This window comes from Rubrivirga sp. S365 (genome assembly GCF_032248475.1).
Taxonomy (GTDB): domain Bacteria; phylum Bacteroidota; class Rhodothermia; order Rhodothermales; family Rubricoccaceae; genus Rubrivirga; species Rubrivirga litoralis.
This window is the reverse complement of record NZ_JAVTTN010000001.1, coordinates 2,558,583-2,614,886: the sequence shown is the minus strand read 5'-3', so window position 1 is coordinate 2,614,886 and position 56,304 is coordinate 2,558,583. Positions and strand designations below refer to the sequence as shown.

Annotated in this window: 48 protein-coding genes and 3 pseudogenes (2 of these 51 running past the window's edge); 23 read left to right on the top strand and 28 right to left on the bottom strand. The window is 73.2% G+C overall.

What is annotated here, in order from left to right; translation table 11 throughout:
- Positions 1–1,379, bottom strand: partial view of a Fe-S cluster assembly protein SufB gene (gene sufB / locus RQM47_RS11450; protein WP_311662952.1) — the 5' portion only. 85 nt of this gene lie to the left of the window's left edge; the window shows 1,379 of its 1,464 coding nt (coding positions 1–1,379); its start codon is at positions 1,377–1,379; its stop codon lies beyond the left edge, outside the window.
- 275 nt (positions 1,380–1,654) lie between these two features.
- Here sufB and RQM47_RS11445 point away from each other — a divergent pair, with 275 nt between their 5' ends.
- Entirely contained in the window at positions 1,655–2,023 is a 369-nt protein-coding gene (locus tag RQM47_RS11445; protein ID WP_314009021.1) for an iron-sulfur cluster assembly accessory protein, read from the top strand.
- A gap of 57 nt (positions 2,024–2,080) precedes the next feature.
- On the opposite strand, the gene RQM47_RS11440 is transcribed toward RQM47_RS11445, so the two are convergent.
- The 3 genes from RQM47_RS11440 to hemW form a co-directional block, all read right to left on the bottom strand.
- Positions 2,081–2,617: a hypothetical protein gene (locus RQM47_RS11440; RefSeq protein WP_314009019.1), complete on the bottom strand. Its 537-nt coding sequence runs from the start codon at positions 2,615–2,617 to the stop codon at positions 2,081–2,083.
- Between the two features lie 189 nt (positions 2,618–2,806).
- On the bottom strand, positions 2,807–3,313 hold the full coding sequence (locus tag RQM47_RS11435; RefSeq protein WP_314009018.1) for a DUF192 domain-containing protein: 507 nt from the start codon (positions 3,311–3,313) through the stop codon (positions 2,807–2,809).
- Positions 3,314–3,340: 27 nt separating this feature from the next.
- The gene (gene hemW / locus RQM47_RS11430; RefSeq protein WP_314009016.1) at positions 3,341–4,498 is read right to left on the bottom strand and encodes a radical SAM family heme chaperone HemW; all 1,158 of its coding nucleotides are present in this window, start codon (positions 4,496–4,498) and stop codon (positions 3,341–3,343) included.
- Positions 4,499–4,874: 376 nt separating this feature from the next.
- Here hemW and RQM47_RS11425 point away from each other — a divergent pair, with 376 nt between their 5' ends.
- From RQM47_RS11425 to RQM47_RS11415, 3 genes are all read left to right on the top strand, one after another.
- Positions 4,875–6,338, top strand: coding sequence for a hypothetical protein (locus tag RQM47_RS11425; protein ID WP_314009014.1), 1,464 nt, complete (start codon positions 4,875–4,877; stop codon positions 6,336–6,338).
- Between the two features lie 71 nt (positions 6,339–6,409).
- Positions 6,410–7,654 (top strand): pitrilysin family protein, encoded by a 1,245-nt coding sequence (locus RQM47_RS11420; RefSeq protein WP_314009012.1) that lies wholly within the window; start codon positions 6,410–6,412, stop codon positions 7,652–7,654.
- A 111-nt stretch (positions 7,655–7,765) separates the two neighbouring features.
- On the top strand, positions 7,766–8,728 hold the full coding sequence (locus tag RQM47_RS11415; protein ID WP_314009011.1) for an NAD-dependent epimerase/dehydratase family protein: 963 nt from the start codon (positions 7,766–7,768) through the stop codon (positions 8,726–8,728).
- Positions 8,729–9,176: 448 nt separating this feature from the next.
- Here the strand turns inward: RQM47_RS11415 and asd are convergent, their stop codons facing one another.
- Positions 9,177–10,001 carry an archaetidylserine decarboxylase gene (gene asd / locus RQM47_RS11410; RefSeq protein ID WP_311662944.1) on the bottom strand — a complete coding sequence of 275 codons (825 nt, stop codon included), beginning with the start codon at positions 9,999–10,001 and terminating at the stop codon, positions 9,177–9,179.
- A gap of 84 nt (positions 10,002–10,085) precedes the next feature.
- Positions 10,086–11,534: a serine--tRNA ligase gene (locus RQM47_RS11405; RefSeq protein WP_314009009.1), complete on the bottom strand. Its 1,449-nt coding sequence runs from the start codon at positions 11,532–11,534 to the stop codon at positions 10,086–10,088.
- A 168-nt stretch (positions 11,535–11,702) separates the two neighbouring features.
- Here RQM47_RS11405 and RQM47_RS11400 point away from each other — a divergent pair, with 168 nt between their 5' ends.
- Positions 11,703–12,149 (top strand): META domain-containing protein, encoded by a 447-nt coding sequence (locus RQM47_RS11400; protein WP_311662942.1) that lies wholly within the window; start codon positions 11,703–11,705, stop codon positions 12,147–12,149.
- Here RQM47_RS11400 and RQM47_RS11395 read toward each other — a convergent pair.
- The 6 genes from RQM47_RS11395 to RQM47_RS11370 all read right to left on the bottom strand — a co-directional run bounded on the left by RQM47_RS11395 (position 12,133) and on the right by RQM47_RS11370 (position 18,021).
- Entirely contained in the window at positions 12,133–13,068 is a 936-nt protein-coding gene (locus RQM47_RS11395) for an SDR family oxidoreductase (protein ID WP_311662941.1), read from the bottom strand. The two genes, RQM47_RS11400 and RQM47_RS11395, sit on opposite strands and share 17 nt — an antisense overlap.
- Positions 13,069–13,157: 89 nt before the next feature.
- Positions 13,158–13,592: a cobalamin B12-binding domain-containing protein gene (locus tag RQM47_RS11390; protein ID WP_311662940.1), complete on the bottom strand. Its 435-nt coding sequence runs from the start codon at positions 13,590–13,592 to the stop codon at positions 13,158–13,160.
- Positions 13,589–14,014: a hypothetical protein gene (locus RQM47_RS11385; protein WP_311662939.1), complete on the bottom strand. Its 426-nt coding sequence runs from the start codon at positions 14,012–14,014 to the stop codon at positions 13,589–13,591. The genes RQM47_RS11390 and RQM47_RS11385 overlap by 4 nt, the downstream gene beginning before the upstream one ends.
- Before the next feature lie 8 nt (positions 14,015–14,022).
- Positions 14,023–14,571 carry an acyl-CoA thioesterase gene (locus tag RQM47_RS11380; protein WP_349256304.1) on the bottom strand — a complete coding sequence of 183 codons (549 nt, stop codon included), beginning with the start codon at positions 14,569–14,571 and terminating at the stop codon, positions 14,023–14,025.
- A 149-nt stretch (positions 14,572–14,720) separates the two neighbouring features.
- Positions 14,721–15,977 (bottom strand): asparagine synthetase B, encoded by a 1,257-nt coding sequence (locus RQM47_RS11375; RefSeq protein WP_314009007.1) that lies wholly within the window; start codon positions 15,975–15,977, stop codon positions 14,721–14,723.
- 163 nt (positions 15,978–16,140) lie between these two features.
- On the bottom strand, positions 16,141–18,021 hold the full coding sequence (locus tag RQM47_RS11370) for a tetratricopeptide repeat protein (protein ID WP_311662936.1): 1,881 nt from the start codon (positions 18,019–18,021) through the stop codon (positions 16,141–16,143).
- Positions 18,022–18,131: 110 nt separating this feature from the next.
- Here RQM47_RS11370 and dxr point away from each other — a divergent pair, with 110 nt between their 5' ends.
- From dxr to RQM47_RS11355, 3 genes are all read left to right on the top strand, one after another.
- The gene (gene dxr / locus RQM47_RS11365) at positions 18,132–19,337 is read left to right on the top strand and encodes a 1-deoxy-D-xylulose-5-phosphate reductoisomerase (RefSeq protein ID WP_311662935.1); all 1,206 of its coding nucleotides are present in this window, start codon (positions 18,132–18,134) and stop codon (positions 19,335–19,337) included.
- A gap of 112 nt (positions 19,338–19,449) precedes the next feature.
- Positions 19,450–20,895: an RIP metalloprotease RseP gene (gene rseP / locus RQM47_RS11360; RefSeq protein WP_311662934.1), complete on the top strand. Its 1,446-nt coding sequence runs from the start codon at positions 19,450–19,452 to the stop codon at positions 20,893–20,895.
- A 377-nt stretch (positions 20,896–21,272) separates the two neighbouring features.
- A complete protein-coding gene (locus RQM47_RS11355) occupies positions 21,273–22,067 on the top strand; it encodes an isoprenyl transferase (protein ID WP_311662933.1) in 795 nt (264 codons plus the stop codon).
- 58 nt (positions 22,068–22,125) lie between these two features.
- Here the strand turns inward: RQM47_RS11355 and RQM47_RS11350 are convergent, their stop codons facing one another.
- The gene (locus tag RQM47_RS11350; RefSeq protein WP_311662932.1) at positions 22,126–22,593 is read right to left on the bottom strand and encodes a DinB family protein; all 468 of its coding nucleotides are present in this window, start codon (positions 22,591–22,593) and stop codon (positions 22,126–22,128) included.
- A gap of 538 nt (positions 22,594–23,131) precedes the next feature.
- Between RQM47_RS11350 and bamA the strand changes: the two genes are divergently transcribed.
- The 10 genes and pseudogenes from bamA to RQM47_RS17455 all read left to right on the top strand — a co-directional run bounded on the left by bamA (position 23,132) and on the right by RQM47_RS17455 (position 33,491).
- Positions 23,132–25,612, top strand: a complete 2,481-nt coding sequence (gene bamA, locus RQM47_RS11345) for an outer membrane protein assembly factor BamA (RefSeq protein ID WP_311662931.1) — start codon at positions 23,132–23,134, stop codon at positions 25,610–25,612.
- 20 nt (positions 25,613–25,632) lie between these two features.
- On the top strand, positions 25,633–26,166 hold the full coding sequence (locus RQM47_RS11340; protein ID WP_311662930.1) for an OmpH family outer membrane protein: 534 nt from the start codon (positions 25,633–25,635) through the stop codon (positions 26,164–26,166).
- A gap of 42 nt (positions 26,167–26,208) precedes the next feature.
- Entirely contained in the window at positions 26,209–26,856 is a 648-nt protein-coding gene (locus RQM47_RS11335) for an OmpH family outer membrane protein (protein WP_311662929.1), read from the top strand.
- A 173-nt stretch (positions 26,857–27,029) separates the two neighbouring features.
- Positions 27,030–27,866, top strand: coding sequence for a 3-methyl-2-oxobutanoate hydroxymethyltransferase (panB, locus tag RQM47_RS11330; protein WP_311662928.1), 837 nt, complete (start codon positions 27,030–27,032; stop codon positions 27,864–27,866).
- Positions 27,867–28,306: 440 nt separating this feature from the next.
- Positions 28,307–28,459, top strand: coding sequence for a hypothetical protein (locus RQM47_RS11325; protein WP_311662927.1), 153 nt, complete (start codon positions 28,307–28,309; stop codon positions 28,457–28,459).
- Complete coding sequence (gene surE / locus RQM47_RS11320; RefSeq protein WP_311662926.1) at positions 28,456–29,268, top strand: 5'/3'-nucleotidase SurE; 813 nt, start codon at positions 28,456–28,458, stop codon at positions 29,266–29,268. The genes RQM47_RS11325 and surE overlap by 4 nt, the downstream gene beginning before the upstream one ends.
- A 92-nt stretch (positions 29,269–29,360) precedes the next feature.
- Positions 29,361–29,852 carry a thioredoxin-dependent thiol peroxidase gene (gene bcp, locus RQM47_RS11315; protein ID WP_311662925.1) on the top strand — a complete coding sequence of 164 codons (492 nt, stop codon included), beginning with the start codon at positions 29,361–29,363 and terminating at the stop codon, positions 29,850–29,852.
- 211 nt (positions 29,853–30,063) lie between these two features.
- Positions 30,064–30,828, top strand: coding sequence for a triose-phosphate isomerase (gene tpiA, locus RQM47_RS11310; RefSeq protein WP_311662924.1), 765 nt, complete (start codon positions 30,064–30,066; stop codon positions 30,826–30,828).
- Entirely contained in the window at positions 30,825–32,165 is a 1,341-nt protein-coding gene (locus tag RQM47_RS11305) for a GWxTD domain-containing protein (RefSeq protein ID WP_311662923.1), read from the top strand. The genes tpiA and RQM47_RS11305 overlap by 4 nt, the downstream gene beginning before the upstream one ends.
- A gap of 223 nt (positions 32,166–32,388) precedes the next feature.
- Positions 32,389–33,491, top strand: a pseudogene (locus RQM47_RS17455) (ISAs1 family transposase).
- 49 nt (positions 33,492–33,540) lie between these two features.
- On the opposite strand, the gene RQM47_RS11290 reads toward RQM47_RS17455, so the two are convergent.
- Both RQM47_RS11290 and RQM47_RS11285 read right to left on the bottom strand, forming a co-directional pair.
- Positions 33,541–33,849 (bottom strand): zinc ribbon domain-containing protein, encoded by a 309-nt coding sequence (locus tag RQM47_RS11290; RefSeq protein WP_311662921.1) that lies wholly within the window; start codon positions 33,847–33,849, stop codon positions 33,541–33,543.
- 62 nt (positions 33,850–33,911) lie between these two features.
- The gene (locus tag RQM47_RS11285; RefSeq protein ID WP_311662920.1) at positions 33,912–36,677 is read right to left on the bottom strand and encodes a serine hydrolase; all 2,766 of its coding nucleotides are present in this window, start codon (positions 36,675–36,677) and stop codon (positions 33,912–33,914) included.
- A 165-nt stretch (positions 36,678–36,842) separates the two neighbouring features.
- Here RQM47_RS11285 and RQM47_RS11280 point away from each other — a divergent pair, with 165 nt between their 5' ends.
- On the top strand, positions 36,843–39,119 hold the full coding sequence (locus RQM47_RS11280; RefSeq protein WP_311662919.1) for an ATP-binding protein: 2,277 nt from the start codon (positions 36,843–36,845) through the stop codon (positions 39,117–39,119).
- A gap of 93 nt (positions 39,120–39,212) precedes the next feature.
- On the opposite strand, the gene RQM47_RS11275 is transcribed toward RQM47_RS11280, so the two are convergent.
- The 4 genes from RQM47_RS11275 to pruA all read right to left on the bottom strand — a co-directional run bounded on the left by RQM47_RS11275 (position 39,213) and on the right by pruA (position 44,842).
- Complete coding sequence (locus tag RQM47_RS11275; RefSeq protein WP_314009001.1) at positions 39,213–40,268, bottom strand: tartrate-resistant acid phosphatase type 5 family protein; 1,056 nt, start codon at positions 40,266–40,268, stop codon at positions 39,213–39,215.
- A 494-nt stretch (positions 40,269–40,762) separates the two neighbouring features.
- On the bottom strand, positions 40,763–42,424 hold the full coding sequence (locus RQM47_RS11270) for an ATP-binding protein (protein ID WP_314009000.1): 1,662 nt from the start codon (positions 42,422–42,424) through the stop codon (positions 40,763–40,765).
- Positions 42,425–42,554: 130 nt separating this feature from the next.
- Positions 42,555–43,082, bottom strand: coding sequence for a hypothetical protein (locus tag RQM47_RS11265; RefSeq protein WP_311662916.1), 528 nt, complete (start codon positions 43,080–43,082; stop codon positions 42,555–42,557).
- 77 nt (positions 43,083–43,159) lie between these two features.
- A complete protein-coding gene (pruA, locus tag RQM47_RS11260; RefSeq protein WP_311662915.1) occupies positions 43,160–44,842 on the bottom strand; it encodes an L-glutamate gamma-semialdehyde dehydrogenase in 1,683 nt (560 codons plus the stop codon).
- A 289-nt stretch (positions 44,843–45,131) separates the two neighbouring features.
- On the opposite strand from pruA, the gene RQM47_RS11255 reads away from it, so the two are divergent.
- Positions 45,132–46,391, top strand: a complete 1,260-nt coding sequence (locus tag RQM47_RS11255) for an ABC transporter permease (protein WP_311662914.1) — start codon at positions 45,132–45,134, stop codon at positions 46,389–46,391.
- A 185-nt stretch (positions 46,392–46,576) separates the two neighbouring features.
- On the opposite strand, the pseudogene RQM47_RS11250 reads toward RQM47_RS11255, so the two are convergent.
- The 5 genes and pseudogenes from RQM47_RS11250 to RQM47_RS11230 form a co-directional block, all read right to left on the bottom strand.
- A pseudogene (locus tag RQM47_RS11250) lies at positions 46,577–47,712 on the bottom strand (IS630 family transposase).
- A gap of 34 nt (positions 47,713–47,746) precedes the next feature.
- Complete coding sequence (locus tag RQM47_RS11245; RefSeq protein WP_314008998.1) at positions 47,747–47,986, bottom strand: hypothetical protein; 240 nt, start codon at positions 47,984–47,986, stop codon at positions 47,747–47,749.
- Entirely contained in the window at positions 47,967–48,917 is a 951-nt protein-coding gene (locus tag RQM47_RS11240) for a hypothetical protein (protein WP_314008996.1), read from the bottom strand. Before RQM47_RS11240 ends, RQM47_RS11245 begins: the two co-directional genes overlap by 20 nt.
- 122 nt (positions 48,918–49,039) lie before the next feature.
- On the bottom strand, positions 49,040–49,990 hold the full coding sequence (locus RQM47_RS11235; protein WP_409945814.1) for an MBL fold metallo-hydrolase: 951 nt from the start codon (positions 49,988–49,990) through the stop codon (positions 49,040–49,042).
- A gap of 3 nt (positions 49,991–49,993) precedes the next feature.
- Positions 49,994–50,473, bottom strand: a complete 480-nt coding sequence (locus tag RQM47_RS11230) for an SgcJ/EcaC family oxidoreductase (protein WP_314008992.1) — start codon at positions 50,471–50,473, stop codon at positions 49,994–49,996.
- 435 nt (positions 50,474–50,908) lie between these two features.
- On the opposite strand from RQM47_RS11230, the gene RQM47_RS11225 reads away from it, so the two are divergent.
- Positions 50,909–52,537 (top strand): ISL3 family transposase, encoded by a 1,629-nt coding sequence (locus RQM47_RS11225; protein ID WP_311665192.1) that lies wholly within the window; start codon positions 50,909–50,911, stop codon positions 52,535–52,537.
- A 46-nt stretch (positions 52,538–52,583) separates the two neighbouring features.
- On the opposite strand, the gene RQM47_RS11220 is transcribed toward RQM47_RS11225, so the two are convergent.
- The 4 genes from RQM47_RS11220 to RQM47_RS11205 are packed head-to-tail and all read right to left on the bottom strand — an operon-like array spanning position 52,584 to position 55,212.
- Positions 52,584–52,904 (bottom strand): IS3 family transposase, encoded by a 321-nt coding sequence (locus tag RQM47_RS11220; protein ID WP_314008990.1) that lies wholly within the window; start codon positions 52,902–52,904, stop codon positions 52,584–52,586.
- Positions 52,888–54,294 (bottom strand): IS30 family transposase, encoded by a 1,407-nt coding sequence (locus RQM47_RS11215; protein ID WP_311666072.1) that lies wholly within the window; start codon positions 54,292–54,294, stop codon positions 52,888–52,890. Before RQM47_RS11215 ends, RQM47_RS11220 begins: the two co-directional genes overlap by 17 nt.
- 13 nt (positions 54,295–54,307) lie before the next feature.
- Complete coding sequence (locus RQM47_RS11210) at positions 54,308–54,931, bottom strand: IS3 family transposase (protein WP_314008988.1); 624 nt, start codon at positions 54,929–54,931, stop codon at positions 54,308–54,310.
- Positions 54,928–55,212, bottom strand: a complete 285-nt coding sequence (locus tag RQM47_RS11205) for a transposase (RefSeq protein WP_314008986.1) — start codon at positions 55,210–55,212, stop codon at positions 54,928–54,930. Before RQM47_RS11205 ends, RQM47_RS11210 begins: the two co-directional genes overlap by 4 nt.
- Before the next feature lie 131 nt (positions 55,213–55,343).
- Between RQM47_RS11205 and RQM47_RS11200 the strand changes: the two genes are divergently transcribed.
- Entirely contained in the window at positions 55,344–55,745 is a 402-nt protein-coding gene (locus RQM47_RS11200) for a hypothetical protein (protein ID WP_314008984.1), read from the top strand.
- 361 nt (positions 55,746–56,106) lie between these two features.
- Positions 56,107–56,304, top strand: a pseudogene (tnpA, locus tag RQM47_RS11195) (IS200/IS605 family transposase); it runs 227 nt beyond the window's last position.

The following is a 56,304-nucleotide window of genomic DNA, read 5'->3' as shown; positions in this document are numbered from 1 at the left end:
TTGGCGTAGCCGTTGACGATGAGGTTGAGCGCGTCCTGCTCCGAGATGCCGCGGGCCTGGCAGTAGAACAGCTGGTCTTCGCCGACCTTCGAGGTCGTCGCCTCGTGCTCGACCTGGGCCGTCTCGTTCTTGATCTCGATGTACGGGAACGTGTGCGCCCCGCACTGGTCGCCGATGAGGAGCGAGTCGCACTGCGAAAAGTTGCGGGCGCCCTCGGCCTTCGGGTTCACGCGGACGAGCCCGCGGTACGAGTTGTTGGACTGGCCCGCTGAGATGCCCTTCGAGATGATCGTCGACCGGGTGTTCTTGCCCAGGTGGATCATCTTGGTCCCCGTGTCGGCCTGCTGGTAGTCCTTCGTAAAGGCGACCGAGTAGAACTCGCCGACGGAGCCGTCGCCCTTGAGGATGCACGACGGGTACTTCCAGGTGATGGCGCTGCCCGTTTCGAGCTGCGTCCACGTCACCTTCGAGTTGCGGCCGGCGCAGAGCGCGCGCTTGGTTACGAAGTTGTACACCCCGCCCTTGCCGTCGGCCGAGCCCGGGTACCAGTTCTGGATCGTCGAGTACTTGACCTCGGCGTTGTCATGAGCTACGATCTCCACGATCGCCGCGTGGAGCTGGTACTCCTCACGCATCGGCGCCGTGCAGCCTTCCATGTAGGAGACGTATCCGTCGTCCTCGCAGATAATCAGCGTCCGCTCGAACTGGCCCGTGTTGGCCTCGTTGATGCGGAAGTACGTGCTCAGCTCCATCGGGCAGCGGACGCCCTTCGGGATGTAGCAGAAGGAGCCGTCCGAGAACACGGCCGAGTTGAGCGCCGCGTACAGGTTGTCCGTGTAGGGGACCACCGACCCCATGTTCTCGCGGACGAGGTCGGGGTGGTTCTGGACGGCCTCGCTAAACGAGCAAAAGATGATGCCCTCCTTGGCCAGCTCCTCCTTGAACGTCGTCGCGACCGAGACCGAGTCCATGACCGCGTCGACGGCCACGCCGGCCAGCCGCGCCTGCTCGCCGAGCGGGATGCCCAGCTTCTCGAAGTCGGCGAGCACCTCGGGCGGCACGTCGTCGAGTGAGTCGTAGCGGGCCTTCTTGCCCGGCGCCGCGTAGTAATACGCGTTCTGGTAGTCGATCTCTGGGACGTTGAGGTGCGCCCAGACTGGCGTCTTCTGCTCGGCGAGCAGCTTGAAAAAGTGCCGGAGCGCCTTGAGGCGGTACTCCAGGAGCCACTCGGGCTCCTCCTTCTTGGCCGAGATGTAGCGGACCGTGTCTTCGCTCAGGCCCTTCGGCGCCTTCTCCGTCTCGACGTCCGTCACGAACCCGTATTTGTAGCCCTGCTCGGCGACGTCCTCGAAGAAATCGTGCTCGGTGTAGGTGCTCATCGGAGGGTCTCTTAAGGGTGTGTAGGGCGAACCGGGCGGGGTGGGGGCAGTTCCCCGAAGAGCGGGCGAACCGAGGGGCCGGTGGCGGCAGCAAAACGGGCCGCCCCGCCCCGCCCGCCAAGGCTGTCCCTCGGGCTCGTCTCCCGGGGCTGCCAGAGACAAACCCAGGACGGGTAATACATGGTATGGCCGGGCCGTCTAGACGGCCCCTCAGGGGGTGAACTTCCCCCCAAGCGCACGTGTCACACCCGCCCCGCCCGCCGGACTGGACCGCAATGACTGAGACCTCTTCCCGCCCCGCCCACGAGCCCCCCCCCTTTGGGATCACTGAGCGCGCCCGTCACCGGCTCGCCGCCGTCGCCGCCCGCGAGGGCGTGGACCTGGGGGCCGCGTGGCTCCGCGTGGCCGTCGTCGCCGGCGGGTGCTCGGGGCTGACCTACGACCTGGGCTGGGACACCGCGCTCAACCCGGACGACGAGGTCGTCGACCTGGAGGGGTTCCGCGTCGCGCTCGACCTCAAGAGCCGGCTCTACGTCGAGGGCACGACGCTAGACTTCACGGACGGGCTGGAAGGCAAGGGCTTCCACTTCGACAACCCGCAGGCCACGCGGACGTGCGCCTGCGGCGAGTCGTTCAGCCTGTAGCACGGGCGGGGTGGAGGGGCGGGGCGGCCACCCCGCCCCGAGTGCCTGCGGGTGGGGCTACTCAGCCTCGCTGACGTCCGCGACCGTCCCCTCCAGGACGAGCCACAGCGCGGCCCCGTCGAGGCTCCCGCCCTCAAACGTCCCCTGCCCAACGAGGCACACGGCCGTGTCGCCCGCGTCGAACGGGTCGCCGGTGCCGGAGAGGCCGGGCTCGTCGACGTCGCCCCGGCTCCCGAGCGTGATGACGGCGTTGGAGTCCCGAGCCAGGAGGCTCTTGACGTCGAGGTGGAGCGAGACGTCGATCTCGATGTGGCCGGTGTCGTCGTCGTAGCGGCCCTCGGGCTGGCCCTCGACGGTCACGACGGCGCGGACCGACCCGATGGCCGTCTCGACCTCGTCCTCGATCTCTGGGAAGGCATCGAGCCGGAGCGTTCCGGCCTCGCGGTCGACCGTCACGCGGACGGTGAGGGCGCCGCTGTCGGGGGCGTCGAGGAGGTGGTGCCCCCCGTCGAGGAGGTCGTGGACGATGCGGGCGCGGACGCGGGCGTCCAGGGTCGCCGTGGAGCGGGCGGGGAGCGGGTCGGGGAGCGGCACGGGCGGGGCGGTGGTAAACGGGGAGCCCGCAGGCCTTACGGGGCCTGCGGGCTCAGACGGTCCACGTGGGACGGCACGTTCGCGTCGTGGCCCCCCAACGGCGCGGGCGCGGACGCGTTGCCGGCGGCAGGCGGTTTGCGAGCGTCTTCACGACGACGCAGGAGGCTCCCGCCGCGCCGGGGCGATCGCCTACTCCGCCCCGCCCGCCGACCACGTGATGCGGTCGCCCTCGACGAGCCCGAGCCGGCGGCTGTACCCGGCGGGGACCTCGACGACAAACTGGGCGGCCCCGTCGGAGAGCACGTTGTCGGTCGAGTACGGCGTCGTGCCGTGGGCGATGTTGAGGAGCGTCGAGTCCGGCCCGTAAAACTGGATGTCGAGCGAGCGCGGCGTGTTGGCCATGTAGAACGCCTGCTGCTGCGCTCCGGGAAACACGAACAGCATCCCGGTCTCGGGCGGGATCTCGGTCCGCTCCATGAGCCCGCGCTGGCGCGTCGAGTCGGTGTCGGCGATCTCGACGTCGATCGTGCGCAGCGTGTCGGCGCCGCGCACGAAGCTGAGCCGGCCTTCGACCTCGAACGGGATCGACGGGCGCGCGACGGGCGGGGCGGTGGGTTCGTCTTCCTGGGCGCACCCGGCGAGCGGGGCGGCCACCGCGAGCGCGGCGAGGGCCGTCAGGGTAGCGGATCGGCGCATATGTCTCGGATGTGGGGGGCGGGCAAACTAGCCCACGAGCTTGAGGGCCACGGCGTCGGCGAGCACGGCGCCCTCGGGCGTGAGGCGGACTCGCCGGGGCGAGACCTCGACGAGCCCGGCCCCTTCGAGCGCCGCGAGCGCGGCCGCTTTGTCGGTGAGCAGGTCGACGCCGTAGTCGCGGGCCAACGCGTCGAGGTCGAGGCCGTCGACGAGGCGGCGGAGCCCGAGGAGCACGGCCTCGTCGGCCAACTCGTCCGGGCCGACGTGCTCGCGCCACTCGACCGGCTGCTCGCCGGCGGCCAGCAGCCCCTGCCACCGGCCGAGGTTGGCGACGTCGGCCCAGCGCCAGGCGCGGCTCCGCGTCTCGCGCCAGAACGAGTGCGCGCTTGGCCCGATCGCCAGCGTCGTCCGGTGCGTCCAGTAGCCCTCGTTGTGGCGGCTCCGGTGGCCGGGCCGCGCGAACGACGAGACCTCGTAGTGCTCGAACCCGCGCTCTTCGAGGTAGCGGCGCGTGAACAGGTACCGCTCGCGGAGCGCCTCGTCGCCCTCGGGGACGACCCCGCCCCGCTCGACCATCTTGAACAGCGGCGTCTTCTCCTCGACCGTCAGGCTGTACGTTGAGAGGTGCGTGGCGCCCAGGCGCAGCGCCTTCTCCAGGTTGGCGCCCCAGTGCTCGAACGGCTGGTCGGGGATCCCGAAGATGAGGTCGACCGACACGTCGCCGATCTCGCGGACGGCGGCCTCGACACCGGCCTCGGCCTGCTGGGCGTCGTGGGCGCGGTTCATGAACGCGAGGTCGTCATCGTAGAACGACTGCACGCCCAGCGACAGCCGCGTCACGCCGAGGTCGCGGGCCGCCCGGAGCCACGCCGCCCCGCCCGCCCCTCCCAGGTCCTCGGGGTTGGCCTCGACTGTGACCTCCACGAGGGCGGACGTGTCGAAGTGGTCGTGGGCCGACTGGAGCACGCGCGCGAGCGCCTCGGGCGACAAGAGCGACGGCGTGCCGCCGCCGAGGTAGAGCGTATCGAGCGGCCCCAGGTCGCGGAACTCGCGGCCCAGGATGCCGGCTTCGGTCTCGACCGCCCGCGCGAACGCGTCCTCGTCCCGCTGCGTGGTCACAAAGTAGAAGTCGCAGTAGACGCACCGCTGCGAGCAGAACGGGACGTGGACGTAGAGACCGGCCAAGGGGCGGGGGGAAAAGGTTCGGGGGCGGGGCGGGTGCCCCGGGGCGTGAACGCGGGGGCGGGGTGGGAGTGCTGTCGGGCGTCGTTCTTCCCCCGCCCTTCGCCGCCCCGCCCGTCGCCGCCCCGCCCGGCGCCGCCCCGCCCGGCGCCGCCCGCCACTGCGCGGGCGGGGTGGGGCCTTTGTGGGGACGTGGGCGGGCGGCTAACGCCGGCGTTGCATGCAACGCCGCTACGGCTTGCGAGGCGGGTAGATGAGGCTCTGCCACACGGGCACGAGGGGCGGGGCGGGCCGTATGCTCTCCGCCACCCCGCCCTTTGGGTCCGCCCTTTGGGTCCGCCCGAGACGAGGGCGGGGTGGTCCTCAACCCGCCCCGCCCATGCCCCGCCTCCTCGCCGCCGTCGCCCTGCTGTGGGCGCTCCCCGCCGCCGCCCAGCTGGGCGAGACGACGTTCCCCAACTCGGGCGCGCCCGAGGCGCAGGAGCCGTTTTTGCGCGGCGTCCTGCTCCTCCACAGCTTCGAGTACGACGACGCCCGCGAGGCCTTCCAGGAGGCCCGCCGCCTCGACCCAGCGTTCGCGATGGCGGCCTGGGGCGAGGCCATGACGCACAACCACCCGGTCTGGCAGCGCCAGGACCGCGACGCGGCCCTCGCCGCGCTGGGGAAGGACCTTGTGCGGGACGTCGGGCTCGGCCTCGACCTCTCGGGCGTGACCCCGCGCGAGGAAGCGTACCTGATGACGCTGCGGTCGCTGTTCGTTCAGGAGGGCGCTAAGGAGGACCGCGACGACGCCTACGCCGAGGCCATGCGCGACCTCGCCGCGCGCTTCCCCGACGACCTCGACGCCCAGGCGTTCTACGCGCTCGCCCTTCTCGGCACGGCCCACGAAGGCCGCGACGTCGCGACCTACATGGAGGCCGCCGCCGTCGCCGAGGAGGTGTTCGCGGCTCGTCCTCGGCACCCGGGCGCGGCCCACTACCTCATTCACGCCTACGACGACCCCGTCCACGCCCCGCTCGGGCTCCGCCCCGCCCGCGTCTACGCCAACGTGGCGCCGGCGGCGAGCCACGCGCTCCACATGCCGAGCCACATAACCCTCGCGCTGGGGATGTGGGAGGAGACGGCCGAGATGAACCGCCGGAGCTTCGAGGCGGCCAAGGCGAACACCGACCGCAAGGGGCAGGCGCTCAACGGCCACGGCTGGCACGCCCTCTGGTGGTGGCACTACGCCGCGACCCAGCTCGGCGACGCCGCCCTCGCCCGCGGCCTCTACGACCAGGCCGTGGCGCTCGGCGGCGACGACCCCGACGAGACGGCCCTCGCCCACCTGGCTCGGATGCGTGCGCTGGAAGCGCTGGAGGGCGGCGACCCGAACCTCATCGTCGGCGACAAGTCGTTCGAGTTCGACAACGTCTACGACGCCTTCGTCGCGGGCCTCCTGGCGACGCGGTACGCCGAGCCGAGCACCGCGCGGAAGGCGCACGAAGCGATCGCCGTGTTCGCCGACGAGCCGGGCGCCCGCTGGACCGACCGCGTGGCCGCGCTCCAGATCGAGGCGTCGCTCCGCCGCGCCGAGGGCGACGACGAGGCCGCGCTCGGCCTGCTCCGCGAGGCTTCAGAGATCGAGGCCGCCGCCCCGCTCACGTTCGGCCCGCCGTCGCCCGTCGTGATGGGGCACGAGGCGCTCGGGCTCATGCTCCTCGACCTCGGCCGCTACGACGAGGCCGTCGCCGCCTTCGAGGGCGCCCTCGATCGCGCGCCGAACCGCCGGCAGGCCGTCGACGGCCTGGAGCGCGCGCGCGCCGCCCTCGCCGACGGGCGGGGCGGGGCGGGCACGCGGTAGACCGCGCGAAAGCCGGGGCGGGGTGGAACCGGCCGCCCCGCCCGCGCATCGGGCGGGAAAAACCAGACTGCATGCCCGAGATCACGCCAGGATTCCAGCGGACCGTCCTCGACAACGGCGTCCGCGTCCTCACCGAGAGCGTCCCGTCCGTCCACTCCGTCGCCGTCGGGGCGTGGGTCGACGCCGGGAGCCGCGACGAGCGGCCCGCACAGGGCGGCATCACGCACTTTATCGAACACATGGTGTTCAAGGGCACGCGGCGGCGCCGCGGGTACCTGATCAACCAGCGGATGGAGTCGGTCGGCGGCTACCTCAACGCCTTCACCACGAAGGAGCACACGTGCTTCTACGCCCGCGGCCTGGACGAGCACCTGGGGCGCGCGCTCGAAACGGTCGTCGACCTGGTGACGGAGCCCACGCTGCCGCCGCGCGAGATCGAGAAGGAGAAGGACGTCGTGGTCGAGGAGATCAAGATGTACGAGGACGCCCCCGAGGACCACGTCTTCGACCACTACGAGGCCGTTCTCTACCCCGACCACCCGCTCGGCCGGCCGGTCATCGGGACGCCCGAGACCGTCCGCTCGTTTTCGCAGGCCGACCTCGAGGGCTACATCGGCCAGCACTACGTGCCCAACCGGCTCGTGGTGTCCGTGGCGGGGCGGGCGCGGCACCGCGACGTGGTCCGTCACGTCGAGCGGCTGCTCGACGGCTTCGAGCGGGCGCCCCGCCCCGCGGAGCGCGAGCCGGCGGACGGCTACGCGCCGGCCGAGGTGACGATCGAGCGGCCGGTCCAGCAGGCCCACCTCGTGCTGGGCACGCGCTCGCTCGGCGCCCAGGACCCGCGGCGGACCGTGCTGTCGGTCCTCAACACGATCCTCGGCGGCGGCATGTCGAGCCGGCTCAACCAGAACATCCGCGAAAAGTACGGGTGGTGCTATTCGGTGTATTCGTTCGTCAACGTGCAGACGGACTCCGGCGACGTCGGCGTCTACATCGGGACCGACGCCAGCCGCGTCGACCGCTCCCGTGTGCTCATCGAGCGCGAGCTGAACAAGCTCGCCGAGAGCCCGGTCAGCGACCGGATGCTGACGCGGGCCAAGCACCAGCTGAAGGGCTCGATCGTGCTCGGCCTGGAGAGCCTCTCCAACCGGATGCAGCGGGCGGGGCGGGTCGAGCTCGTCCACGGCCGCGAGGTCCCGGTCGAGGAGGTCGTCGCCGAGATCGAGGCGGTGACGGCCGAGGAGGTCCGCGCGCTCGCCGAGGACCTCTTCGCGCCAGGCCGCCTCAGCACGGTTGCCCTCCTCCCGTCGGCCTAGGGGCCGGTAGATTGGGGCGGGGCGGACCCGTGCGCGGCCACGCGCCTCGGCACCGCCCCGCCCTCTGTGTTTGCCCTCTAGGTCCGCCCTCACGCACCACCCCGCCCCCGCATGGCCTTCTCGTTCGCAGGTAAGAAAGTCCTCGTCACCGGCGGCGCCGGCTTTATCGGCTCCCACGTCGCCGACCGGCTCGTGGAGGAGGGCTGTGAGGTCCACGTCCTCGACGACCTCTCGGGCGGGGTGGTGGACAACGTGCCCGAGGCGGCGGTCTTCCACGAACTCGACGTCCGCTCGGACGAGGTGCCGGCGCTGTTCGAGCGCGAGCGGTTCAACGCCCTCTGCCACCTCGCGGCCCAGATGGACGTCCGCCGGTCCGTGGCCGATCCCGTCTTCGACGCCGACGTCAACGTGCTCGGGTTCCTGAACCTCCTGGAGGCCGGGCGCCAGAACGGCCTGCAGAAAGTGGCGTTCGCGTCCACGGGCGGGGCCATCTACGGCGAGCCGGACCCCGACGTCAACGGCGGCGGCCCGCAGCCGGAGAGTCACCCGACGCGGCCGATGTCGCCGTACGGGATCACGAAGCTCGTGAGCGAGCACTACCTCCGGTTCTACGAGCAGACGTACGGGCTCCCCTACGCGGCGCTCCGCTTCGGCAACGTCTACGGCCCGCGCCAGAACCCGCACGGCGAGGCCGGCGTGGTCGCCATCTTCAGCCAGCGGCTCCTCCGCGGCGAGAGCGTGACCATCAACGGGCCGGGCACGCAGACGCGCGACTACGTGTTCGTGGGCGACGTGGTCCGCGCGTTCGTCGCCGGCCTCGCCCTCGACGGTTCGGGCGTGTTCAACGTGGGGACGGGGGTCGAGACGGACGTGAACGAGCTGTTCGGCCACATCAACCGCCACACGGGCGCGGGCGCGGCCGAGCAGCACGGGCCGGCCAAGCCGGGCGAGCAGCAGCGGAGCGTCCTCGACGTGTCGCACTCGCGCGACGTGCTCGGCTGGGAGCCGACGGTGAGCGTGGGCGACGGGCTGGAGCAGACGGTCGCCTGGTTCCGCGAGCGCGAGGCGTCCTGAGCCACCCCGCCCGACGAGGGCGGGGCGGTATCTGCGCTCATAGGGACACGGCTTGCCGTGTCCACAATCGACGCGCCACCCCGCCCCAGCGACTACGAGGGCGGGGCGGGACCAGGCCGATCACACCGCCCGGCGAGGGCCAGGACGCGTGCGCCACCGCGCGGGCGGGGTGGAGTGAATCAACCCGGGGCTAAGGAGCGTAACCATTCCGCGCCTCAAGGTGACGGTGTTCTATTTCCCAATGGCGCAGGAGGCCGATCGCGTGCACGTCGCCCGCGTTCTCCGCCAGGAGCGTGACGTCAGCGATGATGACTTCGGGGCGGCGTAAAAGCGGCCTGAGCCACCCCGCCCCAGCGACTCCCTGGGCGGGGTGGGACTACGCAGATCACCCCGCCCGGTGAGGGTGGGACCAGACCACCCCGCCCTCGCCGCACGCGGGCGGGGCGGGCTAGGCGCCCTCGCCGATCCGCGCGCCCATGCGCACCTCGGCGCCGGCCACGAGCGACGGGTCGAGCGTCACCCCGCCCCGCTCGAACGCGAGCACGACCGAGCTGCCGAGCAAAAACCGGCCGATCTCGTCGCCCGTCTCGAACGCCCGGTCGTGCTCGACGACCTGCTTCGTCTTGTAGGGCGAGCGCGGGCCGTCCCACACGGTCTCGATGCTAGCCACGATGAGCGCGCCCACGAGAACGACCAGCATCTTGCCGAACGCCGTCTCGAACTCGCACACAAGCCGCTCGTTGATCGCGAACAGCCCCTCGACCTCGCCCTCGGTCGAGGCGTTGACCGAGAACAGCTTTCCCGGAATCGCGACCGTCCGCACGAGCCGCCCCGCCACGGGCAGGTGGACCCGGTGGTAGTCCTTCGGCGAGAGGTAGACGGTGGCGAACGCCCCGCCCTCGTACTCCGGCCCCGCGCACACGTCCGCCAGGCCGCCGAGCGAGTAGCGGACGCCTTTCGCCTGGATCAGCTCGCCCCGCTCGACGACACCGGACTGGCTCACGACCCCGTCGGCCGGCGAGACGACCGCGCTCGGGTCCGGGTCGACCGGCCGGGCGCCCGGCGCGAGCGAGCGCGTAAAAAAGTCGTTGAACGAGCGGTAGTCGCGGAGCCCCGGCCGCTCGGACTCGGCCATGTTGACGGCGTACGCCTTCGCGAACAGGTGAACGAGCGGGGCGCTCAGCCACGGCACCTCGGACGCCGCGAGCCGGCCGATGGCGCGGGACAGAAAATGCTGGGGGATCGCGTGCTGGAGGCGGACGAACGGGCTCACGGGCGGGGCGGGCGGGGAGGGGAGAGGCGCCTACCGACTGCCGCCCCGCCCGGTTCTACCGCCCCGCCCGAACGAGCGGGGCGGCTACCCGATTCGGTCGAACCCGGCGTACTCCGCTAGGCGGGCGGGGAGGACGACCGACCCGTCGGCCTGCTGGCCGTTCTCCAGGAGGGCCGCCACGATGCGCGGCAGCGCGAGCGCGCTCCCGTTCAGCGTGTGGACGAACTCGGGCTTGGCCCCGGGCTCCGGCCGGTAGCGGACGTTCGCGCGCCGCGCCTGGAACGACTCGAAGTTCGAGACCGACGACACTTCGAGCCAGCGGTCCTGGCCAGCGCTCCACACTTCGAGGTCGTACGTCTTGGCCTGCGTCACGCCCAGGTCGCCGGATGCGAGCACGAGCCGACGGTACGGGAGCCCGAGCGCACGGACCGCCCGCTCGGCGTCCTCGCGGAGCATTTCGAGGTGCCGGTAGCTCTCATCCGGCCGCACGAACCGGACGAGCTCGACCTTGTCGAACTGGTGGAGCCGGTTCAGCCCGCGCACGTCCTTCCCGTAGGAACCGGCCTCGCGGCGGAAGCACGGCGTGTAGCCGGTGTAGAGGAGCGGGAGCTGAGCGTCGTCCAACACCTCGTCCCGGTGGAAGTTGGTCAGCGGCACCTCCGCCGTCGGGACGAGGTAGAGCGACTGTGAACGTGCTAACTGAAACTCAACGCGTTCAAGAGCTCCTTCAGCCCAGTCACGTCGCTGTTGCAGCTCGTCATCGCTCAGTTGCTGCTGAACTATTGGAGATTCATGTTGCCCTAGGAAAGTTAGAAAGTATTTGGAGGATTCGGCCAGCCGCTCAACAACTTCCGTATCGAGTCCTCTTACCTCGTACATCTGCCCCTCCTTGTCCGGCAGCTGCCCCGTCCCCACCCCGCTCGCCTCGTTGACCAGGACCGGCGCCTCGACTTCCGTGTAGCCCTCGTCGACCGCGAGGTCCAGGAACAGGGCGATGAGCGCGCGCTGGAGACGGGCGCCCTGGCCGACGTAGAACGGGAAGCCCGCCCCGCTCACCTTGGCCCCGCGCTCGAAGTCGATGAGCCCGTGCTTCTCCGCAAGCTCCCAGTGGGGGAGCGGCTCGAAGTCGAACTGGGGCCGCTCGCCCCACTCCGCCGCCACCTCGTTCGCGTCCTCCCCGCCCACCGGGACGCTCTCGTGGATCACGTTGGGGATCTCCAGGAGCAGCGACCTCAAGCGTTGGTCGAGGTCGCGGACCGCTTCCTCCTGCGCCTTCACGTCTTGCTTGATCTCGTTCGAGCGTTCGATGAGCGGGGCGGCCTCGTCGCGCTTCCCGCTCTTCATCAGCGGCCCGATCTGGCGGCCCATCGCCCCCTGCTCCTCGCGGAGCGCCTGGAGCGCCGTCACCGCCTCGCGCCGCTCGCGGTCCGTGTCGAGCGCCCGGTCGACGGCTCCGGGGTCGCCGATCCGCTTGGCCTCCATCGAGGCGCGGACGCGGTCGGGGTCGTCGCGGATCAGGTCGAGGTCGAGCATGGGCGGAGTCCGGGGGCGGGGCGGGCGAAAAGAGCACGGGGGCGGGGCGGCCAAGCTAGCGAGCCCCGCCGGTCCGCCCCGCCCGGCGCTCAGGCTTCGCCCCCTCTCCAACGACCGCCCCGCCCGCGGGGCCGGCCGTAGCTTCGGCCACCCCGCCCGCTGGAACCCGTGCGCCCCACGCTCGCCCTCTGCCTCGCCCTGCCCCTCGTCGCGCTCGGGTGCGGCAGCACGCCGACCGGCCTCGAAGCGGACGTCCCCGGTTCGACGTGGACCGTCGAGCGCGTCGTGACCGGCAACGGCGAGGTGCTCCGCGGCGAGGGCCAGGTCACGTTCGGGTCCTCGGGCAGCCTCAGCGTCTCGTCGTGCAACGTGTGCAACGGGACGTATGCCGTGAGCGGCGACCAGCTGGAAGTCGCCGAGCCGCTCGCGTGCACGCGGCGACGGTGCGGCCCGGGCGAGCTGGAACTGGAGGACTTTTTCGCCGGCCTCCTGACGCTCCGCCGCGACGGCCTCTACCTCGTCGTCGAGCCCGACCCGCTCGCGGGCGGCCCGCAGGTCCTGCTCCTCCCCGCCCCCGGCGCGAGCCCGGGCGGGGCGGCTAGCGGCGCGCGCTAGGGCGGGGCACGCCGAGCCGGCCGCGGAGGTCGGCGAGCGCGGCGTCGAGCGGGCGCGGGCGGTAGCCCAGCTCGGTCTCGGCGCGCAGGATGAGGAGCCCGGCCTTCAGCGGGCGCGGCGCGCCCGGGTGCAGCGCGGTCGTCGTCGTGGGCGAGACGAGCCCGGCGTCGAGGCCGAACGCCTCGGCCACGCGCAGCGCGAGCGCGTACGTCGTGAGCACCTCGCGGCCGGCGACGTGGAAGGTCCCGCTCTTCCCGAACCGCACGATGCGGAGCACGCCGTCCGCGAAGTCCTCGTCGTAGGTCGGCGTCCGCACCTGGTCGCTGGGGACGCGGACGGGCCGCCCCGCCCCCAGCTCGCGCACGAGCCAGCGCACGAAATCGAGGCGCGGGGCGGGGCCGGTGGGCGCCCCGAACACGAGCGTCGTCCGCGCGACGGCCCACCGGGTCAGGCGCGAGGCCTTCAGCGCGTTCTCGGCCGCCAGCTTGGTCCGCCCGTAGTGCGTGAGCGGGGCGGGGCGGGCGTCCTCGGCGTAGGGGCCGCGCTCGCCGTCGAACACGAAGTCGGTCGACGGCAGCACGAGCCGGGCGCCGTGGCGGTGGCACGCGGCGGCGAGCGCGGTCGTGGCCTCGACGTTGAGCGCCCAGCACGCCTCGCGGTCGGCCTCGCACGCCTCGACCTGGGCCAGGCCCGCCGCGTGGAGCACGACGTCCGGCGCGAAGTCCTGGAGCGCCCGCTCGACGGCGTCGGCGTCGGTCACGTCGAGCGCGGCCGTCCCGCCGGCGAAGCCGCCCAGCGCGAGGGCGGGGCGGCGGCCGGTGGCCAGCACGTCGGCCCCGCGCCACCGCCCGGCGGCGCGCGCGAGCGCCTGCCCCACGAGCCCGTTCGCGCCGGTGACGAGGATGCGGGGCGGGAGCACGGGGGGAGGGGTGGAGGGAAGGGGGATTGAGGGATGGGCGGGCGGGGTGGCGGGGAGACGCGCTCATCCCTCCGTGCCCGATCCCTCCGTCATCCCTCGTCTCCGCGGCGGGCGACGACGGCGTCGGAGAGCGACCGGGCGATGTCGGCCAGCGACGCGCCCGGCGTGAACACCTGGTCGACCACGCCGCGCGCGACGAGGTCGCGGGCGTCGTCCTCGGGGATCGTGCCGCCGGCCACGAGCAGCACGTCCTGCATCTCGGCCGCGTCGAGGAGCCCGCGGAGGCGCGGGAGGACCGTCCCGTGCGCGCCCGACAGGATCGACACGCCGACCACGTCGACGTCCTCCTCCTCGGCCGCGCGCACGACGACTTCGGGCGTCTTGCGCAGTCCGGTGTAGACGACCTCCATGCCGGCGTCGCGCAGGGCGGCCGCGACCACCTTGGCGCCGCGGTCGTGGCCGTCGAGCCCGACCTTCGCCATCAGGACGCGGACGGGGCGGTGGGGCGGGGAGGAGGCGGTCATAGGGTCAGGCGAAGGCCGAGCCCGCCGCCGAGGTCGACGTCGGTGTCGCCGATCAGCTGGAGGCGGGGCGAGAGGAGCCCGTACAGTTCGAGCTCCCGGGTCAGAAACGTGCTCAGCCCCGCGGCCAGGCTGACCCCGGCGTCCGTGTCGTCGTTCCCCGCCTGGACGAACACGCCCGGCCCGTAGAACAGGCCCACGCGCCCCGACGACCCCACGCGCTGGCGGTCGCGGAGCAGGTAATTCCCCTCGACCTCGACGGCGTCGCCCAGGTCCCACCCGGCGGCGAGGAGCACGGCGCCCCGCCCCGCCCCCAGCTTCAGCGAGAGCCCGGTCGGCGTCCCCACCTGCCCGCCGACGGCGAGCTGGGCCGCCGCGGGCGGGGCGGCGAGGCAGAGGACGAGGGCGGGGAGGAGGAGGCGCATGGCGAGCCCTAAGCTACCGCCCCGCCCTCGGAGCCCGCCCCGCCCCCGCTTTCCGCCCCGCCCGCCTCGGGCGGGGCGGCGACCTCGGCGAGGTGCTCGCGGAGCGACTCGGCGTCCTCCATCGGGAGCCGCCCCGCCAGCACCAGCCGGAGCTCGCGGCGCCGCCCGGCCGCCGCGTAGCGCGCGCGGTCGGCCTCGGTCTCGGGCTCGACCGGGCGGACCGGGATCGGCCGCCCGCTCTGGTCGACGGCCACGAACGTGTAGTACGCCCGGTTCGACCGCCGCCGCTGGCCCGTCGTCGTGTCCTCGGCCCACACGCTCACGCCGACCTCCATGGACGTCGTGAACGCCCGGTTCACCGCCGCCTTGAGCACCACGACCTCGCCCAGCCCGATCGCGTTCTGGAAGTCGACCGAGTCTACGCTCGCCGTGACGACCGTCCGGTTCGAGTGGCGCTTGGCGGCGATCGCCGCGCACACGTCCATGAGGTGGAGGAGCCGGCCGCCCATGAGGTTCCCCAGCGTGTTCGTGTCGTTGGGGAGCACGAGCTCCGTCATCTCGCAGGTGCCCTTCAAAGTGGAGAGTAGAGAGTTCAGAATGGAAAAAGGGCGCCCACCCCGCCCGCGAAGGTCGCTCGCCGCGCAGCCGCGGACCACCCCGCCCCGCCTTTACTTCTCAATTCCGCATTCTCCATTCTCACCTCTGCTCACGTCTTCTGCTTCTGCTTTTTGGCCGCCGGGAACAGCACGTTGTTGAGGATGAGCCGGTAGCCCGGCGACGTCTTGTGGAGCGCGAGGTCGGTCGGCGGGTCGCCCACGAAGTGCTGGTAGTCCTCGGGGTCGTGGCCGGCGTAGAAGGCGAAAAAGCCCTGGCCCGCCGGCCCGTATAGGTAGCGGACGGCGCCGGTCGCCGGGCTCTCGGCAAGGACCACGACGCCCGGCTTGAGCGCGTCGGCGCGGAACGCCGTCGTCTGGCCCATGAACCCGCGGACGGACGCCACGTGGTTCTGCGTGAGCATGGTCGGCACGGGGTCCCAGACGGCCGAGAAGTCGAAGAGCGTGAAGTAGTCGGCGAGCGGGTTGCGGAGCGCCGGCGGGGGCGGGGCGTCGAGGTCCGAGTGCTCGTACTCCATCGGGTTCAGGATCGGGCGGAAGTCCTGGAAGGCCAGCGTCCGCGAAAAGTCGAGGGCGTCGGCGGCCCCGGGCGTGACGCCGTCGCCGTCGATCTCGGGCGGGACGATGTCGAGCCCGGCCGCGGCCAGGGCCAGGTCGAACGTGTCGGTCCCCGAGCACATGGCGAACAGGAACCCGCCCCCCTCCACGTAGCTCTTGATGGCCTCGGCGACGGCCAGCTTCAGCTCGGGCACCTTGGCGAAGCCGTGCGCGCGCGCGGCGGCCTCGGCTTCGAGCTGCTGCTGTTGATACCACGCCTGCCCCCGGTACGAGGCGTAGAACTTCCCGTACTGGCCCGTAAAGTCCTCGTGGTGGAGGTGGACCCAGTCGAACTCGCTCAGCCGCCCCGCCAGGATGTCGTCGTCGTAGACCTGCTCGTAGGGGACCTCGGCGTAGGTGAGCGCGAGGAGCACGGCGTCGTCCCAGGGCAGCGTCTGCTTGGGCGCGTAGACGGCGATCTTCGGCGCCTTCTCCAGCCGCACGACCGACGTGTTGGCCGCCGGCGACTCGGCCTGCGCCAGGACCGCAGCGCCGTTGGCGCCCTCGAACGACACGCCGCGTACGCGGAGCTCGGTCTCGAACTCGGGCGCGGCTTCAGCGAGGAACGCCCCGCCCCGCACGTTGAGGAGCCAGTCGACCTGGAGGCCGTGGTCGAGCGCCCAGTAGACAGCGCCGTAGGCGCGGAGGTGGTCGCCCTGCGCCTCGTCCATCGGGATGAGCACGTCCTGCGCCCGGGCGGGGAGGAGGCCGGTGAGCAGCGTGCAGAAGGCGGTGAGCAGAAGACGCGACATGGGCGGGGTGGGGTGGACCCGGGGGCGGGGCGGGGGCACAACGGCCGCCGAGCCGACATCTTTCCCACGCGACCGAGACCGCCCCGCCCGCGAGGGGCCGCCCCGCCCTGCCGGCTAAGCGCGAGGGCGGGGCGGGCACCTTCCGCTCGCCCCGCCCGCGCGCTCACGTTTCCGCGCGGAGGCGCCGCAGTTCGAGGCGCGCCTCGGGCGCGTAGAGCGAGCCGGGGAACAGCTCGAGCAGGCGCTCCCAGCGGGCCGCCGCCCCGCCCCGGTCGCCCAGGTCGGTCTCCAGCGCCTGCGCCTGGACGCGGAGCGCGCGGTCGCGGAAAAAGGAGAGCGGGTAGGCCTCGGCCAGCCGGTCCAGCGCGTCGACCGCGTCGGCGGCCCGCCCCGCCCGGCGGAGGACGGACGCGCGGAGGTAGAGCGACTCGTCGCCCAGGACGTCGGCGCCGGGCGACGAGGGCGGGGCGGAGGCGTCGAGCGAGTCGAGTGTGGCGAGCGCCTCGTCGGCGAGGCCGCGGCGGAAGGCGAGCGCGGCGCGGGCGTAGGTGCGGAGCCGGGCGAGGTCGGCCTCGGGCGGCTCGTCCTGGTTGAGCGTCTCGCCCAGCGTCACGCGCAGCGCGATGGCGTCGTTGGAGGCGTCGGCCGCCGTGTTCTCGTCGAGCGCCTCGACGCGCGCGAGCGCTGAGAACACCAAGCCCTCGTAGAAGTCGATGAGCGCCAGCTCGTACCGCGCCTGCTCGGCCACCGGCCCGACGCGGACGCCCTCGTCGACGTCCGAGAACCGGGCGCGCGCGGCGTCGAGGTCGCCGCGGCGGACGGCCACCTCGCCCAACGCGAGCCGGGCGGCGGACGCCACGGCCTCGTCGCGCGATCGGGCGGCGACGGCAAGCCGGGCCTCGGCGCCCTCGTAGTCGCGGAAGCGGTCGCGCAGCAGGTTGGCCAGGGCGAGCGCCGCGGCCGGCGCGTCGGGCCGGGCGGGGTGGCGGTCGAGGAACTGGGCGTAGGCGGCGCGCGCCGAGTCGGCGGCGGGCGTCGGGGCGGCGCCGTCGGAGCGGGGCACATCGCGGGCGTCGGCGTCCCAGCGGCGGGCGCGCGCGAGGAGCGCGTCGGCGGCGACCGGGCCGTTCGGGTAGCGGCGGAGCGCCTCGTCGAGCGCGGCGCCGGCCGCGGGTCCCGCGCCGGCGGCCTCGGCCTGCTCGGCGAAAGCAACGAGCGTCCGGCCCTCCTCGCCCTCCAGCCGGTCGAGGGCGCGGACGGCGTCGAGCGCCGCGTCGTAGTCGCCCCGCTCCAGCGCGAGCCACGAGGCCAGCTCGCGGTAGGCCCGGTTGAGCGGGTCGCGCGCGATGGCCGCGTCGACGGCCGCGGCGAACACGGCCGGCGCCCCGTCGCCGTCGAGCAGCCGCGTGAGCCGCGAGCGGACGGCCGGCGCGTACTCGGGCTCGTCGGCCAGGAGGTCCAGGTAGAGGTCGGCGGCGGCCGCGTAGTCCAGCCCGAGCCCGTAGAGGTGGGCGCGCTCCAGGCGGAACAGGTCGTCGTCGCCCAGCGCCTCGCGGCCGGCGTCGAGGACCTCGGCGGCGCGCACGAACAGCCGCAGGTCAGCGAGCGCCGAGGCGACGGTCCGGTACGTCTGCGCCTCGTCCGGGGCCGCGGCGAGCGCGCTCTGCCACGCGGCCTCGGCCTCGCCGCCCCGCCCCGCCCGGTAGAGCGACGCTCCGCGCGCGGCGAGGAGGTCCGGCGCCGGCCCGACGCGCGCGATCCGGCCGTCGACGAGGGCGAGCACGTCGTCGAAGCGGCGGGCCGTGGCGTAGGCCTCCTTCAGCTTGAGCCACGCCGGGAGCGCGTCGGGCTCGGCGGCGACGAGGTCTTCGAGGAGCGGGATGGCCTCGCCGGTCCGCCCGTTGGCCAGGAGCTGGAGGGCCAGCACGTACGCCTGCTGATCGCCGACGGCGCCGCGGTCGCCGTCGCGGAGGATCACCGTCCCGCCCTGCTGCGCCGCCGCGAGGGCGGGGAGGAGGAGGGCGGCGAGGAGGACGAGGCGCATGGGCGGGGCGGGGCGGCGGGAACATAGGCCGCGGGCGGCCCCGCCTGCTGCCGCCCGCTATCTTCCCCGCCCCGCTCCCAACGCCCGCCCGAGCGGGATCGTGCCGGCCCATGCTCCCCGACCTCCGCCCGCCCCCGCCCCGCCCCTCTAGCGCGCCGCGCGAGGTCGCCGTGCTCGGGTCGACGGGGTCGATCGGGCGGCAGACGCTGGAGGTGGCCGCCCTTTTCCCCGAGCGCGTCCGCGTGCGGTCGCTGGCCGCCGGGGCGGGGTGGGAGGCGCTCGCCGAGCAGGCCCGGCGCGTCCGCCCCGCCCGCGCCGTGATCGCCGACGAGGGCGCGTACGTCCCGCTCCGCGACGCGCTCGCCGGGACCGGCGTCGAGGTGGCCGCCGGCGACGACGCCGTGGCCGCGCTGGCCGCCGACGCCGAGGTCGTGGTTGCCGCCGTCGTCGGCGTGGCCGGGCTGGCGTCGACGCTGGCCGCGGCCCGCGCCGGCGCCCGCGTCGCGCTGGCCAACAAGGAGTCGCTCGTCGTCGGCGGCGCGCTCGTGGCCGCCGCCTGCGCCGAGAGCGGGGCGGTCGTGGTCCCGGTCGATTCCGAGCACTCGGCCCTCTTCCAGTGCCTCGTGGGCGAGGACCCGGCCTCGGTCGAGCGCCTGCTGCTCACGGCGTCGGGCGGCCCGTTCCGCGACCGCCCCGCCCGCACGTTCGACGCCATCACGCCGGCCGAGGCGCTCCGACACCCGAACTGGTCGATGGGCGCCAAGGTCACGGTCGACTCGGCGACGATGATGAACAAGGGCCTCGAGGTGATCGAGGCGCACTGGCTGTTCGGCGTCGAGCCCGAGCGGATCGGCGTGGTCGTCCACCCGCAGTCGGTCGTCCACTCGGTCGTCGAGTTCGTCGACGGCTCGTCGAAGGCGCAGCTGGGCGTGCCCGACATGAAGGTGCCCATCCAGGTCGCGCTGTCCTACCCCGAGCGGTGGCCGGCGCCGCACGAGCGGCTGGACTGGCCGGCCGCCGGCCCGCTCGACTTCGTGGCGCCGGACCCCGAGCGCTTCCCGTGCCTCACGCTCGCCTACGACGCGCTGCGCGCGGGCGGGGCGGCGCCGGCCGCGCTCAACGCGGCCAACGAGGTGGCCGTCGCCCGCTTCCTCGACGGCGCCGTCCGCTTTACCGACGTCCCGCGGCTCGTCGAGGCCGGCATGCGGGCGGCCGACGCCGCCGGCGGGGCGGGCACGCTCGGCGCCCTCCGCGCCGTTGACGCCGAGGCCCGGCGGCTCGCCGCCGAGGCCGCCCGGTCCCTCCAGCCGGCCTAGCCGCCCCGCACCACCCCGCCCGCGCGGGCGGGGTGGACCGCCCCCCGACTGACCGCCCCACCCCGCTCCTGGGCGCCCGGGGCCAGCGCTCCCCCCGAGCCGACCTTTCTTTATGGACGCGATCCTCAACTCGCTCTCGTACTTCCTCTGGGTCGCCGTCGCGCTCGGCATCCTGGTCACGATCCACGAACTCGGCCACTTCCTGGCCGCCCGCCTCTTTAAGATGCGGGTCGACGCGTTCTCGATCGGCTTCCCGCCTAACATCGTCGACAAGCAGGTCGGCGCCACGCGGTACCGGCTGGGGGCGGTCCCGCTCGGGGGCTACGTGAAGATCGCCGGGATGGTCGACGAGAGCCTCGACGCCGAGGGGCTGGAGAGCGAGCCGGCGCCGGACGAGTTCCGCGCCAAGCCCGTGTGGCAGCGGATGGTCGTGATCTCGGCCGGCGTGGTCTTCAACCTCATCCTGGCCTCGCTCCTCTACGCGGCGCTCGCCTTCGCCTACGGCGTCTCCTACACGCCGCTCGAGAACATCCGCCTCGAGGTCACCGACGGCTCGATCGCGTCGGACCTCGGTCTGGAGACGGGCGACCGGATCGTGGCCGTCAACGGCGAACGCGTTGAGCGTTTCGAGGAGGTGTTCACGCCGGGCGCGCTCTCGGCCGACCCGTTCCGCCTGACGGTCGAGCGGGGCGGGGAGGAGGTGGAGCTGGACGGGCCAGACGACCTCCTCACGCGGTTTTCGCGCCGGCAGCGGGAGGTCGAGGAGGCCGGCGAGCCCGTCTCGCTGGGCGGCATCTTCGGCGCCGACATCCAGCTCCCGACCGTCCTCGCGGGGACGGCCCCGGGCTCGGCCGCCGCCCAGGCCGGGCTCCAGGCCGGCGACCGCATCCTGGCCGTCGACGGCGAGCCCGTCGACTCGTGGGGCCGGCTCACCGACCGCATCCTGGCGTCGGACGGCCGCCCGCTCGCGGTCCGCTGGGCGCGGCCGGACTCGCTGGAGGAGGGCGGGGCGGAGGCCGCCGGGGGCGCCCGCGTGGTCCAGCACCGCGGAGCGGCCACGGTCTACGAGGCAACCGTCGCGCCGCGGCGCTCGGGCGACCGCTACGTGCTGGGGATCCAGCAGGACATCACCGCGCTCGGCCAGCGCGTCGACCGGGTCGGCGCGGGCACGGCGCTCGCCTCGGGCGTCGAGCGGACGGCGTCGATCACGGGCGCCACATTTGCGTTCATCGGCAAGCTGGTGACGGGCCGCGAGAGCGTGCGCGAGAACGTGGGCGGCCCGCTCATCATCGCCAAGCAGTCGAAGGAGGCCGCCGACCGCGGGCTCCGGTCGTTCTGGGAGTTCGTGGCCTACCTCTCGATCGCGCTCGCCGTGTTCAACGTGCTCCCGATCCCGGCGCTCGACGGCGGCCACCTCGTGTTCCTGGCTTACGAGGCCGTCGCGCGGCGCGAGCCGTCGCTCAAGGTGCGCATGGTGGTCCAGCAGGTGGGCGTGGCGCTGATCCTGGCGCTCATGGTGTTCGTCATCTTCAACGACGCCGTCCGCTGGTTCGGGTAGGGCTCGCGGGGCTCGCCGGGCTCGCCGGGAACTGGGGAATAGGAACTGGGAACGGGCAGAGGGGCGGGGTGGCGCCGTCGGAGCCGCCCCGCCCTCGGGTGCGGGAGGCGGGGGGAAAAAGGCGGGGAGGAGGAGAAGAGGCGTCGCGCTGGGCACGGTGGCTCCGCGACCTCTACCGCCCCGCCCGGGAATCTTCAGAAGAGGGGAGAGGCGCGGCCCGCGCTGGGCGGGGCGGCGTGAGACCGGCCACCCCGCCCAGCGCTTTGCTAGGGCCGGGGCGGCGTCCGCTGGGCGGGGCGGTTGAACAGGACGACCTCTTGCCCCATCCCTCATTGCCCATCCCTCCGCCCCGCCCGGGCGGGGCGGTACCTTGCCGCATGGACACCGCCCCGCCCGCCGTCGCCCTCACCGGCGTCACGCAGACCGAGTCCGACCGCGCCGCGCAGGCCGCGCTCCAGGCGCGCGGCCCGATCCCCGCGCACGTCGCGTGCATCATGGACGGGAACGGGCGGTGGGCCAAGGCCCAGGGCAAGCGCCGCGTGACGGGCCACCGCGAGGGCGTGGTCTCGGTCCGCGACGTGACCGAGGCGGCGGCCCAGATCGGCGTGGGCTACCTCACGCTCTACACCTTCTCGACCGAGAACTGGGGCCGCCCGGCCGCCGAGGTCTCGGCCCTCATGGAGCTCCTCGTGCGGACGGTCCGCAAGGAGGCCGAAAAGCTCCACGAGAACGGCATCCGCCTCCACGCCATCGGCGACCTCGGGCGGCTCCCCGATCGGGGCCAGCGCGAGCTCCGCGAGGCGTGCGAGCTCACGGCCGCCAACGAGCGCATGACGCTCACGCTCGCCCTCAGCTACGGGGCGCGGTGGGAGATCGCCCGGGCCGCCCGCCAGATCGCCGAGGAGGCCGCGGCGGGGCGGCTCGACCCGGCCGCGGTGACCGAGGAGACCGTCGAGGCCCACCTCGCCACGCGCGGCCTGCCCGACCCCGACCTCCTCGTGCGCACGGCCGGCGAGTTCCGGGTGTCGAACTTCCTCCTCTGGCAGATCGCCTACGCCGAGCTCTACGTGACCGAGCGGCCGTGGCCGGCCTTCCGCCGCGACGCGCTCTACGACGCCGTGCGGAGCTACCAGGACCGCGACCGCCGGTTCGGCGGCGTGCGCGAGGGCTAGCCCGCCCCGCCCGGCCACCCCGCCCACGAGACGCGGGGCGGGGTGGGGGAGGGGCCGGTCAGGCCCGGTCCGGGAACGCGGGGGGCTCCACGCCGAGGGCACGGAGGAAGACGTACGCCTGGCCGCGGTGGTGGACCTCGTTGTCGACGACGTAGAACAGGAGCTCCCACACCGGCATCGTCCACTGCCCGAACGCCGTGTCGACCTCCTGGAACCGGCCGTCGGGGATCTGCGGCCACAGCTCCTCGATCCGCTCCGTGTCGGCGTCCCACCGCGCCAGCGCGCGCTCGCGGGTCGCGGGCGGGGTGGCCTGCTCCATCGGCCACTCCCCCGAGACGACGCCCGTGAGGGTGGGGACCGACATCGAGAGGAGCTCGCCCACGAGGCCGGCAAACGGCCGCATCTCGCCGACCGAGAACGAGGTGAACGCGTCGTCGCTCGGGAACGCCTCGATCGTGCGCCGTGTGAGGCGGCGGTGGCCGAGCCAGTGGTCGAGGAGTTGGTCTGGCGTTAAGAGGGTGTCCATGAGGAGAGGGGCGTAGGTGGAGGGACAGCCTACGCTGCCGCGTCGCCGCCCTCGTGTCATCATGTCCGTCCTATGTCCGCCCCGCCCTCGCCGCACGGGCGGATCGCGGGCGCCGCCCCGCCCTCGGCAACTAGAGCACCCTTCGGGTGGGTACGGGGTACCGGGTACGGCCCGATCTGAGCCTCAGCGCGCGTACCTCGTACCGAGTACCCTGTACCTCTGTGCTTTGCTCTGGCTGAGCGGCCGCCCCGCCCGCGAGCTGCGAGGGCGGGGTGGGGCATCTTCCGCTCGCCGCTCGCCGCTCGCCGCTCGCCGCTCGCCGCTCGCCGCTCGCCGCTCGCCGCTCGCCGCTCGCCGCTTTCGGGGGCGGGGTGGGGCATCTCGGCGTCCCCAGCTGCAATAAAGGATTGGAGGTGCCGTTCGACCCGGGCCGCTCCAGAGCGCCGTCTTCGCTGCCTCTGCGCCGGTCCCTCGGGGACGCCCCGATATCTTCCGACGCCCGCCCCTCGGGTCCGCCCCACGCGCTCTGCTCGACCGCATGCCCCGTCCGACCGCGACCACGTTCCTCGCCCGCTTTGCCGGCCTGGCGGCCCTCGCCGCCGCCCTCGGGGCGCCCGCCGCGAGCGCCCAGACCCCGGCTCCTCCGGCCTCGGCCGCGCCTCAGACCTACGAGGTGACCGAGGTGACCATCGAGGGGGCCGCCGACGCGAACAGCGAGTCGCTCGCGCGCCAGGTCAGCGGGCTCCGCCCGGGCATGCGCGTCCAGCTCCCGTGGGACCCCGCCTTCGCCGAGGCCGTCCGCAACCTCTACGCCCGCGGCAACTTTTCCGACGCCTCCGTCGAGGCCGGCGAGGCCGAGGGCGGGGCGGTCGCGCTCACGGTCTCCGTCGTCGAGCAGCCGCGGCTCGGGTCGTTCACGATCGAGGGCGTCAAGTCCGGCGAGCGCGACGACCTCGCCGACGCCATCCCGCTCCTCCGGGGCCGCAGCGTCCGCCCCGCCGACGTCGAGCGGGGGCGGATGGAGATCGAGTCCTACCTCCGCAACAAGGGGTTCCGCCTCGCGACGGTCGACGTCCAGCAGCGGACTGACACCGACGGCCGCGTGGCCCTCACGTACAACGTGGACAAGGGCGAGCGCGTGGCGGTCGCGTCGATCCGGTTCCAGGGGAACGACGTGTTCTCCGACGGCACGCTCCGCAAGCAGCTCGCGAACACGCCCGAAAAGCGGTGGTGGCGGTTCTGGAAGCGTGAGACGTTCGACGAGGACGCGTTCGAGGAGGACCTCGCCAGCCTCGTCCGCTTCTACAACGACCGCGGCTACTACGGCGCCCGCGTCGTCCGCGACTCGGTGTTCTTTGAGCCGACGGAGGACGGCACGCGCGACCTTGTCGTTCAGGTCGAGGTCGAGGAGGGGCCGCAGTACGCCGTCCGCGACGTGACCTTCGAGGGGAACACCGTGTTCACCGACGACCAGCTCCGGCTGGCCCTGGGCATCGAGCGCGGCGACACGTACAACGGCACGCTCCTCGAGCGCAACCTGTACTACGCCCCCGACCACACCGACGTCTCGAGCCTCTACGCCGACCGCGGCTACCTCCGGTTCAACGTCCAGCCCGAGGTCACCGTCGCGCCCGGCGACTCGCTCGACCTCGCGTTCGAGGTGTTCGAGGGCGAGGTCTACGAGTTCGGCGACGTCCGCATCGCCGGCAACACGCGGACCAAGGAGCACGTCATCCGCCGCGAGATCCGGACGGTCCCGGGCCAGCCCTACAGCCGCCAGGCCATCGAGCGGTCCATCCGCGAGCTCTCGACGCTCAACTACTTCGACCCCGCCTCGTTCGGCCAGGGGCCGGAGACGGCGATCGACGACGAGGACCGGACGATCGACCTCGTCTACAACCTCTCGGAGACGTCGTCGGACCAGCTCGAGCTCTCCGGCGGCTACGGCGGGGCCAACCTCGGGCTCATCCTCACGGCCCGCGTCACGTTCACCAACTTCAGCCTCCAGAACCTGCTCCAGGGGTTCAAGGGCGGGCTCCCGACCGGCGACGGCCAGCAGCTCTCGCTCCAGGTCCAGACCTACGGGACGCGGTCGCAGCGGTACTCGGTCTCGTTTACCGAGCCGTGGTTCCGCGGCCGGCCCACGCCCATCGGGTTCTCGCTCAGCTACTCCAACTCCAACTTCGCCACCTACGACCTCGGCCTCGCCAGCGCCAACGTGTTCTACCGGCAGCGCCTGAAGTGGCCCGACGACTACTTCCAGACGGGGACGTCGATCGGCTACCGGCTCTACGACGTCGGCGAGGGCACGCGGACGCGGCTCCCGGAGGGGTTCAGCCAGGAGGTCACGCTGACGCAGACGCTCTCGCGCAACGCGCTCGACAACCCGACCTTCCCGCGCGCCGGCTCGTCGCTCAACCTGAGCTTTACCGTGGCCCCGCCCATCGGCGAGTCGATCCAGTACCACAAGACGGACTTCGACGCCGCCTTCTACACCCCGGTCGCGGGCAAGCTCTCGGCCAGCGTGGCCACCCGGGCCGGCTACATCGGGTCGCTCACCGGCGACCCCGTCCGGTTCCAGCGCTACCTCGTCGGCGGGACGCTCCTGGAGGCCAGCTCGGCCAACGGCGTGGGGCAGGGGATCGGCCGCGACCTCGTGTTCCTGCGCGGCTACCCGGCCGAGTCCATCACCCCGTACCGCGACGGGGTCGCCGTCGGCGGCCAGATCCTGACCAAGTACGAGGCCGAGCTCTCGTACCTCCTGCTCCAGACGCCCCAGCTTTCGGCCGCCCCGTACCTCTTCGCCGACGCGGCCAACACCTACGCCGGGTTCAGCGACTTCGACCCGTCGGAGCTGTACCGCTCGGTCGGCGTCGGGGCCAAGCTGTTCCTCCCCATCGTTGGGGCCGTCGACATCAGCTACGGCTACCAGATCGACCCGGTCTTCGAGATCGAAGACGGCGTGCGGCAGCTGCGCGAGCCACAGTGGCTGTTCCAGTTCTCGCTCGGCGGCCGCTAGGCCCGGCCGCCCCGCCCGCTATGCCGAAGATCCCGCTCGTAGGGCTCGTCCTCCTCGCGCTCGCGCCGGCCGCCGCCGCGCAGCAGAGGGTGGGCCACGTCGACTCGGCCGTGATTTTGGAGCAGATGCCCGAATTCCAGTCGGCCCAGCAGGAAGTCGACCGGCTCGGCGAGCGGTACCAGGCCGAGGTCGACGCGTCGGCCCGCGAGGCCGACGAGGCCGCCGCCGAGTTTACCGCCCGCGAGATCCTCTACACCGACGAGGAGCGTGAGCGCGCGCTGGCCGCGCTCGCCGACCGCCGCCAAGCCGTCGACGCCCTCCGCCGTCGGTACTTCGGCCCCGAGGGCGAGCTGTTCCGCGAGCAACAGCAGCTTCTCCGCCCCGCCCAAGAACGGCTCCTGGCCGCCGTCGAGGCCGTCGCGAGCGAGGGCGGCTACGACTACGTGTTCGACCGCGACGGCGACTACCTCTTCCTGTTCGCCGCACCCGCCAACGACCTCACCGACCGCGTCCTCGACGAGCTCGGCGTGGGCGTCGGCTCGCCCGGCCGCTAGCGGCTTCTTCCCCCCCGGACTGTCTCTCCCCCCATGACCCCGATGACCCGCACCGTTTCCCTCCTCGCCGCCGTGCTCGCGCTCGGCGCGTTCGCGCCGCCAGCCGCCGCTCAGGCGTTCAAGGTCGGCTACGTCGACACCGACCAGATCGTGATCCGGATGCCGGCGTTCGCCGACGTCCAAACCCAGCTCCAGCAGCAGCAGCAGGCCGTCGGCCAGCGCGTCCGGTTTGTCCAGGACTCGCTCGGCCAGGAGCTCCAGACGAAGGTGGCCGACTACGAGACGTTCGCCCAGAGCGCCGTCGCCACCGACGACGCCCGCCGCGAGCGGCAGGTGGAGCTGGCCCAGCTCCAGGGCTCGATCGAGCGGGCCGAGGCCGAGGGCCTCCAGTACCTCAGCTACGTCGAGGCTCGTCTGCTCCAGCCCGTGCTCACGCAGGTCGACGAGGCGATCACGGCCGAGGCCGAGGCCCAGAACTTCGACCTCGTGCTCCCGACGGTCGCCAACAACGCGCCGGTCTTCCTCTACCGGAGCCCGCGCGTCGAGGACCTGACCGTGGCCGTGATGGAGCGGCTCGGAGTCGATCCGGAGTCGGAGCCGCTCACGCGCCAGCAGCAGGCCCAGCCGACCACGCCGGGCGCCGTCGACGGGCAGCAGGTCCCGGGCGGGCAGGCCCCGGGCGGTCGCTAGCCGCCCCGCCCTCTGGCCTCGGGCGCCGCTCCCTCGGGGGCGGCGCCTTTTTTGTGTCCGCCCCGCCCGCGCCACCGGCGGGCATGGGCGGGGCGGGGGCTCTGCTGACTTCCGGGCGGGGCGGGGCGGCCGTATCCTCGGGACCCTTTCGCCCACCCCGCCCGCGCCCCACTATGAGCACCCAGACCGTCCCCGTCGGCACCGCCGCTGAAGTCCGCCGCGTGACGACGCAGACGCTCCAGGAGATGCGCGCCGAGGGCACGCCCGTCGCCATGCTGACGGCGTACGACTACACGAGCGCCCGGCTCCTGGACGCGGCGGGCGTCGACGTGCTCCTCGTGGGCGACTCGGCGTCGAACGTGATGGCGGGCCACGAGACGACGCTCCCGATCACGCTCGACCACATGATCTACCACGCCCAGTGCGTGGTGCGCGGCGTCCAGCGGGCGCTCGTGGTCGTCGACCTCCCGTTCGGGTCCTACCAGGGGTCGAGCCGCGAGGCGCTCCGCTCGGCCATCCGCGTGATGAAGGAGACGGGCGCGCACGCGGTCAAGCTCGAGGGCGGGGCGGCGGTCGTGGGCTCGGTGCGCCGGATCATCGACGCGGGCATCCCGGTCATGGGCCACCTCGGGCTCACGCCGCAGAGCATCTACAAGTTCGGGACCTACAAGGTGCGCGCGCGCGACGAGGACGAGGCCGTAACGCTCCGCGAGGACGTCCTGAAGCTGGAGCGGGCGGGCGTGTTCGGGGTCGTGCTCGAGAAGATCCCGGCGGCCCTCGCGGCCGAGCTCACGCAGAGCCTGACGGTCCCGACGATCGGGATCGGCGCCGGGGCGGGGTGCAGCGGGCAGGTCCTCGTCACGCACGACCTCCTCGGGCTCACGCAGGACTTCAACCCCCGGTTCGTCCGCCACTACGCCGACCTCGCCGAGACGGTCACGGGCGCCGTCGGCCGCTACGTCACCGACGTCCGCGCGGGCGCCTTCCCGAGCGCCGACGAGAGCTACTGAGGACTGGGGACTGGGGACTGGGGACTGGGGACTGGGGACTGGGGACTGGGGACTGGGGACTGGGGACTGGGGACTGGGGACTGGGGCGCGGGCGGGGTGGTGCCGGTTTTGTTCCGCCCCGCCCACGCGGCAGACGAGGGCGTGGTGGTCGGAGACGGACGCCGGGGGTGAGTCAGGGCGGCGGCAGTTCCCCTCCTGGCCACCGCGTAGCGTCGGCGCAGCCAAGAGGGGCTAGGGGTGGTTGTCGCTGCGGGCGGGGCGGCCTGGGCAGGCGCCGCCCCGACCGTGGCCACCCCGCCCGTGGCGTGGTGCGCCGCCGGGCGAATGCGGACACCACGCGTGGTGTCCCTACGAATCGGGTCCGTCATGCCCGCCGACGGACAACCGCCGGTCGCCCCTACGCCCGCCGCCCCGCCCGTGCTGCGGCCCGACGGCGTTGCATGCAACGCCGCTACGACGACCGCCCCGCCCTCGCGTCGTGGGCGGGGCGGCGTATGTCGCGCCCGCTGCCCACTGGCAAACTTCCGGGCGCGTTCAACCCGGCGGGGTGGGGCGGGGCGACCTTCCGGCCCCACTCCGCCCCGCCCGCGTGACGACCTCCACCCCGCTCGACGCCCCCGCCGACCGGCCGCTCGTGCTGCTCTCGAACGACGACGGGATCGACGCGGCCGGCATCGCCGCGCTCGCGGCCGCGCTCGACGGGGTCGGCACGCTGGCCGTCGTGGCCCCGTTCGAGGAGCAGAGCGCGGTCGGCCACGCGATCACCGTCCGCGACCCGATGCGGTCGCACGTGACGCCGTTCGACGGGCCGAGCGGGGCGGTCTGGGCGCGGGCCATCACGGGCACGCCGGCCGACTGCGTCAAGATCGCGGTGCAGAAGCTGCTCCCCCGGCGGCCCGACCTCGTCGTCTCGGGCATCAACCACGGGCCGAACACGGCGGTCAACGTGCTCTACTCGGGGACCGTCAGCGCGGCGACGGAGGCGGCGATCCTGGGCGTGCCCTCGATGGCCGTGTCGCACGACGCGTGGCGGCCGGCGGACTTCGAGGACGCCGGGCGCGTGGCGCGGGCGCTCGCCGAGCGCGTGCTGGCCGACGGGCTCCCGCCGAACGTGCTCCTCAACGTGAACGTCCCCGACCGCCCGCGTGGCGAGCTCGCCGGGCTCCGCGTGACGCGGCAGGCGCGGTCGCGGTGGGAGGAGGAGTTCGAGGAGCGCCGCGACCCGTTCGACCGCCCGTACTACTGGCTCGGCGGCCGGTTCGTTGACCTCGACGGCGGCGACGACACCGACCTCGCGGCCGTCGCCGCCGGCTACGTCTCCGTCACGCCGCTCCACTTCGACCTCACGGCCCACGCCGCGCTCGACGCCGTCCGCGCCCTCGACCTCCGCCTTCCCGATTAGGCCGGCGGGGCAGGTCGCTGTCCCCTTTCTCTCCACCACCCAGGCCGCCCCGCCCGCCACGAGGGCGGGGCGGCCGCCTCCAACGGCTCCCCATGTCCGACCGCCCCGCCCCCGCTGGCGTGCAGCCCGGCCAGCCCGCCCCGCCCTTCGAGGGCACGACGCAGGCCGGCGACACGCTGCGCCTGAGCGACTTCGCCGGGCGCACGCTCGCGCTCTACTTCTACCCCAAGGACGAGACGCCCGGCTGCACCAAGCAGGCGTGCGCGCTCCGCGACGGCTGGGCCGACCTGGAGGCGGCCGGCGTCGCCGTGGTCGGCGTGTCGCCGGACTCGGTCGAGAGCCACGCGGCGTTCGCGGAGAACCACGGACTCCCGTTCCCGCTCCTGGCCGACCCGGACCACGAGATCCTCGAGGCCTACGGCGCGTGGGGCGAGAAGACGCTCTACGGCCGCAAAAGCGTCGGCGTCAAGCGGAGCACGTTCCTGATCGGCCCGGACGGCGTGGTCCGCCACGTGTTTAAGCGCCCGAAGACGGACCGCCACGCGGCCGAGATCCTCGGCAAGGTGGAGGCCTTCGACCTCTAGTGCAGCGTCACGGCCATTCTGTCGGGCTGGCGACGTGTTGCGTATCGCGTGGTGCGTGTCCTGAAGTCCGATACGCAACACGGAACACACAACCGGCCGAGGCGGATCTGTCAGAGACCGCTTGAAGCGGCACTAGCGCCGTCCGCAAACCACGGCCCGCGTCCGCGCGTACCCGCCGCTCTCCGCCCCGCCCCCCGGCTGCCCCTCTGCTATGCTCGTCGTTGGAAACTGGAAGATGAACACGGACCTCGACGGCGCCGTCCGCCTCGCGTCCGACGTGGTGCGCGAGACGGGCGGGGCGGCGTCGGGCGTCGGCGTGTGCCCGCCGACCGTGTGGCTCGACGCCGTGGCCGAGCGCGTGCGCGGGAGCCGCGTGCGCCTGGGCGCGCAGAACGTGCACCCGGCGCCCGAGGGCGCGTTCACGGGCGAGACCGCCCCGCCCATGCTCGCGGCGCTGGGCGTGGATCTCGTGGTCGTCGGCCACTCGGAGCGGCGGCAGCTGTTCGGCGAGACGAGCGCGTTCGTGGCCGAAAAGGTGCGGGCGGCGATGGGGGCCGGGCTCGTCCCCATCCTGTGCGTGGGCGAGACGCTGGAGGAGCGCGACGCGGGCGACGCCGAGGCGACGGTCCTCGCCCAGCTCGACGCCTCGCTCGACGGCGTCGAGCTGGCATCGGCGGACCGGCTCGTCGTGGCCTACGAGCCCGTTTGGGCGATCGGGACGGGGCGGACGGCGTCGCCGGAGCAGGCGCAGGCGGTGCACGCCGCCGTCCGCGCCCGCCTCGCCGAGCGGTTCGACGGGGCGGGGCGGGGCGTGGCCCTGCTCTACGGGGGCAGCGTGAAGCCGGGCAACGCCGCCGACCTGTTCGCGCAGCCCGACCTCGACGGCGCGCTCGTGGGCGGGGCCAGCCTCGACGCCTCGGACTTTGCCCAGATCGTCGCGGCGGCCGACGACGCCGGCGCCCGCCGCGCCGGATGACGCCCCGCCCCGGGCGGCTCTGGGGCGGGGCGCTCGCCCTCGCGCTCCTGGCCGGGTGCGGCGGCGGCGCCCGGCTGGACGGCTCCGCGCGGGCCTACCAGGCGGGCGCACCCGACATCGCCTTCGACGCCGTGGCGGCGGTCCGCGACGGCTCGACCGGCGTCGACGCCGTGCTCACGGTCTACCCGGCGTCGCTCACCTACCGCCCCGCCCGCGACTCGCTGGAGGCCGTCGCCGAGTGGACGCTGCGCGTGGGCGGGGCGGGGCGGAGCGAGTTCGTCCGCGGCGTCGACACGGTGCGCGTGGCGAGCGCCGAGGCCGCCCGCGCCGCCCCGCCTCACGTGCGGACCGAGCGCGTCGAGGTGGCGCCCGGCGCGTACCGCGTCGAGGCGACGGTCACGGACGTGGGCGCCGACCGGACGGCCCGCCGCGCCGAGGCCGTGACGGTCCGGCCGGCCCGCGATCGCGCGTGGCTGAGCGGGCCGCGCCTCGTGGGGGCGAGCGGCCGGCCGCTCGACGCCCTCCGCGTGCCGGCGCGGCTCGACTCCGTCCGCGTCGTGGTCCAGGCGGCGGCCCCCGAGGGCTCGTCGCTCGCCGCGTCCGTCGTCCGCTTCGAGGCCGATACGACCGTCGCGGCGCCCCCGTCCGGGGCCACGACGCCCCCGACGTCGCTAGCAGCCCGAGGCGTCAACGTGGGCGCGGCCGACACCGTCGCCGCCGTGGAGCAGGCCGTGCCAGCTGGCGTGTCGGCGGTCGGCGTGGACCTCCCCGCCCTCGCGCCGGGCGTCTATGGCGTCCGGCTGGAGCTGCGGGGGGCGGCGGGGCAGATGCTCGCGACGGTCTCGCGGCGGGTCGTCGTGCGGCGGCGAGACTTCCCGCTCGTCACGCGCCGCGGCGACCTCATCGCCCCGCTCGTCTACCTCGCCGACGCGGGCGAGACGGAGGCGCTCGGGCGGGGCGGCCAGCGGACGTTCGACGCCTTCTGGGGCGCCCACGTCGACGACCGCGGCCGGGCCGCCGAGGCGCTCCGCGCGTTCTACGGCCGCGTCGAGGAGGCCAACCGGCTCTTCAGCAACCAGAAGGCGGGGTGGGCCACCGACCCCGGCCTGGTTTACGTCGTGTTCGGGCCGCCCGACGCCGTCGCGGCGACCGCGACCACCGAGACGTGGACGTACCGGCGCGGCGAGACCGCCCCGCCCCAGGTCGTCTTCGACCGGACCGCAGGGCGGGCCGGCGGCGGCTCGCCGTTCGACGTGCTCACGCTCCGCCGCGACCGCCGCTACGAGGACGCCTGGCGGGCCGCGCGGGCGGCGTGGCGGGCGGGGCGGGTGCCGTAGCGGGCGGGGCGGGTGCCTGGGCGGGGTGGCGGCCCAGGCGGCGCGCTCAGGAACGGTTTGGTCACCGGCTCCGAATCCCCTCCCGTCAGCGGGGGGAGGTCGAGAACCGCCAGGTCGGCGCAGCCAGGGGGGACCTGGGGCGACCGCCCCGCCCTCGGCGGCCGCTCCGATGCCCGTCCCCCTCCCCAGCCCTCCCCCGGTGCAGGGCTGGTAAGTTCTGTGCATGACCCTCCTCGACCACCTCGCCACGGTCCCTGACCCGCGACGCCCCCAGGGGCTCCGCCACCCGCTCCACGCCATCCTCGCAGGCGCCGTCATGGCCACGATGAGCGGCCACCACGGCTACCGGCCCATCAGCCGCTTCCTCCGCGACAACGCCGACGCGCTCCGCGAGCACCTCGGCTTCGCCCGCCACGCGCTCCCGTCCCACGTCACCGTCCGGGCCGTGCTCCAGGCCGTCGACCCCGCCGCCCTCTCCGCCGCCTTCCGGGCCTGGGCCACCGCCCGGCTCCCCGACGGCGAGGTCCTCGCCGTCGACGCCAAGGCCGTCCGCTCGACCGTCTCCGGCCACGACGCCGACGGCCGGCCGACGACCGAGCAGGACTTCGTGGCCCTCGTCTCCGCCTACGGCGTCCGCTCCGGCATCGTCGCCTCGGCGACGGCCTACCGTAACGGCGACACGAGCGAGGTCGCGGCCGCCCAGGACCTCGTCGCCGACCTCGCGGCGGCCCTCGACTTGCGCGGCACGACGGTGACGCTCGACGCGCTCCACTGCACAAAAAAACGCTCGGCAGCGTCCGGGACGCCGGCGGCGAGTGGCTCGTCAAGCTGAAGCGGAACGCGCCCCGGCTCTACGCCGAGTGCGAGGCGCAGACCGTCGGCGACCCGCTGTCGGTGAGCGACACGACCGAGCGGACGCGGGGCCGCGTGGTCCGGCGTGTCGTCGAGGTCTACGCCCCGCCGGCGTGGCGTGGCGACTGGCCCGACATAGGCCGGGTGGTGCGGGTGACACGTTCGGGCGCGCGCGACGGCGGGGCGTACGAGCGGACTGGGCTGTACGTGACGAGCCGGACCGACGGGGCCGCCGTGCTCGGCGAGGTGATCCGGTGGCACTGGCACGTCGAGAACCGGCTGCACTGGTGCAAGGACGCGCTGCAGAACGAGGACGCAGGCGGCGTGCGCTCGAAGGCGGGCGCGGCGGTGCTGTCGCTGATCCGGGGCGCCACGCTGTCGGTGCTCCGCCACAACGGGGAGTGGTCGCCGACGGCGGCGCGGTCTCGGCTAGCGAACCGGGTGGGGACGATGCTCGCGATCCTCAGAACTTAACAGCCCTGCTCCCCCGGTGGGGGAAGGAGAACCTCTGCCAAACCGAATCTTAGTCGTCCGCCTTCGCGGTCGACGTCGTCTCGGCCTTCTTCGCCTTTTTCGGCGCGTCGTCCGCCTTCTTGTCCGCCCCGCCCTCGGACGTCTCGCCCTTCGACTCCGACGGGTTCGGGGCGCCCTTTTTGCGGACGTAGTCGGTCTCGTAGAACCCGTCGCCCTTGAACTGGAGGCCCGCCCCTCCCGAGATCACGCGCGTGACCGGCTCGCCCGTCTCGGGGTCGTGGGTGAGCGGGGCGGCCGAGATCTTCTGGAACGCCTCGAAGGTGGTGCCGTCGGGGCGGCGGTACTCGTACGTGGGCATGGCGGGAGCGGGGGGAGGGCCTGCGCGTCGCGCGGGCGGGGTGGGGGACGGAGCCGCGGGCTCTAGAGGTCCGCGGGGACGGGGCCGAAGCCCCAGGCGCGCGCGGGCTCGCCGGGAGGGGCGGCGACCGCGCCGGCCACGGCGTCGGCGAGCGCGGCGCGGGCCTCGCGGATGCCGCGCGTCCGGCGCGTCGGGTGCACGCGGTTGGTCAGGAGAACGACGAACAGGTCCTCGTCGGGGTCGACCCAGATCGAGGTGCCGGTGAAGCCGGTGTGCCCGAACGAGCGCGGGCCGAACCGGCTCCCCGACGACGAGGCGCCGCCGCCCCGGGGCCGGAGCATCCACCCGAGCCCCATCGCGTAGCGCCCGCGGACCGGCGCGCGCTCGGTGAACGCGTCGAGCGTCGTCCGCCGGAACAGCCGCGCCCCGTTGGCCTCGCCGCCGCTCGCGAGCAGGAACGCGAACCGGGCCATGTCTTCGGCCGTCGAGAACAGGCCGGCGTGGCCCGCCACCCCGCCCATGACCGAGGCGGCCTCGTCGTGGACCTCGCCCTGGAGCGTCCGCTCGCGCCACACGCCGTCGACCTCGGTCGGGGCCGCCGCGCGGTCGACGGCGCCCGGCCGGCGGAAGCCGGTCGCGTCCATCCCGAGCGGCCCGAACACGGCCCGCTGGAGGTGCCGGTCGAGCGGCTCGCCCGTCACGGCCTCGATCACCTCGCCGAGCACGATCATGTCGAAGTCGCTGTAGACCGACTTCGAGCCCGGCCGGTAGCGCAGCGTGTCGGTGTAGACGAAGTCGAGCACGCCGGCGCGGTCGAGGATGCCGCGGGCGTAGAACGGGTAGAACGGGCGCTGCCCGGCCGCGTGCGTGAGGAGCTGGCGGACCGTCACGGCCGCCCCGCCCTCGGGCCGGAACGCCGGGACGTACGTCGACACGCGCGCGTCGAGGTCGAGGTCGCCCGACTCGACGAGCCGCATGACGGCGGCCGTCGTGCCGACCACCTTCGTGAGCGAGGCGAGGTCGTAGGGCGTCTGCTCCGTGGCCGCCGCCCCGCCCGGCGTGAGCCGCCCGTAGCCGCGGAGGCGGACGAGCACGCCGTCGCGGCCCACGGCGACGGCCGCGCCCGGGAAGGCGCTCCGCGCGAGCGCCGCCTCGACGGCGTCGTCCAGGCGGCGGGCGGCGTCGGCGTCGAGGCCGGCCTCCTCGGGCGTGCCCGGCCGGAGCCGCTGCTGGGGGAGCCGGGCGCCGTCGCCGGCAGCGTAGAGCCCAGCGACCGAGACGGGCAGCCGGCCCGCAACGGCGATCTGCCCGGCTACCGCCTCGGCGGCCGCCCGCTGCGCCGGCGCCGAGTCGTCCCAGGCCGCGACGAGCGCGGCGGGGCGGGGGAGACCCACGAGGAGCGACGGCGGCCCGAACGCGGCGACCGCGACCGGCGCCCCGCCCCGCAGCAGGCGTTCGGCGACCGCTCGGTGGCGGGGCGGCAGCTCGCCGCCGTCGGCGAACGCGCCGAGCACGACGAGGTCGGCCCGCTCGGCGGCCGCGACGGCGATCTCGGCGGCCGCGGCGTAGGCCGAGTCCGGGGCGCCCAGCGCCAGCCGGTGCGACGACCGGACGGCGAGCGCGCCGCCCACGGCGTCCGCGAACGGGGGCGGGGCGGCCCCGGCGTCGAGCGTCACCACGACCACGCGCTCGGGCACGGCCGCGCCGACCACGGGGATCGGCCCGCGCCCGTCCTCGACGACGGCGATCGACCGCCGCGCCACCTCCCCGCTCAGGAGCCCGGCCCGGTGGAGCAGCGCCGCCGACGGCGGCCGCCACGGCGACACGCGGAGGCCGCCCGCCCCGCCCTCGCCGGCGCGGCGCGGGGGCGGGGCGGCGAGGCCGGCCCACGCCTTGGCCCGGAGCACGCGCTCGGCCCCGCGGTCCAGCCGGGCGCGGTCCAGCCGCCCCGCCCGAACGGCCGCGGCGATCTGGCGGGCGAGCGGGGCGGGGCGGGCGGTGAGAACCTGGTCGGCCCCGGCCGCGACGGCGGCGACGGCGAGCGAGTCGCGGCCCTCGACGTCGACGACGACGAGGCCGGCGAACCCGCGCCCCTCGCGGAGCCCGCGGACGGCCGCGGCGAGCGCGGCCTGCGTCGACGCCGGCGCCGGTGTCAGGCGGACCTCCATGAGCCCGGCGCCGAGGAGCGCGTCGAGGTCGCCGCCCCGCCCCGCGTCGAGGTCCGCGGCCTGCACGTCGGCCGACGGGATCGTCTGGCCGTCGCGGAGGCCGCGCGCGAGCGCGACGGCGAGGCCCGAGCGGTCGGCAGAGCCGTCGCCGAACGGCGACGCGCCCGCGCCGAGCGGGACTCCGGGCGACTGAACGCCGACGACGCGCGCCACGTCGGCGAGCGCCCGCCCGGTGAGGTAGGTGAGGTCCGGGCGGTCGGCGGCTCCGTAGGCCAGTGCCGGCGGGAACCGCGGCGTCTCGCTCAGCCCCAGCCCGACCGCCCCGCCCGCCGCCTCCGTAGCGACGAGGACCGGAACGGCCGCCCCGTCCTGCCACGCGCGGAGGGCGTCGAGGTGGCGCCCCAGGTCGCGCTCGTTGACGACGACGCGGCCAACCCGCCCCGCCCGCGCGAGCGCGGCGACGTTGGTGCCCGCCGCGCGGACGGCCACGAGTTGCCCGACGGTCGCCTCCAGCGACAACGTGTCTAGCCGGGCGAGCGGACGGGCCTCGGCCCACGGCGCGGCGGCCGGGCGGGGCGGGGCGGGCGCGAGGCCCGGCGCGACGGGTGCGCTCCAGAGGGCGGCGACGAGAACCGCGACGGCGGCGTAAACCAGGGGCATAAACGGGTGGGGACCGGGGGGCGCTCCATCGGGGGAGAAAACTACCGCGGTGGCGCAGGTCGTAGTCAAACGGAATCGGCCGGGCGGTCGCGCCCCATAAACAAGACGGGCGTTTAACCCCGGCCGCCCCCGGCCGATACCCAGGTGCAACGTCTCGATCCCCCTATGCCGATCCCTTCGCAGCGCCGCCCGCCCGCCGACGCGCCGACCGCCCCGCCCACGGCCGACGAGCCGACCCGCGGCGTCGCCCTCGTCGTCGGGCTGCTCGGCCTGTGGGTCGCCCTGCACGTCGGAGCGGACGCGGCCGCTCCGGCCGTGCTCGCGGCCCTCGCGGCGGCGCCCGAGTCCTGGCTGCGGCGCGTCACCGGCCGCTTCCGCGGGACCGCGGACGTGCCTGAGGAGCCGGCCGGTTCGGAGGAGCCAGCGGACGACTCAGGCGACTTGCTCGCGGCGGCCTTCGACGCGGTCCCCGACGCCGTCTTCGTGGTCGACACCGAGGACCGGGTGCAGGTGGCGAACCGGGCCGCCCGGACGCTCCTCGGGTACGACCCCGACGCGCTCGCCGGCGCCGCCCTGGCCGAGACCCTGTTCGCGCCCGGCGACCGCGACGCCCACCGCGCCCGGCTCCGCCCGTCCGGTGACGCCGGAGCGCCCGCGGCGGACCGGCGGATGGTCGTCTGCGCCGACGGCACCCAGATCCCCGCCGACGTCTCCGTCCAACTCGGGGCGGGGCGGGCGCTGTTTGGCGTGTGCGTCCGCGACGCGCGGCCGGCGCAGGCGGCCAAGGCCGCGCTCGCGGCCGCCGAGGGCCGGCAGCGCGTGCTCCGCACGGTCGTCGACGCCGTGCCCGACCCCGTCGTCGCCGTCGACCGATCGGGCCAGGTCGTCCTGCGGAACCGGGCGGGCACCCGCGAGGGCGGCTCCGGCCGGACCCTCCCCGCCCCGCAGTGGCGGGCCGCCGACGCCGTCATGCGCGCCGGCGAGCCGGTGGACCAGGAGGAGTCCGGGCCGTCCGGGCGCGTCCGCCTCACCACGCGCGTCCCCGTGCGCGACGCGGCCGGCGCCGTCGTCGGGCTCGTCGCCGTCTCGCGCGACGTGACGGCGCAGAAGGCGGCCGAGGCCCAACTCCTCGACGACAAGCGGGCGGCCGAGGCGGCGGCCCGCGCCAACAGCGAGTTCCTGGCCACGACGAGCCACGAAATCCGCACGCTCATGAACGGCGTGACGGGCATGACGACGCTGCTCCTGGACACCGACCTGGACGACGAGCAGCGCGACTTTGTCGACACGGTCCGCACGTCGAGCGACGCGCTCCTCACCATCATCAACGACATCCTCGACTTCTCGAAGGTCGAGGCCGGACTCCTCGAGCTCGAAGACCGGCCGTTCAGCGCGCGCCGCGCCGTTAAGGAGGCGCTGAGCATGGTCGCGCAGCAGGGGGCCGCCAAGGGCCTCCACCTGACGTCGGAGGTGGCGGACGACGTGCCCGAGGCCGTCGGCGGCGACGCGACGCGCGTGCAGCAGGTGCTCGTCAACCTGCTCTCGAACGCCGTCAAGTTCACGGCGGAGGGCTCCGTATGCGTCCGCGCCCGGATGGCGCCGGCGGGCGGCCCGCCCGCCCTCGCGTTCGAGGTCGAGGACACGGGCGTCGGGATCGCCCCGGACCGCCTGGACGCCGTCTTCGAGCGCTTCACGCAGGCCGACCCGTCGACGGCGCGGACGCACGGGGGGACCGGCCTGGGCCTCGCGATCTGCCGCCGGCTCGTCCAGATGATGGGCGGCGAGCTGACCGCGGAGTCGGTGCCCGGCGAGGGCTCCGTGTTCCGCTTCACCGTCGCCGTCCGCGTCTCTGCGGACGCGCCCGCCGAGCGCGCCGACGCCGCCCCGCCCGACTCGGCCGCGTGGGTGTCCCGCCCCGCCTCCGAGCAGCCTGAGCCGGCCGTCGCCCCGCCCGCGCCCGCCCCGCCCGCAGAGGGCGGGGAGGAGGCCGCGGACGGACCGCCGCCGCCGTCCCAGGCCGTCGTTATGTCGGCGGACGCGATCCTGCCGGCGGCGCGGCTCCTGCTCGCCGAGGACAACCCGGTCAACCAGAAGGTGGCCCTGCTCACGCTGCGCCGCCTGGGCTACCGCCCGGACGTGGTCTCGGACGGCGCGCAAGCCGTCGAGGCCGTTCGCCGCCAGCCCTACGACGTGGTGCTCATGGACATCATGATGCCGGTGATGGGCGGGCTGGAGGCCACGCGCGCCATCCGGTCGGACCCTGGGCCGCACCCGGCGCCGGCCGTCGTCGCGCTCACGGCCAACGCGATGGAGGGCGACCGCCAGCGGTGCCTGGACGCCGGGTGCGACGACTACCTCGCCAAGCCCGTCGCCCCGCGCTTCCTGGCGGCGACGATCGAGAAGGCCGTCCGCGCCCGCACCGGCGCCCCGGCCGCCGCGTAGGGCGGGGCGGCGTGCCCCCGGGCGCCACCCCGCCCTCGCCTTGCCCTTGGTGGGCGGGGCGGAGGCGCGGACCGCCCCGCCCGTGCCCAGAGGCTAGTCGCCCCCGCTCGGTTCGCTGGAGATCCCGAACGGGAGCGGGAGGCGCGCGCCGCGGCGGCGCGGGACGTCGGCGCGGTAGACGAGGCGGCCGTCCGCGTCGTGGGCGTGGACGGCCATGACGTCGGCCGTCAGCGAGACGGCCATGAAGCCCGGCGTGCGGAGCGCGAACAGCGTGTTCGGCGTCTGGATCACCTCGCGCGTGAGCGACCCCGCGCCGGACACGAAGTAGTCGACGTTCGAGCCCGGCGGGCGGTGGTGCTGGAGATTGTGGTCGTGGCCGGCGAAGTACGCCTGGACCCCGTGCCGCTCGAACAGCGGGACGAGCGAGTCGACCAGCCGCGGGTTGTCGCTGTAGCTCGTCGACCCGACGTAGATCGGGTGGTGGCCGACGACGATCTTCCACGGCGCGTCGGAGGCGGCCAGGGTTCGCTCGAGCCACGCGATTTGGCCCTCGGGGTCCCAGTCGCCGGTCGAGCTGTACCGCCGCCGGTCCTCGGGCGGGTAGGCGAGCGGGTTGGTGTCGAGGAACACGAACAGCGCGCGCGTCGAGTCGTCGCCGAGCGTCATCTCCTCGGCGTAGTACTGGGCCGGCATGTACCAGCGGTCGCTCCGGCGGGTGTAGGCGATCTGGGCCGGCACGTTCCCCTGCCAGTCGTGGTTGCCGAGTACGGCGTACCACCGGCTCTGGAGCGCGGGCGCCGTGTAGATGTCCTCGAACGACCGCTCCCACCGCACGTCGTTCGTCGACGACACGCCGGACGTGTAGAAGTTGTCGCCGGTCGAGATCGTGAACCGGCTCCGGATCGGGCCGCCGATCTCGCCCATCCCGCGGGCCACCTCGCGCTGGTTGAAGAACCCGTTCCGGCCCCAGTCCCCGACGACGAGGAAGTTGAGGGCCGTCGTGTCGAACGGGGCCAGCCCGTCCGCCTCCGCGTGGGCCGCCGCGTCCGGGAGCCGCGAGCCGACCGGGGCGCCCGACGTGGCGCACCCGGCGAGCGCGACGAGCAGGCAGGCAACGAGGGCGGTGCGGCGGCGCGGGAGCTCTGGCATGGCGGCGGGCGGGGCGGCCGTCAACAACGGGGGCGGCGGCTGACTATGCGCCCCCCGCCCGTTTGTTCTGCCCCGCCCCGCCCAAGGGAGAAGGGAGAAGGGAGAAGGGAGAAGGGAGAAGCGCGGGCGGGGTGGCGCCCGCTTTGTTCCGCCCCACCCCGTTTAGACATGGGCGGGGTGGTGAGAGGCGAGGCCGCCGTTAACCGGGAGCGGCGGCAGTCCCCCTCCTGGCCAGGAGGGGCTAGGGGTGGTTGTGATGCGGGCGGGGCGGTCGGGGAAGGCGCCGCCCCACCCGGCGCCGCCCCACCCGGCGCCGCCCCACCCGGCGCCGCTCCACCCGGCGCCGCTCCACCCGGCGCCGCTCCACCCGGCGCCGCTCCACCCGGCGCCGCCCCGCCCGTGGCCGCCCCGCCCTTGGCACGGGCGGGGTGGTGCATCTTTGGCCCGCTGCCCGCTGCCCGCTGCCCGCTGCCCGCTGCCCGCTGCCCGCTGCCCTAAAACAGCGTGCCCATCGCCTCCTGAATCTTGGCCGCCGACTCGGCCTCGGGCCGCCCCGCCCGCGCCTTGACGGCGGCGAACAGGTCGGGGCCGTAGTCGCGCGTGCGGATCGTGATGGGCATGGGGACGGCGTGGCCCAGGAGCAGCGCCTGCTGCTTCGAGTCCAGCGACGCCAGGATCTGCCTCAGCCCGCCGGCCCCGGGCGAGCCCACGAGCGCCGCCGCGATGTCCTTTTCGTCGTTGAGCTGGGCCACCAGCTTCGTCCCGATCTGGCTCAACACCTCCTCGTCGATCCCCGACGGCCGCTGGTCGACGATGAGGAGCGACACGAAAAACTTCCGCATCTCGCGGGCGATCTTCCCGAACGGCGTCTCGCGGGCGGTCTCCGGGCCGAGGAAGTTGTGGGCCTCCTCGACGGTGATCAGGAGCTGCTGCGGCTTGTCGGCCTCGTTCTGCGTCTTCTCGTACGCCTCCATCTTGGCCTCGTAGCGGTGCCGCAGCCGCCGCGTGATCACGTTGGCGACCAAGAGGTAGACGAGGAGCGAGTTGTAGCGGCCGAACTCGAGCACGACCGAGCGCCCGGCGTCGAGCGTCTGGAACAACTCGTCGACGGCGTCCTGCTTCCCGCGCTGCTCTTCGAGGTGGAAAAAGGGCAGGCCGTCCAGGCGGTCGAGCTTCCGGCGGAGCGCGGCGAGCGAGCCCGGGTGCGCCCCGGTCTCCTCGGCCATCTGCTCGACCTCGGGCGGGGCGGCCTCCAGGAGCCGGGCCAGCCACCGCCGGCCGTACTGCTTTTTGAGCCCGTACGCGCTCTCGGTCGCCGTCGCGTTGAGGTTGAGCGTCTCGCGGAGCGGGAGGACGTCCTCGGGCTCGACCTGGTCGGCGTAGAGGTGGAGCTCAACGTCGGTCGAGCCGCCCCGCCGGCGCGTGCTCTCCGGGTCGAGCGAGAAGATCTGGACCTTCGGCCCGAACAGCTGCCGGAGCCCGGGCACGAAGGCCGTCGCGTCGCCGTCGGTCTCCTGGCGCGCGCGGTCGCCGTACTCGTTGTGCATGTCGAACACGAGTGAGACGGCGCGGCCCGTCGCGATCGTGCCGGCCAGGAGCAGCCGCGTAAGGAAGCTCTTGCCCGTCCCGGTCTTCCCGAACACGGCGTTCGAGCGCTCGACGAACCGCGCGAGGTCGAGGCACACGGGCGTGTCCATCCCGAGCGGCGTGCCGACGTGGAAAAAGCGGTCGCCGCCGTCCAGCGCCTCGGCCCCGAACACACGCGCCACGTCGTCCTCGGTCGCCTCGCCGACCGCCGAAAAGTGGGCGGGGACGGTCTTGACCGGCAGTGGCGGCTCGTCGCCGATCCCCTGCGGGACCATGAGCTGCGGCCGGAGCGAGACGGTCGCGTACGTGCCCGAGCCCTGGAGCACGCGCCGCAGCAGCTCGTCGTCGGCGCCGGGTGGGCGGAGCAGGATGCCCTCGTTGGCGGCGTCGATCGAGAGGTCGGTGATGAGCGAGAAAAAGTCGAACGTCTCACCCTCGACCACCACGAACGTCCCAGCGCGGACGGACTCGACGGACCGCGCGGGGTCCAGCTTCATCTCGACGCCTTGGCCGAGCGACCCCCGCGTGAGCACGCCGACGCGGGAACGGGTGGACGAGTCGAGCGACATGGGCAAATCGAAAGGGCGGGGCGGGGTGGCAGAAGCTAGAGGCGGGGCGGGACAGGGGTGCGTCACGGGCCGCCCCGCCCCGTGCTGCCGGATACTCCGCACACGGCATTAGGCTCGCCCGGACGCCCACTCACCCCGCCCCGCCCGCCAGCGCCCGCCCCGCCCCCGCCGCCCCGCGCAGCGCGTCGACGAGGCCGTCGAAGTCGGGCCAGTCCTCGCGGCGGAGCGTCGTCACGTAGTCGCCCAGGCCGACCAGCAACTCGCCGTGGACGAGCCGGGCCGAGTGGACCGGCGCCAGCCCGCCCCGCCCGCGCGCGCCGGCCACGCTCCACACGCTGCGGACGGCGGCGAACGGGCCGCGCACCTCGACCTCGGCCGGCGTGCGCACGAGCGTGCTCTGCCCATAGGCCGCGGCGAGTGCGTAGGCGAGGGCCGTGCCCGTCACGAACGGCCACAGGATGGCCTCGCCCTGGAGCGCCGCCGCGAGCCCGACCGTCATCACGACCAGAAGCGCCAGGGCGACCGGCCGCGCCTGCGCCTCCAGCGCCAGGTACGGCCGCCCTACCACACCTGGATGGTGCACGCTCGCAAACACGACCGCCCCGCCCAGCGGCGGGCGGGGCGGGGCGGCTTGAGAGCGGGGCGGGGCGGGGTCCATGTGGAACGGGCAGGGCGGCGGTTCCTGGCGACGTCCGACGTACCTCGTACCCGGTACCCCGTGCCCACCGGAGGTGCTCACATCACGACCACCTTCTCGGCCGCGCCGTCGCCGGCCGGCTCGTTCTCGTCGGGCGCGAGGAAGGGGTAGGTAAAGTGCTGGGCCGGAACGAACGTCTCCTTGATCGAGCGGAGGCTGGTCCACCGGAGGAGGTTCATCTTGGAGCCCGCCTTGTCGTTCGTGCCCGAGCCGCGGGCGCCGCCAAACGGTTGCTGCCCAACGACCGCGCCGGTCGGCTTGTCGTTGAGGTAGAAGTTGCCGGCCGACTCGGCGAGGCGGTCCGCGGCGTGGGCGAGCACGGCGCGGTCGCGGGCGAAGACGGCGCCGGTGAGGGCGTACGGGCTCGTCCGGTCGACGAGGTCGAGGACGTCGTCGAAGCTCTTGCCCTCGGGCGCCACCCAGACCGAGGCGACCGGCCCGAAGATCTCCTGCTCCATCGTCTCGTACGCCGGGTCGTCGACGACCAGGACGGTCGGGTCGACGAAGTAGCCCTCGCTCTTGTCGTACGTCCCGCCGTGGGCGACCTCTACGCCGCTCGCCTCCTGCGCGCGGTCGATGTAGCCGGTGATCTTGTCGAACGCCTTCTCGTCGATGACGGCGTTGACGAAGTTCGAGAAGTCCTCGACCGGGCCGACCTTGATCTCGGCGAGCTGCGACTCGAGCGCGGCCTGCACGTCGGGCCAGAGCGGGGCGGGGAGGTAAACGCGGCTGGCCGCCGAGCACTTCTGCCCCTGGTACTCGAAGGCGCCGCGCACAATGGCCGTGGCGACGGCGTCGGGGTCAGCCGACTCGTGGGCGACGATAAAGTCCTTCCCGCCCGTCTCGCCCACGATCCGCGGGTAGGCCCGGTAGTGGTCGAGGTTTTTGCCGATCGAGTGCCAGAGGTGGTTGAACGTCGGCGTGGAGCCCGTAAAGTGGAGGCCCGTCAGGTGCTCCGACGCCAGGACCGGGTCGCCCACGTCGGCGCCGTCGCCCGGGAGCATGTTGATGACGCCCGGGGGGAGGCCGGCGGCCTCGAACAGCTCCATGACCACGGCGGCGGCGCGCATCTGGGCCGGGGCCGGCTTCCACACGACGGTGTTGCCCATGAGCGCGGGCGCGGCCGGCAGGTTGGCGGCGATCGCCGTGAAGTTGAACGGGGTGACGGCGAACACGAACCCCTCGAGCCCGCGGTACTCGGTCCGGTTCCACACGCCGGGCGAGCTCACCGGCTGCTCCTCGTAGATGTCGCGCATGAACCACGCGTTGAACCGGAGAAAGTCGACGAGCTCGCACGCCGAGTCGATCTCGGCCTGGTAGGCGTTCTTCGACTGGCCCAGCATGGTCGCCGCGTTCATGCGCGCGCGCCACGGGCCGGCGAGGAGGTCGGCGGCCTTGAGGAAGACGGCGGCCCGGTCGGTCCAGTCCATCCGCATCCAGTCGTGGCGGGCGTCGAGCGCGGCCTGAATGCCGGCCTCGACGTCCTCGGTGCGGGCCTTGTGGTAGGTGCCGAGGGTGTGCGAGAGGTCGTGCGGCGCGCGCATCGTGGCCGTCCGCCCGGTCTCGACGCGGCGCCCGCCGACGACGGGGAGCACCTCGACCTCGGTCGCCCGCATCTCGGCGACGGCGCGCTGGAGCGCTCGGCGCTCGGGGCTCCCAGGGGCGTACCCGAGCACGGTCTCGTTGACGGGGGCGGGCGGGGTGGCGACGGCGTTGTTCATAGGGCGGGGTGGGGGAGGGGGTGTCGGTGTATAAACGCGCCGCCCCGCCCGGCGTTCTCGGGCCGGAGCAGGTAGAGCAGGTAGAGCAGGTAGAGCAGGTAGAGCAGGTAGAGCAGGTAGAGCAGGGGGCGGGGCGGCGGCCGAAAAGCTCCGTGCGGCTCCCGCCCCGCCCACGGCACCTTCCGCTCTTCCGCTCTTCCGCTCTTCCGCTCTTCCGCTCTTCCGCGATCTTCCACCCCGCCCGGGGCGCCGCCGCCCGCTCACCCCGCCCCGCCCATCGGGTCCGCCCATGATTGGACCGTTCGAACGCACGCTCGCCCTCCGCTACCTCCGCGGCGCCCAGGGCCGCGACGCCCGGCGCGGGTTCCTGCGGTTCGTGGTGCTCGCCGCCGTGGGCGGGGTGGCGGTGGGGACGGGCGCGCTGCTCCTGGCCGTCATGATCGTGCGCGGGTTCAGCCGCGAGATCGAGGCCAAGATCGTCGGGTTCGGGCAGGAGGTCCAGGTCGAGAGCTTTCTCGGGACGCCGCTCGAAGACGCCGCCCCGCTCGTGGACCGCCTTGCGGCGCTCCCGGGCGTCGAGCGCGCCACGCCGGCCGTCGTCGACTTCGCGCTGCTGCGCGCGAGCGGCGAGGGCGGGGCGAGCCAGGTCGACGGCGTGCTCGCGTGGGGGACCGAGGCGGACGCGCAGCCGTTCGTGGCGGGCAACATCGAAGCCGGGGCGTTCTCGTTCGCGCCCGACGCCCAGGGCCTGCCCGGGCTCGTCGTGGGCCAGCGCCTCGCGGAGCGGCTGGGGCTCGAACCGGGTCAGCGCGTGACAGCGTTCTCGACGCGCGGGCTGGGCGGCGGCGCGCTCGCCTCGCGGCCCTACGTCAAGCAGTTCCACGTGGCGGGCGTCTACGAGACCGGGCTCGGCGACTTCGACGACAGCTACGCCTTCGTCTCGCTGGGCGCCGCCCGCGAGCTGTTCCGATTCGGCGCGGCCGACGCGACGCGCATCGACCTCACGCTCGCCGACCGGACAGAGGCCCGGGCCGTCGCCGACGCCGTGACCGAGGAGGTCGGTCCGCCGGTCTACGCGCGGCCCATCGAGGACGTCTACCGCGGGCTCTTCGCCTGGGTCGAGCTCCAGCAGAGCATCGTCCCGCTCGTGATCTCGATCCTGGTCGTCGTGGCCGCCTTCAACATCGTTGGGGCGCTGCTCATGGTGGTGCTCGAGAAGGCGCAGGAGATCGGGACCGTCCTGGCGATGGGGGCGAGCCGGGCGGCGGTGCGGCGGATGTTCGTGCTGTTCGGGTTCCTCGTCGGCGTGATCGGGGCGGCGGGTGGGGCGGCCGTCGCGCTCGGGTTCGCATGGGTCCAGACGCGGTTCGAGCTCATCGAGCTACCGGAGGACGCGTACTACCTCAGCGTGGCGCCGGTCGAGGTCCGCCTGCTGGACGTGGCGCTGACGGTCGCGGCGGCCGTCGCGCTGTGCACGCTGGCGGCGTACGTGCCGGCGCGGGCGGCGTCGCGGGTCGAGCCGATCCAGGTGATCCGGTTTGGGGGGTAGGGCGGGGTGGGGCTTGTTGTACCGTTATTGCACACAAGCCAATCCCCATCACGTTGTCCCGCTGAAGGTGAGGGAGGTGGATCTTCGCTCCGTGTCAAAAACGCCGGTTGTAGGAGGTTTCGGGAGGTCGGTGGCCGTGAGCCGGCAGGGTTCTCGTAGAGCTAGGAGATCCGTCTAGTAGAACGTCAAGTCTCATCGGTCGGGTAGAGCCGCTTCAGCTTGATCCGCGCCTCAGCCGTCGTGAACTGCCAGTCCGTCCCGACGCCCGCCGCGTTCCGGCTCGACGCCCACGCCGAGGTCTCGCTCGCCAGCGCCTCGATGCTCGCGATCCGCCGCGACAGGCATTGCGCGCCGACCGCCGCGTTCTCGATCTCGACCATGTTCAGCCATGACCCGTGCGGCGGCGTGTACGTGAACTCGATCCGCCGCGCGATCCGCCGCGCGATCCGCCGCGCCTCGGCCGGGGCGAACCGCCTGTACAGGCTCGCCGCCGTATGCGTCGAGAGGTTGTCGAGCACGACGCGGACGACCGGGGCCTCGGGGTAGAGTTCGTCGACGAGCAGCCGCATCATGTCGGCGAACTCGACGGCCCGCCGCCGCTCGCGGACCTCGACGTGGCGATAGGCCCGTAGCGGCTCGTAGAACACGAACAGGTTGGCGGTGCCGCACCGCTCGTACTCGTAGTCGGTCCGCCGGACGCGGCCCGGTCCCGGCGGCACGGGCTCGCGGACATGGCCGAGCATCTGGTACGGCTTCTCGTCGAAGCAGACCACGGGCCGGTCGAGGTCGTAGGGCTCCTCGTAAAGATCGAGCACGGCCTCCATCCGCGCCACGAACGCCGCGTCCTGCTCCGGCGGGATCACCCACTGCTCGTGGAGATGAGGTCGGAGCGCGTTTTTTTGAGCGTCTGGCGGACGGTCTCGTGGCTGACCTCGTGACCGAGCGCGGCCATCCGGTCGGCGAGCAGCCGCAGCGTCCACCGCGCCCGGCCCTCCGGGGGCGTCGAGCACGCCAGCCGGGTCAACTCCGCCTCGCCGCGCCCGCCGAGGGCGCGGGCGTAGACGCGGTCGGGCCGCTTGCGCTCGACGGCGGCGTCGAGCCCCCCGGTGACGAACCGCTTGCGGACGCGCTGCACGGTGGCGGCGCAGAGGTCGAGGGCCTCGGCGACGCGGGCGTCGTCCCAGGCGGGGCCGTCGGCATCGGTCTTGAGGAGCACGCGGGCGCGAGCGATGGCGCGGGCCGGGGCGGTGCCACGGCTAACGAAGAGGCGGAGGGCCTCGCGGTCGTCGTCGGAGAGGCGGACGGTGTAGCGGGCGGACATGAGCGTACGGGAAGCGAGCGTCCAACATAACCCATCAGACTTGACGCCCTACTAGGTCGCCGCCGACTACCAATTCGTCCACGACCCCATCAGACTTCACGCTGAACGCCTGGGCGGGGAGCTCCATGTTGACGCCCTTCACGAGCGTGGTACCGACCGACCCGTGCGTCGTCACGCCCTCGTCGATCCGAACCGTGCCGACGGGCGTGCTCACCTGGATGCCGATCGAGCCGTCGCCGAACGTCTCGATGGACTTAAAGCGGATGCTGCGCACGGTGCCGTCGTACTGGTTGAAGCCGCGCGCCTAGCCCGTGCGTGGTGACTGCGGCTTCAGCCACGAACTCGCCGACCGTGCCGAAGTTGACGAAGCCGATCGAGCTCGGCCCGTACGAGGTCACCGGCGCGCGCACGGTCCAGGTGTCGACCGTGCCCCAGGTGTCGAGCACCATGTCGTTGACGCCGTAGGTCACGGTCTCGCCGAGATGCTCGACGCGCTTCGCATGGACGCCGTAGACGACGAACACGCCGCCCGTGATCATGGTCGCGGTGCCGGCGGGCAACATGCCGGTCGAGTAGACCGCGCCCGTCGTCAGTGTGTCGAGCTCCACCTGACCGCCTTCGTCGCCGAAGCCGCTCACGAACACGCCCGACCCCAGGACCGGCGCGTTCGGCGCGCCCGCGCTGACGTCGCGCAGCGAGGCCGTGATGCGCGAGTTCTCGTCGCTGTTGAAGTTGTAGACGGTCAGCGCGCCCTGGTACACGTTGACGCCGTACTTCTGCGGCTGCTCGCTGTAGTGGCGCGCGTCGCAGGCCGCGATGTGGAGCCCGTCCACGACGAGGTTCAGCGCGTCGGCGCCCGTCCGGGTGACGATCGACACCTGGCCCGTCACTGCGAGGTTGCCGAGCGTGAGCGTGCCCATGTCGGCGGTCCCAGCCTGCGCGTAGACCGCGCGGGCGGCGGGCGTGGCGACGACGGTGAGGTCGGAGACCCGGTTGTCGGCGGTCAGACCGACGCCGTCGCCATGAGCGAAGATGAGCGCGGAACGGTCTTTTCCCTTGCCGACCAGCGATACGCCGGGCGGCAGGGTGACCGAGTGCGGGCAGGCCACCGACGCCGTGAGCTCGATGGTGCGGGGACCGTTGCTGGCGAGCGCCGACATCAGCTCGTTTAGGGAAGAGACGGAGGTGGTGGACGAGTCGTTCATGAGGGATCGATTTCTGAAGACGTGCAAACTGGCCGCATCTCGCCGTCTAGCTTTTGAGGACAAGCGTCCACGATTCAGTTTGGACCACGATCCGATTGCCACTAATGTCGCTGGATCGGCGCTTACCAGACCCCGCGTCGGTGGTTCGTGACCCAACGGTACATTCCTAGGATGTTGAGGATGCGCATCTGGTCGTAGCCGTACCAATCTTCGTATTCATCCTTAAAATCCACGTTGCGGTACAGCTGGTCCCAGTGCTGCCCCTCCCGGACCAAGTGGAGCACCTGGCCGTGCAGGTCGACCATGTACTCCCGCAAGTCTACAATGTCGTCTTTCGTCGCAGGCGTGTAATGCCCGATGTCGATGACGTCCACGTCTTGTTGGAGGACCCAGTCCAGGGACTCGATCCAGCCGCCGTAGTAGAAGTCCAGGAAGTCGTTGTAGGGGAACGTGTCCGACTGGCAGATGTCGGTGCACTGGAGCGCCTTGTACTGGGGGAAGTACACCAGGGTCATGCTGTTCGAGTGGCTCGGCGCGATGTGGTACAGCTCGACGGTCTCTCCACCGAGCGTGATCGTCGTGCTGTCGTCGAACACGACGTTGGGCACCGCCGTGGGCAGCTTCTCGCCGATGATGGGCTCGACGGCGTTCTCGTGGGCGACAACGGTCGCGCCGGCGTCTTGGAACACCTGGCTGCCAGCGATGTGGTCGAAGTGCGCATGCGTGTAGACGACGTAACGCACCGGCACGCCGAAGCGCGAGTCGATCTCGTCTTGGAGCCAGTTCGCAGAACACGTACCGGCCGGGTCGATCACGAGCGCGCCCTCGTCCGTGACCAGTACAAAGCCGCTATGGAGCGAGGGCAGAGCCTGGCTCGTGTGGCGGTACAAGTTGTCGTCGACCTGGGTCAGGCTGCGCGGCATGTCCGGGCACGGACCCTCTGTGGGGTCGGCCAGCGTCTCCCGGTCTGCGTAGGTCTCCAGCAGGACGGTCCGGCCGTTGGTTTGCGCGGACGCGGTCAGACTTCCTAAGGTCAACAGCGCGGCCGACAGCGTGAACAGGGATCGTCTCATAGCCTACTCGTCGATGACGGTGTTGTGAGCGGCTCGTATGCGCCAGTCTCTGTCGCGATCCACCAGCAGCCAGGTGAAGAGGCCGCTGTACGGCGGGATGGGGTCGCCGTCGGTGTCGCGCACCTGGGAGATCGTCCACGGCCAGTGGACCAACACCACGCCCGGGCGGATGGATACGGCTGTGGGCTCCCCGTCGACCGCGAACACGCTCTCGTCGTACCGCCCGGCGAACGATTCCGCATGGACGCTCGCGATCTCGGCCGGCCCGCACCATCGCTGCCCGGAAATGCCGACGAAGTCGCCGTCGGCTGTAAACTGGTCGCCCAGCCGTGTTCCGTCGTGCGCGTTCCACGCTTCGATGAAGGAGGAGACCGCCGAACTGGCGACAGCGTCCGGCCTATCGGGTTGCGCGAGCGTCGTCGCTGGACTGCACGCCGTCAGCAGCATGGCGAGGGTGGCGGCTAGAAGACTGGTCTTAAACATCGTGTCGCTTCGTCGGATTGGTTTGTGCTGTTCAGTCACGTGTCAGGTAGTACGTGCCATTCCTCACGTGCCGGGAGAGACCCGCCGCCGCGGCCACTCGCGTTCACCCGCGTTGGAGCGATTGGGGCCGCAACGCTCCAGCCCCGCGTCGGTTGCAGCGCCTGGTCACGTCGTTAAGGGCTGTCCGTGCGGGGAACGTGTGTGGGTCGACGGGCTGAGGGGGACCTTGCGGCTCAGTCCATCCGTCACCCCGAGCCACGGCACCCCGGTTCGGTCGTCCCGAAAACCCGCCGCGCCCGGACCCCAGGGTCGGCCTCCCACGTGAGATCACGATGATCCTGACCCGGTGTAGCGGCTCTCCCGCACTTTGTGTGATCGCGGACGGCGTCGCGCTCCGACGGGATCGTTCGGGCAGGCTCACCCGCCCGCCTCTGCATGGCCGCCTCCGTCGTCCCGTTCCGCATCCCCGGCTGCCGCCTCGACGCCGTCCAGGCCGACCCGTCTGACCTCACCGTCGACGCGAGCAGCAAGGCCCGCAGCGCCGTCTGCCCGGGGTGCGGCCACCGCTCGCGGCGCGTCCACGGCCTCTACACCCGCTCGCCGGCGGACCTGCCCGTCAGCGACCGAGCCGTCGGGCTGCGCCTCCGAGTCCGACGGTTCCGCTGCCTGAGCGAGGCCTGTCCGCGACGGACGTTCGCCGAGCCGTTCCCCGATCTCGTCGCCCGCCACGCCCGGCGGACGGACCGCCTGGCCGCGTCGCAGGTCCGCACCGGACTCGCGACGGGGGCCGAGCCGGGCGCACGGCTGCTCCGTGACCTGCGGATGCCGACGAGCCCCGACACCGTCCTCCGGCTCCTCCACCGGCACCCGGTGCCCGAGGCCGAGACGCCCCGCGTGCTCGGCCTCGACGACTGGGCATGGCGCAAGGGCCGCTCGTGGGGCACGATCCTCATCGACCTGGAGACGCGCCGTCCTGTCGATTTGCTACCAGACCGGACGTCGACGGCTGTCTCGGCGTGGCTCCGCGATCACCCCGGCGTCGAGGTCGTCGCACGCGACCGCTCGACCGAGTACGCCCGTGCGGTCTCTGAGGGGGCGCCCGACGCGGCCCAGGTCGCGGACCGGTGGCACCTGCTGCACAATCTCCGCCAGGTGCTCGTCCGGCACCTGACGAGCGTCCGCGGGCGGCTGAGGACGCTTCCAGGAGTAGAGAGCCTTCCGGCATCGGAGTACCAGCCTGGACGACGGACGGCCGCCGAGCGGGCGGCGTCGGCCGCCAGTCGCGACCGGCACCACGCCCGATACGTCGAGGTCCGACGGCTCCACGCCGAGGACGGCCTCAACGCGCTCCAGATCGCCCACGCGCTCCGGATCGACCGCAAGACCGTAGCCAAGTACCTCGCCGCCGACGCGTTCCCTGAGCGCGGACGCCACTCGGTGCCGCCGAGCGTCCTGGCGCCCTATCAGGAGCACCTCAACGCGCGGTGGGCGGAGGGCGAGCGGAGCGCGCTCGTGCTCTACCGCGAGATCGGAGCGCTCGGCTACTCCAGGTCATCGCGCCCGGTCTCGCGCTGGGCGCAGGGCCGCCGGACCGAGCCCCACCCCCGAACGCCCCGCAAGTACCTGACGGGGCTCCGCGAGCCGGTCGAGAGCGCACCGCGCCGCGGACGTCTGCCGTCGACGCGGAAGCTGGCCTGGCTGCTCGTCCGCGACCCTGAAGCGCTCGACGCATCGGAGACGGCCGTGCTCGCCCACGTCCGACAGGACACGGAGGTCGCACGTCTCCACGATCTCGCGCGCTTGTACAACCGGATGGTGCGCGAGAAGCGGCCGGACGACCTCGACGGCTGGCTGGAGGCGAGCCGCACGAGCGGGATCTCCGCGCTGGCGACCTTCTCGGACGGCTTGCGTCGGGACTACGCCGCCGTCCGCGCCGCGCTGGACGAGCCGTGGAGCAGCGGTCAGGCGGAGGGTCAGATCAACCGGCTGAAGATGCTCAAGCGCCAGATGTACGGCCGGGCCGGCTTCGACCTGCTCCGCAAGCGCGTCCTGTGCTCGGCGTGATCACACAAAGTGCGGGAGAGCCGGTGTAGCGGACGCCCGGTTAAGGTTACGCAGCAAGCTTGAGCGCTTGCCGTTGGTGATGCCGGTCTTCGTGTTCGACCGGCGTGAGGAAGCCGAGCGACGTGTGCCGACGGCGGGTGTTGTAGAAGGTCTCGATGTAGTCGAAGAGCGCCGACCGAAGCTCGGCCTGCGTCTCGAAGCGGCGGCCGTGGACGGCCTCCGACTTCAACGTCCCGAAGAAGCTCTCCGTGGGCGCATTGTCATGGCAATTACCCCGGCGGCTCATCGACGCGACGATGCCATGTCGCCTTAGGAGCGTCTGGTACTCGTGGCTCGTGTATTGCCCAGATTCAACCGGTCGTCGCAACGGTCGGTGGTGGTCGTAAGGCCTCGTCCATCGCTTCGGCTGGTGTACGCCAGCCTAGCGTCTTGCGGGGACGAGTGTTGAGCGCTAAGGCTACCGCCGCCAGCTCCGCCGCGCTGTGCGTGCTCAGGTCGGTCCCCTTCGGGAAGTACTGACGCAGTAGACCGTTCGTGTTCTCGTTCGTCCCACGCTGCCACGGACTGCGAGGATCGCAGAAGTACACGGGCAAGCCGGTCTGCTCCCGAAGCTCGGCGTGCTGCGCCATCTCGGCGCCCTGATCCCACGTCAGCGAGCGGCAGACCCGGTCTGGCAGTGGATCCATCGCCTGCGCGACTGCCTTGCGGACGGCCTCGGCGCCGTGTCCAGCCAGGGCCGGACCGTTCTTTTGGCGCGGCGCGGACCCGTGGTTGTCCATTCGAGGAAGCGGGAGCAGGAGCGTGTACCGCGTCGTGCGCTCGACCAGCGTGCCGATGGCTGAGCTACCGAGTCCGAGGATGAGGTCGCCCTCCCAGTGACCCGGCACCGATCGGTCGGCCGCTTCCGGTGGGCGGTTGCGGACGAGCAACTCGGGTGAGACAAACGATTTGCCACGCCCCCGCGTCCGGGCTCGCGGCGCGCGCAGGGTCCGCCCGGTTCGCAAGCATGCCGTCAGTTCGCGCGCCAGCCCACTCGGTCGGCTGTCATCGGCGTAGAGCGCCTGGTAAATGGCTTCGTGGCTAATGCGCATCGACGGGTCGTCGGGGAAGTCGACCCGCAGACGCGCGGCGATCTGCTCAGGGCTCCACGACTGCGCCCAGCGCCGAGGCTTGCGGCGTCCGTGTCGCCGTCCCTTCCACTCCACCGCCGGTCCCGGGACTTCGGCCCCGCTCGGCGAGGCGACAGCTCCGCTGAGGTGGTCCAGCCCGTAGGCGCGCAGCCTGGCGTTGGTGGTCAGCTTCGTTGGCCTGGGGCGCGCGGCCGATCGGTCGGCGTGCCACTGGGCTGTGGTCGCACGGTAGGCGAGCGACCGGCTGCGCGTGGCTGCGTTGCGACGGAGCTCTCGCGAGACCGTCGACGCTGCCCGGCCGATCCGGCGCGCGGTCTCGCGGACGCCGTGGCCTTGCGCGCGCAGCAGCGCGATCTCCTCTCGCTCGGCGAACGAGAGGTAGCGCCCCGAGAGTGCTGGGGCAGAGGGTGCGAGGTGTGTCGGGGGCATGCCACCAGCGTGTCGGAACCATCGGACCCCGACGGCCGGGGAGACGCCCACGCTACGGGCGGCGTCGACGCTGGACTGCCCGTCCGCGATGGCAATCCAGAACCGTAATCGGTGCGAGCGGCGCCCGACCGGCGGCCGCCCGGGTGAATGGAGTGGAGGACGTCCGGTGTTGTCAGGGTGTCGCGTCCGAGTGCTCATCGCAGATCCCTCCTCAAGGGTGTTGCGACGACCGGTTGAATCTGGGTTGCGATCCCTGATCCGAGTGTAGGACGAGGCCAGGGGCCGGGCGGCGCGACCGGAGCGCATTCTGGAGCGCCTCGACGACGAGCGCACGAGATGCCGACGGCCGGGCGGCCCACCCGACGACGCGGCGGGAGTGGAGGTCGAGCACGACCGCGAGGTAGAGCCAGCCTTCGCTGGTCCAGATCTGCGTGATGTCGGCCGTCCACGTCTGATCGGGAGCCTCGGGCTCAAAGGCCCGGTCGAGCACGTTCTCCGCGACCGGACCGAGAGGGGCCGAGGCCGGGGTGCGCTTGCGCCGACCCGGTGCTTTCCCGGTAACCCCGGCCTCACGCATGAGTCGGGCCACGCGCTTCTTGCTGCACGCGACGCCGCGAGCCCGAAGCTCGGCGTGGACCCGAGGCGCGCCGTACGTGCCGCGGCTCTCGCGATGGACGGCCCGGACCTCGACGGTCAGTCGGCGGTCCTTGACCTCGCGGGCCGACGTCGAGCGCGAGCGCCAGGCGTAGTACCCGCTCGGCGAGACGCCAAGCGCGGCGCACATCGCTCGCACGGAGCTCCGGCCGTGCCCCTCCTCGATCATGCGGTATCTCACCGGGAGGGCGAGGCGACGATACCGACGGCTTTTTTTAGGATCGCGTTCTCCTCTTGAAGCCGCTTGTTCTCGCGTTTGAGCTTGACGAGCTCCTCGTCGCGGGGGACGCCGTTGCCGGAGAAGGCATGGTGGCCGTCGTCGCGGAGCTCGCGCTTCCAGCGGTGGACAAGCGCGGGGCGGATGCCGAGATCGCGAGCGGTCTGGGCGGCGTTGCCGGAACGCTCGGCGGCGCGGACGGCCTCGACCTTGTACTCGCGGGTGTAAGTGCGGCGGGCGGGCATGGACATGGTCGGTGTGAGGGCGAGAGTACCCTTAACTGAGCGTCCGAGCTACCGGGTCAGGGTCACGCCGACCTCTCGTCCAACAAGGACCACCTCCGGGGCTTCGGCGAGCGGCGGTCGGACCCCCGCCCGTGACCGTTGGGATCGCCGACACCGGCCTGGTTGTCGCCTACCTCAACCCCCGCGACGAGTACCACGCCTGGGCCGTCGGCCAGTTCAAGCGGTACCCCTCGTTCGTGACGTGCGAGCCGGTCCTCGCCGAGGCCGCCCACCTCGTCGGCGGTCCCGGCCCCGTCGTCGGGCTCCTCATGTCGGGCGCGCTCCGCCTCGGCTACGCGCTCGCCGGCGACGAAGCGGCCGTTGCCGCGCTCGTCGCCCAGTATGCCGACGTGCCAATGGACCTGGCAGACGCCTGCCTCGTCCGGCTCGCCGAGCGCCACGCCCGCTGCGAGGTCGTCACCGTCGACGGCGACTTCTTCGTCTACCGCCGCCACGGCACCGAGGCCATTCCCGTCGCCCACCCCGGCGCCTAACGGCCTCCGACAACGATCGGAGCAGGATGGTCCGGTAGGGGGGAGGCGAGTCGGCGTTGAGCCGCGGGTGCTCCTCTGCGTTCTCGGAGGATCTCGCCTGGTGCGGCCGAGGTCACGCCGCCGCCGTTCACCCAACTCCCCCTCGCCGGCTCCACAACACACGTCCGGCGGCCGCCGACGCCTCCGTCCCGCTCGGGTGGGCCTGCGCCATGGGAGTTCCCATAACGCCGGACACTGTTGGCGAAGTCCGTCTGGGACTTCCAGATCCGGGCGTGGTAGGAGCGGTTCACTGTCCCAGCACGCCAGTAGAAGCTGCGCGCTTCAGCGCGAGGCTTTCAGCACGCACGGCTAGCTTGGGGTCATGCAGCAGCGCCGCGGCAGCCACAGCGTCTACGCCCTCCAGGTCCACGTCGTGTTCATCACGGAGTACCGCCGCAAGCTCCTCCGCGGTGAGGTCCAGGAGCGGTGCCGGGACCTCATCCGCCAGTCGTGCGACGCGCTCGACGTGCGGGTCCTCAAGGGCGTCGTGAGCGCCGACCACGTCCACCTCCACCTCTCG

Bases quoted from the DNA above. Each gene is read 5' to 3' on its own strand.
- RQM47_RS11445 (WP_314009021.1), top strand. From the start codon at position 1,655: ATGACTGAGACCTCTTCCCGCCCCGCCCACGAGCCCCCCCCCTTTGGG.
- RQM47_RS11435 (WP_314009018.1), bottom strand. From the start codon at position 3,313: ATGCGCCGATCCGCTACCCTGACGGCCCTCGCCGCGCTCGCGGTGGCC.
- RQM47_RS11425 (WP_314009014.1), top strand. From the start codon at position 4,875: ATGCCCCGCCTCCTCGCCGCCGTCGCCCTGCTGTGGGCGCTCCCCGCC.
- RQM47_RS11420 (WP_314009012.1), top strand. From the start codon at position 6,410: ATGCCCGAGATCACGCCAGGATTCCAGCGGACCGTCCTCGACAACGGC.
- RQM47_RS11415 (WP_314009011.1), top strand. From the start codon at position 7,766: ATGGCCTTCTCGTTCGCAGGTAAGAAAGTCCTCGTCACCGGCGGCGCC.
- RQM47_RS11405 (WP_314009009.1), bottom strand. From the start codon at position 11,534: ATGCTCGACCTCGACCTGATCCGCGACGACCCCGACCGCGTCCGCGCC.
- RQM47_RS11390 (WP_311662940.1), bottom strand. From the start codon at position 13,592: ATGACCGCCTCCTCCCCGCCCCACCGCCCCGTCCGCGTCCTGATGGCG.
- RQM47_RS11385 (WP_311662939.1), bottom strand. From the start codon at position 14,014: ATGCGCCTCCTCCTCCCCGCCCTCGTCCTCTGCCTCGCCGCCCCGCCC.
- RQM47_RS11380 (WP_349256304.1), bottom strand. From the start codon at position 14,571: ATGACGGAGCTCGTGCTCCCCAACGACACGAACACGCTGGGGAACCTC.
- RQM47_RS11375 (WP_314009007.1), bottom strand. From the start codon at position 15,977: ATGTCGCGTCTTCTGCTCACCGCCTTCTGCACGCTGCTCACCGGCCTC.
- RQM47_RS11370 (WP_311662936.1), bottom strand. From the start codon at position 18,021: ATGCGCCTCGTCCTCCTCGCCGCCCTCCTCCTCCCCGCCCTCGCGGCG.
- dxr (WP_311662935.1), top strand. From the start codon at position 18,132: ATGCTCCCCGACCTCCGCCCGCCCCCGCCCCGCCCCTCTAGCGCGCCG.
- rseP (WP_311662934.1), top strand. From the start codon at position 19,450: ATGGACGCGATCCTCAACTCGCTCTCGTACTTCCTCTGGGTCGCCGTC.
- RQM47_RS11355 (WP_311662933.1), top strand. From the start codon at position 21,273: ATGGACACCGCCCCGCCCGCCGTCGCCCTCACCGGCGTCACGCAGACC.
- RQM47_RS11350 (WP_311662932.1), bottom strand. From the start codon at position 22,593: ATGGACACCCTCTTAACGCCAGACCAACTCCTCGACCACTGGCTCGGC.
- bamA (WP_311662931.1), top strand. From the start codon at position 23,132: ATGCCCCGTCCGACCGCGACCACGTTCCTCGCCCGCTTTGCCGGCCTG.
- RQM47_RS11340 (WP_311662930.1), top strand. From the start codon at position 25,633: ATGCCGAAGATCCCGCTCGTAGGGCTCGTCCTCCTCGCGCTCGCGCCG.
- RQM47_RS11335 (WP_311662929.1), top strand. From the start codon at position 26,209: ATGACCCGCACCGTTTCCCTCCTCGCCGCCGTGCTCGCGCTCGGCGCG.
- panB (WP_311662928.1), top strand. From the start codon at position 27,030: ATGAGCACCCAGACCGTCCCCGTCGGCACCGCCGCTGAAGTCCGCCGC.
- RQM47_RS11325 (WP_311662927.1), top strand. From the start codon at position 28,307: ATGCAACGCCGCTACGACGACCGCCCCGCCCTCGCGTCGTGGGCGGGG.
- bcp (WP_311662925.1), top strand. From the start codon at position 29,361: ATGTCCGACCGCCCCGCCCCCGCTGGCGTGCAGCCCGGCCAGCCCGCC.
- tpiA (WP_311662924.1), top strand. From the start codon at position 30,064: ATGCTCGTCGTTGGAAACTGGAAGATGAACACGGACCTCGACGGCGCC.
- RQM47_RS11305 (WP_311662923.1), top strand. From the start codon at position 30,825: ATGACGCCCCGCCCCGGGCGGCTCTGGGGCGGGGCGCTCGCCCTCGCG.
- RQM47_RS11290 (WP_311662921.1), bottom strand. From the start codon at position 33,849: ATGCCCACGTACGAGTACCGCCGCCCCGACGGCACCACCTTCGAGGCG.
- RQM47_RS11285 (WP_311662920.1), bottom strand. From the start codon at position 36,677: ATGCCCCTGGTTTACGCCGCCGTCGCGGTTCTCGTCGCCGCCCTCTGG.
- RQM47_RS11280 (WP_311662919.1), top strand. From the start codon at position 36,843: ATGCCGATCCCTTCGCAGCGCCGCCCGCCCGCCGACGCGCCGACCGCC.
- RQM47_RS11275 (WP_314009001.1), bottom strand. From the start codon at position 40,268: ATGCCAGAGCTCCCGCGCCGCCGCACCGCCCTCGTTGCCTGCCTGCTC.
- RQM47_RS11270 (WP_314009000.1), bottom strand. From the start codon at position 42,424: ATGTCGCTCGACTCGTCCACCCGTTCCCGCGTCGGCGTGCTCACGCGG.
- RQM47_RS11265 (WP_311662916.1), bottom strand. From the start codon at position 43,082: ATGGACCCCGCCCCGCCCCGCTCTCAAGCCGCCCCGCCCCGCCCGCCG.
- pruA (WP_311662915.1), bottom strand. From the start codon at position 44,842: ATGAACAACGCCGTCGCCACCCCGCCCGCCCCCGTCAACGAGACCGTG.
- RQM47_RS11255 (WP_311662914.1), top strand. From the start codon at position 45,132: ATGATTGGACCGTTCGAACGCACGCTCGCCCTCCGCTACCTCCGCGGC.
- RQM47_RS11240 (WP_314008996.1), bottom strand. From the start codon at position 48,917: ATGAACGACTCGTCCACCACCTCCGTCTCTTCCCTAAACGAGCTGATG.
- RQM47_RS11235 (WP_409945814.1), bottom strand. From the start codon at position 49,990: ATGAGACGATCCCTGTTCACGCTGTCGGCCGCGCTGTTGACCTTAGGA.
- RQM47_RS11230 (WP_314008992.1), bottom strand. From the start codon at position 50,473: ATGTTTAAGACCAGTCTTCTAGCCGCCACCCTCGCCATGCTGCTGACG.
- RQM47_RS11225 (WP_311665192.1), top strand. From the start codon at position 50,909: ATGGCCGCCTCCGTCGTCCCGTTCCGCATCCCCGGCTGCCGCCTCGAC.
- RQM47_RS11215 (WP_311666072.1), bottom strand. From the start codon at position 54,294: ATGAGCACTCGGACGCGACACCCTGACAACACCGGACGTCCTCCACTC.
- RQM47_RS11205 (WP_314008986.1), bottom strand. From the start codon at position 55,212: ATGCCCGCCCGCCGCACTTACACCCGCGAGTACAAGGTCGAGGCCGTC.